Annotated in this window: 46 protein-coding genes and 1 tRNA gene (2 of these 47 running past the window's edge); 19 read left to right on the plus strand and 28 right to left on the minus strand. The window is 57.6% G+C overall.

Annotated elements, in window-relative coordinates; all coding sequences use genetic code 11:
* On the minus strand, positions 1-1115 hold the 5' portion of the coding sequence (locus tag RGU70_RS07890) for an 8-oxoguanine deaminase (RefSeq protein ID WP_322208845.1). Its footprint begins 247 nt before the window's first position; the window shows 1115 of its 1362 coding nt (coding positions 1-1115); it begins with the start codon at positions 1113-1115; its stop codon lies off the left edge, out of view.
* Positions 1112-2881 carry an allantoate amidohydrolase gene (locus RGU70_RS07895; protein ID WP_322208846.1) on the minus strand — a complete coding sequence of 590 codons (1770 nt, stop codon included), beginning with the start codon at positions 2879-2881 and terminating at the stop codon, positions 1112-1114. The genes RGU70_RS07890 and RGU70_RS07895 overlap by 4 nt, the downstream gene beginning before the upstream one ends.
* A 161-nt stretch (positions 2882-3042) precedes the next feature.
* Here RGU70_RS07895 and uraH point away from each other — a divergent pair, with 161 nt between their 5' ends.
* The 3 genes from uraH (at position 3043) to RGU70_RS07910 (ending at position 6293) form a co-directional block, all read left to right on the plus strand.
* Positions 3043-3396: a hydroxyisourate hydrolase gene (gene uraH, locus RGU70_RS07900; RefSeq protein WP_322208847.1), complete on the plus strand. Its 354-nt coding sequence runs from the start codon at positions 3043-3045 to the stop codon at positions 3394-3396.
* Between the two features lie 182 nt (positions 3397-3578).
* Complete coding sequence (locus RGU70_RS07905; protein WP_322208848.1) at positions 3579-4940, plus strand: Fic family protein; 1362 nt, start codon at positions 3579-3581, stop codon at positions 4938-4940.
* A gap of 174 nt (positions 4941-5114) precedes the next feature.
* Positions 5115-6293, plus strand: coding sequence for an alpha/beta hydrolase (locus tag RGU70_RS07910; protein ID WP_322208849.1), 1179 nt, complete (start codon positions 5115-5117; stop codon positions 6291-6293).
* 131 nt (positions 6294-6424) lie between these two features.
* Here the strand turns inward: RGU70_RS07910 and RGU70_RS07915 are convergent, their stop codons facing one another.
* The 10 genes from RGU70_RS07915 to RGU70_RS07960 form a co-directional block, all read right to left on the minus strand.
* Positions 6425-7450 carry an Imm72 family immunity protein gene (locus tag RGU70_RS07915; RefSeq protein ID WP_322208850.1) on the minus strand — a complete coding sequence of 342 codons (1026 nt, stop codon included), beginning with the start codon at positions 7448-7450 and terminating at the stop codon, positions 6425-6427.
* Positions 7451-7612: 162 nt separating this feature from the next.
* Positions 7613-8638 carry an Imm72 family immunity protein gene (locus RGU70_RS07920; RefSeq protein WP_322208851.1) on the minus strand — a complete coding sequence of 342 codons (1026 nt, stop codon included), beginning with the start codon at positions 8636-8638 and terminating at the stop codon, positions 7613-7615.
* A gap of 6 nt (positions 8639-8644) precedes the next feature.
* On the minus strand, positions 8645-10216 hold the full coding sequence (locus RGU70_RS07925; protein WP_322208852.1) for a hypothetical protein: 1572 nt from the start codon (positions 10214-10216) through the stop codon (positions 8645-8647).
* A 55-nt stretch (positions 10217-10271) separates the two neighbouring features.
* The gene (locus tag RGU70_RS07930; protein ID WP_322208853.1) at positions 10272-13061 is read right to left on the minus strand and encodes a type VI secretion system Vgr family protein; all 2790 of its coding nucleotides are present in this window, start codon (positions 13059-13061) and stop codon (positions 10272-10274) included.
* A 261-nt stretch (positions 13062-13322) separates the two neighbouring features.
* Positions 13323-14408 carry a molybdenum ABC transporter ATP-binding protein gene (modC, locus tag RGU70_RS07935; protein ID WP_322208854.1) on the minus strand — a complete coding sequence of 362 codons (1086 nt, stop codon included), beginning with the start codon at positions 14406-14408 and terminating at the stop codon, positions 13323-13325.
* Entirely contained in the window at positions 14405-15094 is a 690-nt protein-coding gene (gene modB, locus RGU70_RS07940; protein ID WP_322208855.1) for a molybdate ABC transporter permease subunit, read from the minus strand. Before modB ends, modC begins: the two co-directional genes overlap by 4 nt.
* A 13-nt stretch (positions 15095-15107) precedes the next feature.
* Positions 15108-15893, minus strand: coding sequence for a molybdate ABC transporter substrate-binding protein (gene modA, locus RGU70_RS07945; protein ID WP_322208856.1), 786 nt, complete (start codon positions 15891-15893; stop codon positions 15108-15110).
* 198 nt (positions 15894-16091) lie between these two features.
* Complete coding sequence (locus RGU70_RS07950; protein WP_322208857.1) at positions 16092-18113, minus strand: methyl-accepting chemotaxis protein; 2022 nt, start codon at positions 18111-18113, stop codon at positions 16092-16094.
* A 157-nt stretch (positions 18114-18270) separates the two neighbouring features.
* The gene (locus tag RGU70_RS07955; RefSeq protein ID WP_322208858.1) at positions 18271-20763 is read right to left on the minus strand and encodes an aldo/keto reductase; all 2493 of its coding nucleotides are present in this window, start codon (positions 20761-20763) and stop codon (positions 18271-18273) included.
* Position 20764: 1 nt separating this feature from the next.
* Positions 20765-21703 (minus strand): glycosyltransferase family A protein, encoded by a 939-nt coding sequence (locus RGU70_RS07960; protein ID WP_322208859.1) that lies wholly within the window; start codon positions 21701-21703, stop codon positions 20765-20767.
* A 235-nt stretch (positions 21704-21938) separates the two neighbouring features.
* Here RGU70_RS07960 and RGU70_RS07965 point away from each other — a divergent pair, with 235 nt between their 5' ends.
* The 5 genes from RGU70_RS07965 (at position 21939) to RGU70_RS07985 (ending at position 25914) form a co-directional block, all read left to right on the plus strand.
* Positions 21939-22745, plus strand: a complete 807-nt coding sequence (locus tag RGU70_RS07965) for a WecB/TagA/CpsF family glycosyltransferase (RefSeq protein WP_322208860.1) — start codon at positions 21939-21941, stop codon at positions 22743-22745.
* Positions 22746-22820: 75 nt separating this feature from the next.
* The gene (locus RGU70_RS07970) at positions 22821-24227 is read left to right on the plus strand and encodes an undecaprenyl-phosphate glucose phosphotransferase (protein WP_322208861.1); all 1407 of its coding nucleotides are present in this window, start codon (positions 22821-22823) and stop codon (positions 24225-24227) included.
* A gap of 63 nt (positions 24228-24290) precedes the next feature.
* Positions 24291-25469, plus strand: a complete 1179-nt coding sequence (locus RGU70_RS07975) for a GNAT family N-acetyltransferase (protein WP_322208862.1) — start codon at positions 24291-24293, stop codon at positions 25467-25469.
* Positions 25470-25524: 55 nt separating this feature from the next.
* A complete protein-coding gene (locus tag RGU70_RS07980) occupies positions 25525-25671 on the plus strand; it encodes a hypothetical protein (protein WP_322208863.1) in 147 nt (48 codons plus the stop codon).
* Positions 25672-25767: 96 nt separating this feature from the next.
* Complete coding sequence (locus RGU70_RS07985; protein WP_322208864.1) at positions 25768-25914, plus strand: hypothetical protein; 147 nt, start codon at positions 25768-25770, stop codon at positions 25912-25914.
* An 86-nt stretch (positions 25915-26000) separates the two neighbouring features.
* On the opposite strand, the gene RGU70_RS07990 is transcribed toward RGU70_RS07985, so the two are convergent.
* The 12 genes from RGU70_RS07990 to RGU70_RS08045 form a co-directional block, all read right to left on the minus strand.
* Entirely contained in the window at positions 26001-26750 is a 750-nt protein-coding gene (locus tag RGU70_RS07990; protein WP_322208865.1) for a polysaccharide deacetylase family protein, read from the minus strand.
* Entirely contained in the window at positions 26743-27951 is a 1209-nt protein-coding gene (locus RGU70_RS07995; protein ID WP_322208866.1) for an acyltransferase, read from the minus strand. The genes RGU70_RS07990 and RGU70_RS07995 overlap by 8 nt, the downstream gene beginning before the upstream one ends.
* The gene (locus RGU70_RS08000) at positions 27948-29204 is read right to left on the minus strand and encodes a hypothetical protein (protein WP_322208867.1); all 1257 of its coding nucleotides are present in this window, start codon (positions 29202-29204) and stop codon (positions 27948-27950) included. The genes RGU70_RS07995 and RGU70_RS08000 overlap by 4 nt, the downstream gene beginning before the upstream one ends.
* On the minus strand, positions 29201-31627 hold the full coding sequence (locus RGU70_RS08005; protein WP_322208868.1) for a cellulase family glycosylhydrolase: 2427 nt from the start codon (positions 31625-31627) through the stop codon (positions 29201-29203). Before RGU70_RS08005 ends, RGU70_RS08000 begins: the two co-directional genes overlap by 4 nt.
* Positions 31628-31683: 56 nt before the next feature.
* On the minus strand, positions 31684-33063 hold the full coding sequence (locus tag RGU70_RS08010) for an O-antigen ligase family protein (RefSeq protein WP_322208869.1): 1380 nt from the start codon (positions 33061-33063) through the stop codon (positions 31684-31686).
* Complete coding sequence (locus RGU70_RS08015) at positions 33047-34027, minus strand: glycosyltransferase family 2 protein (protein ID WP_322208870.1); 981 nt, start codon at positions 34025-34027, stop codon at positions 33047-33049. The genes RGU70_RS08010 and RGU70_RS08015 overlap by 17 nt, the downstream gene beginning before the upstream one ends.
* Positions 34024-35313 carry a hypothetical protein gene (locus tag RGU70_RS08020; protein ID WP_322208871.1) on the minus strand — a complete coding sequence of 430 codons (1290 nt, stop codon included), beginning with the start codon at positions 35311-35313 and terminating at the stop codon, positions 34024-34026. Before RGU70_RS08020 ends, RGU70_RS08015 begins: the two co-directional genes overlap by 4 nt.
* On the minus strand, positions 35286-36230 hold the full coding sequence (locus tag RGU70_RS08025; RefSeq protein WP_322208872.1) for a polysaccharide biosynthesis tyrosine autokinase: 945 nt from the start codon (positions 36228-36230) through the stop codon (positions 35286-35288). Before RGU70_RS08025 ends, RGU70_RS08020 begins: the two co-directional genes overlap by 28 nt.
* Positions 36227-37639, minus strand: coding sequence for a Wzz/FepE/Etk N-terminal domain-containing protein (locus tag RGU70_RS08030; protein WP_322208873.1), 1413 nt, complete (start codon positions 37637-37639; stop codon positions 36227-36229). The genes RGU70_RS08025 and RGU70_RS08030 overlap by 4 nt, the downstream gene beginning before the upstream one ends.
* A gap of 3 nt (positions 37640-37642) precedes the next feature.
* Entirely contained in the window at positions 37643-38578 is a 936-nt protein-coding gene (locus tag RGU70_RS08035) for an SLBB domain-containing protein (protein WP_322208874.1), read from the minus strand.
* A 264-nt stretch (positions 38579-38842) separates the two neighbouring features.
* Positions 38843-40033, minus strand: a complete 1191-nt coding sequence (locus RGU70_RS08040) for a glycerate kinase (RefSeq protein ID WP_416186556.1) — start codon at positions 40031-40033, stop codon at positions 38843-38845.
* Between the two features lie 182 nt (positions 40034-40215).
* Positions 40216-40503 (minus strand): hypothetical protein, encoded by a 288-nt coding sequence (locus RGU70_RS08045; RefSeq protein WP_322208876.1) that lies wholly within the window; start codon positions 40501-40503, stop codon positions 40216-40218.
* Between the two features lie 275 nt (positions 40504-40778).
* On the opposite strand from RGU70_RS08045, the gene RGU70_RS08050 reads away from it, so the two are divergent.
* On the plus strand, positions 40779-41615 hold the full coding sequence (locus tag RGU70_RS08050; RefSeq protein WP_322208877.1) for a hypothetical protein: 837 nt from the start codon (positions 40779-40781) through the stop codon (positions 41613-41615).
* A 68-nt stretch (positions 41616-41683) separates the two neighbouring features.
* Here RGU70_RS08050 and RGU70_RS08055 read toward each other — a convergent pair whose 3' ends face one another.
* Positions 41684-41887 carry a hypothetical protein gene (locus RGU70_RS08055; RefSeq protein WP_322208878.1) on the minus strand — a complete coding sequence of 68 codons (204 nt, stop codon included), beginning with the start codon at positions 41885-41887 and terminating at the stop codon, positions 41684-41686.
* 271 nt (positions 41888-42158) lie between these two features.
* Between RGU70_RS08055 and RGU70_RS08060 the strand changes: the two genes are divergently transcribed.
* Together RGU70_RS08060 and RGU70_RS08065 are read left to right on the plus strand one after the other, a co-directional pair.
* Positions 42159-44291 carry a PAS domain S-box protein gene (locus RGU70_RS08060; RefSeq protein WP_322208879.1) on the plus strand — a complete coding sequence of 711 codons (2133 nt, stop codon included), beginning with the start codon at positions 42159-42161 and terminating at the stop codon, positions 44289-44291.
* A complete protein-coding gene (locus tag RGU70_RS08065; RefSeq protein ID WP_322208880.1) occupies positions 44288-44926 on the plus strand; it encodes a response regulator transcription factor in 639 nt (212 codons plus the stop codon). The genes RGU70_RS08060 and RGU70_RS08065 overlap by 4 nt, the downstream gene beginning before the upstream one ends.
* 19 nt (positions 44927-44945) lie before the next feature.
* Here RGU70_RS08065 and RGU70_RS08070 read toward each other — a convergent pair whose 3' ends face one another.
* Positions 44946-45128, minus strand: coding sequence for a hypothetical protein (locus tag RGU70_RS08070; RefSeq protein ID WP_322208881.1), 183 nt, complete (start codon positions 45126-45128; stop codon positions 44946-44948).
* A 571-nt stretch (positions 45129-45699) separates the two neighbouring features.
* On the minus strand, positions 45700-46446 hold the full coding sequence (locus RGU70_RS08075) for an ABC transporter substrate-binding protein (RefSeq protein ID WP_322208882.1): 747 nt from the start codon (positions 46444-46446) through the stop codon (positions 45700-45702).
* A 354-nt stretch (positions 46447-46800) separates the two neighbouring features.
* Here RGU70_RS08075 and RGU70_RS08080 point away from each other — a divergent pair, with 354 nt between their 5' ends.
* The 6 genes from RGU70_RS08080 (at position 46801) to RGU70_RS08105 (ending at position 56107) form a co-directional block, all read left to right on the plus strand.
* Positions 46801-48096, plus strand: coding sequence for an MFS family transporter (locus RGU70_RS08080; RefSeq protein ID WP_322208883.1), 1296 nt, complete (start codon positions 46801-46803; stop codon positions 48094-48096).
* Positions 48097-48434: 338 nt separating this feature from the next.
* Positions 48435-49214 carry a substrate-binding periplasmic protein gene (locus RGU70_RS08085; protein ID WP_322208884.1) on the plus strand — a complete coding sequence of 260 codons (780 nt, stop codon included), beginning with the start codon at positions 48435-48437 and terminating at the stop codon, positions 49212-49214.
* On the plus strand, positions 49211-52297 hold the full coding sequence (locus tag RGU70_RS08090) for an EAL domain-containing protein (RefSeq protein ID WP_322208886.1): 3087 nt from the start codon (positions 49211-49213) through the stop codon (positions 52295-52297). The genes RGU70_RS08085 and RGU70_RS08090 overlap by 4 nt, the downstream gene beginning before the upstream one ends.
* Positions 52298-52649: 352 nt before the next feature.
* Positions 52650-53213 carry an alkyl hydroperoxide reductase subunit C gene (gene ahpC / locus RGU70_RS08095; protein ID WP_322208887.1) on the plus strand — a complete coding sequence of 188 codons (564 nt, stop codon included), beginning with the start codon at positions 52650-52652 and terminating at the stop codon, positions 53211-53213.
* A gap of 307 nt (positions 53214-53520) precedes the next feature.
* Entirely contained in the window at positions 53521-55104 is a 1584-nt protein-coding gene (gene ahpF, locus RGU70_RS08100) for an alkyl hydroperoxide reductase subunit F (protein WP_322208889.1), read from the plus strand.
* Positions 55105-55372: 268 nt separating this feature from the next.
* Positions 55373-56107, plus strand: coding sequence for a hypothetical protein (locus RGU70_RS08105; protein WP_322208890.1), 735 nt, complete (start codon positions 55373-55375; stop codon positions 56105-56107).
* Between the two features lie 252 nt (positions 56108-56359).
* On the opposite strand, the gene RGU70_RS08110 is transcribed toward RGU70_RS08105, so the two are convergent.
* Positions 56360-56436, minus strand: a tRNA-Pro gene (locus tag RGU70_RS08110).
* A gap of 272 nt (positions 56437-56708) precedes the next feature.
* On the opposite strand from RGU70_RS08110, the gene RGU70_RS08115 reads away from it, so the two are divergent.
* A complete protein-coding gene (locus RGU70_RS08115; RefSeq protein ID WP_322208891.1) occupies positions 56709-57575 on the plus strand; it encodes a CheR family methyltransferase in 867 nt (288 codons plus the stop codon).
* Positions 57575-57671 carry the start of a chemoreceptor glutamine deamidase CheD gene (gene cheD / locus RGU70_RS08120; protein WP_322208892.1) on the plus strand. It continues 509 nt past the right edge of the window, so the window shows 97 of its 606 coding nt (coding positions 1-97); its start codon is at positions 57575-57577; its stop codon lies beyond the right edge, outside the window. The genes RGU70_RS08115 and cheD overlap by 1 nt, the downstream gene beginning before the upstream one ends.

Raw genomic sequence — 57671 nt, forward strand, 5'->3', positions numbered from 1 at the left:
TCGTCGCGATTCAGTATTTTCGCACCGCCCAGCGTGGCGATTTCCAGCGCCTGCCGCGCAGTCATCGCGTCCGGCCCGAAACCGACTCGCTGCAGCAGCATCGCCTGCCGCACTTCGCCCAGCATATGACCGGCATCGTTCGAGGCGCTGCCATCGACCCCGAGACCCACCGCCACACCCATATCGAGCATCTTGCGGACAGGCGCGATGCCGGAGCCGAGTCTCATATTGGAGCAGGGACAGTGCGCCACCCCGGTGCCGGTCGCGGCAAACAGCCGGATGCCGTCGTCGTCGAGCTGCACGCAGTGGGCGTGCCAGACATCGTGGCCGACCCAGCCGCAGTCTTGCGCATATTGCGCCGGGGTCATGTTGAATTTCTCGCGGCTATAGGCAATGTCGTTGATGTTTTCCGCCAGATGCGTATGCAGCGACACGCCGTAGCTGCGCGCCAGAATGGCCGCTTCGCGCATCAGGTCACGCGATACCGAAAACGGCGAACAGGGCGCGACGACGATGCGCAGCATGGCGTGGCGACGGTCATCGTGCCAGGTTTCGATCAGCCGCTGGGTATCGCGCAGGATCGCTTTCTCTTCTTCGACCACGCGGTCGGGCGGCAAGCCGCCTTTGGACTGGCCGACGCTCATCGACCCGCGCGCGGCATGGAAACGCATGCCGATTTCCTGCGCTGCTTCGATGCTGTCGTCGAGGCGGCAGCCGTTCGGATAAATGTACAGATGGTCGCTGCTGGTGGTGCAGCCGGACAGCATCAGTTCCGCCATCGCTGTTTTCGTGGAGATGCGGATCATCTCCGGCGTCAGATTGGCCCAGATCGGATAAAGATTGTTGAGCCAGTTGAACAGTTCGCCGTTTTGCGCCGCAGGAATGACCCGCGTCAGGCTTTGATACATGTGATGGTGAGTGTTGATCAGACCGGGCAGCACGATGTGACCGGTGGCGTCGATCACTTCGTCGGCGCTGTCCGGCAGGGTATTGCTGGGGCCGACCTGTTCGATCACATGGTCGCGGATAAAGACAGCGCCATCGGCGATCTCCCGCCGTTGCGCATCCATGGTGACCAGCACGCGGGCGTTTTTGATGAGCAGGGTGGTGCTCATGACGCCGAGGAGGCAGTGCTGAAATGACGCAGGAAATCGAGCAGGATCTGCGCCGACACTTCGGCGTCGTCGGCAGTCATGGTTTCCAGCGGATTGTGACTGATGCCGCCATTGCCGCAGCGGGTAAATAGCATGGCGACGTCGCTGATGGCGGCAATCGCCATGGCGTCGTGACCGGCGCCGGAAGCGAGTGCGAACGGTGGCACACCGGCGCGTTCGGTCGCCGCCGAGAGTTGCTGCATCAGCCACGGCGCGCAAGGGGCGGCGGCGGCGCAGACGGTTTTTTCGACGGTGGATTCGATACGGCGGCGCTCGCAGATTTGTTCCAGTCTTTGCAAAACATCGGCAACGGCCGCATCGCGCACTTCATCGCGCGCGGCGCGGATATCGAGTGAAAAGACGCAGGCGCCCGGAATCACATTGGTCGAACCGTTCGGCACCTGCAACTGGCCGACGGTGCCAACCAGTGAATCTTCCTGGTTTTCAGCGCAGCGCTGTTCGACGTAGAGCAGTATTTCCGCCGCCGCGGCGGCAGCGTCCTTGCGCATGGACATCGGCGTAGTGCCGGAGTGACTGGCCACGCCGCGCAGTTCAACCAGATAGCGCGATGCCCCGGCAATCGAGGTGACGATACCTGCCGGTAAGCCGCGTTGCAGCAGCACCGGCCCCTGTTCGATATGCACTTCGACATAGCCGAGCAGGCTGGCCGGATCGCGGGCAATGGCGGGGATGGCGGCGACATCGTGACCGGCGGCGGTCAGCGCCTCGCGCATGCTGACACCGTCGCGGTCGCAGAGATCGAGTACCGCAGGGTCGAAATGGCCGCTGACGGCATTGCTGCCGAGGAAGGTGCTTTTGAAGCGCACCCCTTCTTCCTCCGAAAAAGCGATGACTTCCAGATGAAAGGGCAGGGTTTCGCCGCGTTCATGCAAATGCCGCACCACGGCGATCGGCAGCAGGATGCCTTCGCGGCCATCGTATTTGCCGCCATTGCGCACCGTGTCGTAATGCGAGCCGGTGAGCAGGGTTTTGGCGTGCGGATCGTGCGACAGGTAGCGGCCGACTACATTGCCGACCGCATCGATATGCGCTTGCATACCGGCGTCACGCATCCATTGCCGCAGCCTGTCTGCGGTGCGGCGGTGGGCTGCGCTCATGAAGGTGCAGGTCAGACCTTGCTCATCGTCGCTCCACTGGCCGATTTCTTCGGCCCATTCCATGATGGTGTTGCCTAGTGCGGGTGTGACATCGAACAGGCTATTGAGGCGGATTTCAGCAATGCGGCCGATCTGACGCAGCGCTTCGGCGAGTTCGTCTTCCGGCAGATTTTTCAGGCGACGCGCAAAGCGGCTGATGATTTCCTGCCGCGTCAGGCCGTTGCCGGTGGGGCCTTTGACGGCGACGATGAAGGGAAAGCCGAAGCGGGCGTGGTAATCCGCATTCAGTTGTTGCAAACGGGCGAATTCTTCCGGGCTGCACAGATGCAGGCCAGCTTTGGCTTGTTCGCCGGTGGATTCTTCGGTGAGTGTGCCGGCGAGGGCGGCTTTGCCGGCCAGTTCCGGGTGGGCGCGGACTAAACCCAGTTGTTCTTCCCGGGTGGCGGCGACGACAATGTCTTGCAAAGCCAGTTTCAGCGCGGTCAGGTTGCGGAACGGCCGCAGCGCAGCGGCGCGTTGCGGAATCCAGGGCGAATGCTCATAGATGCCTTGCAAGGTATCGACGAAAGCGGCGGTGTCGCAGCGGTTCAGTTGTTCCAGGGAGCTCATGTTGTCATCGGACGCTGATGCGGCCTGATCCTTTTTGTTGGGGGAGGCGTATTGAATAAGGTGGAGCCGTACTTAAAAACAAAGAGCAGGTCAACCTAGGCGGAATTCGAATTATTATAAGGCTCCGGTGAGCTACCGAAATAATGACTAAGGAAATGGCGATGGGAAAACTGAGTACGCATGTCTTGGATATCACCCAGGGCAAACCCGGCGTGGGCGTCGCCGTAAGCTTGTATCGGGTGACGGACAGCGGCAAAACGCTGATCAAAACGACGCTTACCAATCAGGACGGGCGCTGCGACGCGCCGCTGCTAGAGGGCGAGGCATTGGAGGTCGGGCGCTACGAACTGGTGTTTGGCGCGGGCGATTATTTTGCCGGACAGGGATTGCAGGTGCCGTCGCCGCGTTTTGTGGATCAGGTGGTGATTGCTTTTGGCATCGCTGATGCTAAGCAGAATTACCATGTGCCGCTGGTGGTATCGCCGTGGGCGTATTCGACTTATCGGGGGAGTTGATCGATAGGGAAAGTCCGGCCAATTATTCGCTGATCCGTGACAGAGAATTTGAATCATTGGAAATGGGCATTGCGTTGAGAACTGCGCCACTTTTCCCCTGTAAAAATGGCGCAGTTTCGATAATTGCGCCATTATCGCGTCATAATTGCGCCATAAATAACTCAAACTGCGCCAATTCTTCCATGTCCTCCACTACCGACTTACTCGACAGCATTCAGTTATCCGGCAGTGGAGTGACGCTGTCCGAGCTCTTGACCGGACACCCCGACATCCCGAGACGTACGGCACAGCGCCTGATCGCGAAGCTGATTGAGAGTGGGCAAGTTATCGCGCAGGGGGAGGGCAGAGCCCGTCGCTATTTCGGAGTGGGTACCCAAACCGGCTCTGCTATTTCGGTCGCCAGTGCCGATATCTTCCCCCGTTTTATCCCTCTGTCAGCGGACAGCCAGGACATCCTGGGCTATATCGACCAAGTCCCGGAGGCGCGTAAACCGGTGGCTTACCAGCGGGATTTTCTGGCGGCCTATCAGCCTAACGATACTTACTACCTGTCCGCCTCACTTCGCCGTCAATTGCACACGATGGGGAAAACTGCGGACGTGGACGAGCCTGCCGGCACTTACAGTCGCGCTATTCTTGACCGCTTGCTGATCGACTTGTCCTGGGCATCAAGTCATCTGGAAGGCAATACCTATTCGCGTCTCGATACGCGCGAGCTCATCGAGCATGGCAGAGCTGCGCGCGGCAAGGCGGTCATCGAAACACAGATGATTCTGAACCATAAGACGGCCATCGAATTGCTGGTCGAAAACATCGATAGTGCCGAGTTCAATCGCTATACCCTGATGAATCTGCACAGCGCCCTGGCGGAAAACTTGCTGCCGAATCCCGCAGATGAAGGGCGAATTCGTCAGCATGCGGTGGATATTGGTAAAAGCGTCTATCGCCCGTTATCAACGCCGCAGCAAATTGAAGACGCGCTGGATGCATTGCTCAACAAGGCCAATCAGATTCGCGATCCTTTTGAGCAGTCCTTTTTCATGATGGTGCACTTGCCTTACCTGCAACCCTTTGCCGACATCAATAAGCGCACATCGCGATTAGCGGCCAATCTGCCGCTGTTTCGCGCCAATTTATGCCCGCTGACTTTTCTGGATGTACCTGCGCAGGCTTATAGCCGCGCCACGCTCGGGGTGTGCGAAATGACCCGCGTCGAGCTTCTGCGCGACTTGTATGTGTGGGCCTATGAGCGCTCGACACAGGAATATCTGGTCATGAAGCAAGACCTGGTGGAACCCGACCCGCTTCGTTTGGCCTGGCGTGATTTCATCAAACAAACTATCCGTGAAGTCGTCACTCACCCCGAACGTGAACCGCTCTCCGGCATTCAGCGATCGGTGGAGGAGCATGTGCCAGAGAGCGAACAATCCAGTGTGCAGGCACTGATCATTGAAGAACTCAAGCGGCTGCATGAGGGGGTACTGGCGCGCTATGGGTTACGGCCTGCTCACTATGTGGTCTGGAAATTGGTGCATGGACATTGAGGCCTTAACGATTGAGCAGGTCGAATACGGTGTTATCGCTTTTCGCTGGAACAACGCAAACGCCGAATTGAAAAATTCTTCGTTGTAATAAGCTCTGGAATGCTGATCTAAAAATTTCTCATAAGGTAAAAAATAATGTCTGCTTTTTCTCGCGTATGTGCAATGGCGAGCCTCATGCTCGGTATGACCTTCTTTCACTCTTCAGTACTGGCGCAGCAAAGCCCTCCGCTTCCTGTCACTTCCGGTGTGAAATATGAGTTTCTGGAGCGCTGGGATATCAGCCGGCTCAACAAGATTCTTCAGGTCGATACGCAGAAATTTTCCGGCATTCCCGTTACTTACACTCCGGCGCGCAATGCGGTGCTGCTGTATCGGGTCACTTACCCCTCCGTGATTCCTGAGGCGGGCAACCGGCCGACGCTGGCCTCCGGTCTGCTGGCCATTCCCGATGTGCCGGGAAAATCGCTTCCCATGGTGTCGTATCAGCACGGGACGGTCTACGGGCGACATGAAGTGCCTTCCTTCCCCGACGAATCCTCCGAAACGCAATTGATGATTGCGCAGTTTGCGGGGCAGGGCTACTTGTTGATCGGTGCCGATTATTTCGGATTGGGCACCTCGACTGAGCACGAAGGCTATATGGTGAAGGGCAGCCATCAGCAGGCGACCTATGACATGCTCATCGCCGCGCGCAGCGTGCTCGACAAGATGGGAATTGCTAACAGCAAACTGTTTATCTCGGGCTGGTCTCAGGGCGGATTTGTGACCATGGCGTTTCTGGAAAAGCTCGAAAGCGCCGGCGTCAAAGTGCTGGGAGCGGCAACAGCCAGCGCGCCGCTGGACGTCTACGCATTGATGGAAGGCTTTCTGAACTTCCCCCGCAAGTTCGACGCGACCTGGCTCAACAGCATCATGCTCCTCTCGGCCTTTGCGTTTGAAAACTACTACAACGTACCGGGACTCGCGCATTCTGTGTTGACCGACGAGTACTACGACATCGCCAAGAAAGCCTACGACCGCGAGCCGTTCAATCCGGCAGACATTCCCGTCGATCTGCACAAACTGATCAAGCCGGCGTATTTTGATCCGCAGTATTTTGCGAACTCCGCCTTTGGCAAACTCATTGCCGCAACGCAGGCGTATCGCTGGGTGATTAAGTCGCCGGTGCGCAACTACTATGGCGAAACCGACGAGGCCATCACGGTCGGCGTAGGGCGCATGGCAATGACGTATGCGCAGGCTATGGGTACGGGCAATTCGACGGTAGAGGCCGTCTCTACCGGACCGACGACGCATCGCGGGACGTTTGCCACGGCTGTGCCGCAGTGGAAAATCTGGTTTGATCATCATTGACCATCATTGACCATCATTGATCATCATTGACTGAGAGGGGCGCTGGAGCCGGGCAGATTTTTTGTGTTGATCGATCGGTGATGGTCAAGGAAAGAGATGCAGGTTGCCACTTTTTTCGACCATAAAAAAAGTCAGGTATTGACCCACAACCAGGTGACATCGCGTCCTTTCGCCTGTGGCAGCACATCGCCTTCCACAAACCAGACTTTGTGAAGGTAGTCGCCTAACACGATCCAGTGACCGGTCCGGGAACACAGCTTGCCGGTTTTTAGCTCGGGATCGTTCCGGTAGGGAATCGGCGCGCTGACTCGTTCGACGACGGCCTTCTTAGGGGGGAAATACTGGGCTTCTTCTGCGGGAATGACGCCGTCAAGATAGCGGGTGTCTTGCCAGAGGAGTTTCCAGGTGACGGCAATTGGCGCGCCTTTTACGTAGGTGCCATCGGTGAGTTCCATGGTCGGCGCAGACGTGCCGGCATGGAGATAATTCATGCAGCCGTCTTTCATCTGCGGCTCATAGATGCCGGAAACCGGGACGGTTTCCTTGGTTCTGATGCGGACTTCTTTTTCCGGGACGGGGACCTCTGGCAAGCGGGTGGGGAGTGGCAGCTTGGCGAAGACATCGGGCCACCAGGTGGTCCAGCATTCCGGTGCGGGTCTGGTCGAATTTAGTGAATATAGCCCTCCTACTTCGGACGCAGCGTCGCCCCAGGCCTCAATTGATTTTTCTAATTCGGGAACATATTTTCCTTCGAAATATTTATCGCCCTGTGGTCCATGATTAAGCAAGTTATCAAACCAAGCATTTGCGCAAATTTGCGCTTTCCCCAAAACATCTCGTGGATTGGTAATCCATACGGAGCGATCCCCTTGCTTTAACCGTGTCAGACCTTCTTCGTATTCGACTTGTGCCCTGAGAATTCGTGGATAAAATGATTCCCAATTTGTACCCCACGGGCCCGTCACAGCCTCTGCAACGGGCTCCTCTATCATCTGTTTTTTATAGATCGCTGCAAACGCATCGAATGCATCCGCCTCAGTTTTCCAGGCGGTATAACTGGTTCGGCGTTGGAGATACCAAAACAGTTTTTTGCGATCTTCCTGCGTCATTTTTTCCGCTGACCACTGCGATTTAAAGATGTCGAACAATCCCATCATTACTCCTTATTTAGTATTCCGGTTTTCACTGGCGCGTTGCTCTTTAGGCCCTTGCTTGACGGTTGCGGTGGGTTGAAACAGGTGTGCAGCATTGTGTCGCGTGTCATATCGGTAAGATTGAGATGTCCGTCAGAAAATGATTTTCTCCGGCCATAAAAACAGTCAGGTATTGACCCACAACCAGGTGACATCGCGTCCTTTCGCCTGTGGCAGCACATCGCCTTCCACAAACCAGACTTTGTGAAGGTAGTCGCCTAACACGATCCAGTGACCGGTCCGGGAACACAGCTTGCCGGTTTTTAGCTCGGGATCGTTCCGGTAGGGAATCGGCGCGCTGACTCGTTCAACGACCTCTTTTTTAGGGGGGAAATACTGGGCTTCTTCTGCGGGAATGACGCCGTCAAGATAGCGGGTGTCTTGCCAGAGGAGTTTCCAGGTGACGGCAATTGGCGCGCCTTTTACGTAGGTACCATCGGTGAGTTCCATGGTCGGCGCAGACGTGCCGGCATGGAGATAATTCATGCAGCCGTCTTTCATCTGCGGCTCATAGATGCCGGAAACCGGGACGGTTTCCTTGGTTCTGATGCGGACTTCTTTTTCCGGGACGGGGACCTCTGGCAAGCGGGTGGGGAACGGCAGCTTGGCGAATTTAGCGGGCCACCAGGTGGACCAGCATTCCGGTGCGGGTCTGGTCGAATTAAACGAATGCAGTCCTCCTGTCTTAGACGCAGCGTCGCCCCAGGCCTCAATTGATTTTTCCAATTCGGGAAGATATTTGCCATCGAAAAATTTATCCCCTTGCGCCCCGTGATTAAGTAAATTATCAAACCAAATGCCAGCCCAAGTATTCGCTCTCCCCAAAACACCTTCTGGATTGACAAGCCAGACAGATCGATCACCGCATTTCAAATGCGCCAAACCTTCTTCGTACCAAACCTGTGGCTTGAGTACGTTGCTGTACAAAAACTCCCAATCCGTGCCCCACATCGTATTTATTTTTTCAGGAGTCGGTTCCTCCACCATCTGTTTTTTATAGATCGCTGCAAATGCATCGAATGCATCCGCTTCAGTTTTCCAGGCGGTATAACTGGTTCGGCGTTGGAGATACCAGAACAGTTTTTTGCGATCTTCCTGCGTCATTTTTTCCGCTGACCATTGCGATTTAAAGATGTCGAACAATCCCATCATTACTCCTTATTTAGTATTCCGGTTTTCGCTGGCACGCTGCTCTTTTGGTCCTTGCTTGACGGTTTCTCTTAGTATTTTTCTTTCTATTTCGTTGATCCCCAGTCTTTCCGTCATGGAGGCTCCGGGGATGACTTTGGTGTCGTAGCCGGTGGTTTCAGCCACGTTTTCCCACTGCGTTTTTCTGATTTCCACGTTAATCCACGAGCCATTCGCCAGTTTGACGCTGCCGCTTCCTCCGCCTTCTGCCTGAAGTCGCTTGGCCAGAGCGACCATCTCTTTTTCAAAAAACGCGGTAATCACTGCCTGCTTGCCACCGCCTTCCAGAAATTGCCCCGAAAGAGATTTGCCGTATTGTTCCGATACCGTACTGGTGCAGGCAGGTACTTTGGCACCGGGAGGAATGCGCACCAGCGTCAACCAGCCGTTGAGGTTCCACTCATCGATCACGGCGTAAAATTTCCGCCATTCCTCAGCCGTTGTCGGAGACGGGCCACGCCCCCAATACACCCCTATTGCCTCTGATTCGCTAACAGGTACGCTTCCGACTCGCCCTTTTTCGCCAAATGCTCTGAACAAGGTTTCCCCGCTCAGCATTTCATTTTTTATTGGCCCGGATGCAGAGGCAATTTGTGGATAGAAACTTATTTCCCCGACCTCGGTGGGCTTAGAAACCAAGTTGGGATAGCCGACTTGATATTCATAGACCTTCTTGATTTCGTCGGCATGCAGCGGATCGGCACTCGCAAAATTCTGAGGGTATTTGGTATCGCGCACTATTTTCAAGGCCGTGGTTTCTCGCAGGCGCGCCTCTTCCACGTAGGTCACGGTTTTCTGCCCGGTTTGCACGGCGATGGTGGGGGCTTTGTCGATGGGCAGGACGCCGCCGTTGTGAATCAGTTTTTGCAGCACCGCCAGTTTTTCGTGCAATTCCCTGAGCGCTTGCGGAAGCATTTTTCCACCCAGTTCTTTGAGTTGCTTGAATCCGTTCGACAACTGTTCCATGCGGGCTACCATGCTCGACGGCAGAACGGCGTGAAAGTGCAGGCTGTAGCGCGTAAGGATCAGGATGACGGTGTCGCAAAAAATCTGGAATTTTTTCAGGATCTCTTTTTCGTAGCGCAGGAGGTTCAGGTTTTTGATCCAGCTGCGTTCATCTTTTCGGCCGATATTGTTCAGGAACGCCACGATTTCATCGGCAATGCCGCTGAGCGCCTTGCTGTCTTGGGCCGCCTCGGGCGTCACTCTGAGCGCAATCCGCCCCACGCCTTTGATAACGCCGCCGAGTACCGGAATCAACGCAAATAAAAAAATCACCAGCAGCACCCATTCCATGACACGGGCGCGTTTTTCTGCGTGATTGACAAGGCCGATGCTGATGGCAAACAAATCACGCACCGCCGTGACATCGCCCAGCACCGGGATCATGCTGATGCCCGCATCCGTCATGATCTGCGCCAGCGTTTGTTTTTCGTTGAATGCGCCTTTCGCGGTACCCCATATCCATTCGCCGACTCCCACGGTGTAGAGCTCGAATTCTTTGAGGGTCAGTCCGCCGGGTGGATTGGTGGCCGCACTCATTGCGTATCTCCCGTACGGGTAAGTTGTGGTTGCGGTGGGGTGAAACAGGCGCGCATCAGTTATCTCCTGTGGTCGTGTGGTGCGTGTATTTTCCGATGAGGGCATCGATGGTTTGTGTGTCGCTCTGCTCCTGGTAATGCGGCGTCGGCTTGACATCTCTGCGTTCGAATTGCCCCGGCATGGAGCCGAAGCGGACATGTCCTGCGCCGGGAGGGACATCGGTGAGGACGGCGCGGCCGGCGGCGTCCAGCGTTCCGGAAACGGTGGCACCATTCGAGAAATCCACCTCGAACGGTGCGCCGACCAAGGGTTCGGCGTCGTGATAAAGATGCTCAAAGCTCAAGCGGTAGGGTGTTAATGCGGTGACCGGCAGTTCCGGCATGACAAAGAGCTGTTGCTGAGGCCCCGTCACATCCAACCCCGACGTATGAATCACCCGCTTGCCGCTGGTGATATCGGTAATGCCTTCGGCGCTGATCTTGATGGCGGAGCCGCCTGCGCCCAGCACGATTTCTTTTTTGGCGAAGATTTCGATGCGGTCGCTGGTGGAAATCAGTCGCAGGACCTGTTCGGCAATCAGCTCCATGCTGTTGTGCTGCGCCTGCACAGTGACTTTGCCTTTACCGGCAATCTGGCGCAGATCGCCTTCGACTGCGAGCTGTTCGATATCGCCGCGCGCGGTGTGCAGGATGTGGCCCATGGCGTAGTGCTGCTGGTTGTTGCCGGCAACGGTGTCGATGTTGTGACCGGCGTAATGGGTTTGATCTTTGGGGGTGGCGCTGGCGAGGCCGGCGGCGGCACTGATGGCAATGATGGGTTGTCCGGCGGCAGCGGTGCTGGTGGAGCTGGTTTCCGGGCCGCTGCCCTTGCCGAGCGCATCGACGGCCGCGCTCAGGTGCTGCTGCGGGGCAGTGTCACGGTGACTGCCGTGATGGGTGACGGCGGCACTGCCGAGTCCTTTGGCAATTTCGAGTGCTTGTTCCAGGCAATGCACCAGTTCGTCGCGACTGAGCGTGCCGCCGACCGCTTGGGCGCGACCGTCCGTCGTGAGCAGTAAACCCTTGCCGGCGCGCAGTGCGCCAGAGCCTTCGGTTTCCAGCGCATAGCCTTCTCCGCGCGCGTCCTTTCTTCCGTAGTTGTCCTCGATGCGGGTAATAAATCCCAGCGAAAGCTGACTATGCTGATGATCGCTTTTGAGCTGCGCCTGAATTTGCTCGAGCGTGTCGTCGAGAATAAGGTGGTTGCTGCGCCCACTCCCGAAGTTGCTTTTGCCGGGAATCAGTTCGCGACTGCGCAGGCCCATTAACGCTTTCTCGCTCGGTAAATTCCAGGGCGGCGGGTTGCAGCCGTTATGCACGCTGCCGAGAATGAGCGGATGGTCCGGGTTGCCATCGAGCCAGGTGACGACGACTTCCTGCCCGGGTCGCGGCAGCGTGTGCAGGCCGTGCATGTTGCCGGCCCACGGTGTGGCCATGCGCACCCAGGCCGAGCTGAGCGAGGTTTTCTTGCCCAGCAAGTCCCAGTGAAATTGCACGCGCAGACGGCCGTATTTGTCGGTGGCGATTTCGCCTTGCTCGTAGCCGACCACCAGTGCGGTCTGCGTGCCGTGGATGCGGGTGTCGTTGCTGCTGTAGCCGGGGCCGGGTCGCCAGACGATGCTTTTGCGGATGCAGTTGAGCGTGTTGCGGTAGTCGGCCGGTTCGTTTTCTTGCAGGTAGTTATTGGTGACGGTGTGACGCACGTCGATGATGAGGAAGCGTTGTTTTTCTTCGCGGACATCAAAGCCCAGCAGATCGCGCAGGCGCGGATGTTTGCGCATCTGGAACCAGCGGCCGGGTGAGACGTAGCGGTTGTTGCCGGCCATCGGGTGCTGTTTGGCCTGCGCGTCGGTTTCATCCATGCGGTAACGCGCCTGCGTTTCGCCGTAACCGTTTTGACTATGCTCGCGGCTGTAGGCACCGACGTAGTCGTGGCTTTCTATTTGGGGGACGTTGTTGCCTTGCGCATTGGGGCTCGTGGCCCAGGCTTGATGGCTGGGCAGATGCGCGGTTTTGAAATTGTAGGCGGTGGTGGTGCGGCTGTCGGGAGAGATGATGCGCCCGGGGCGCCAGGTGTGGATGGCCTCGTGCTGTTCGGCGTCGTTGTCTTCGGTATGGAAACGGATGTCGGGATTGCGTCCATCGATCGGTTGCGCTTCCTGCGCGGTGTTGTGACACAGCATGAGTTGATGGCCGCGCTCGGTGTGTTCGTAGCGATAACTGAGACCTAACGCTTCCCAACGGCGATGCAGGTAGTTGGCATCGGTTTCGTTGAACTGGCAGCCCATGTGCATGAGCTTGAGGTAACCGTGGCCGCTCGGGAACGCATAGCGGTAGTCGCAGCGGATGGAGGGATAGTGACGGAAGATTTCCATCGCCTGATCGTTGAGGGTCTGGTGACAAAACACGGCGTTGTTCTTGCGCTGGCGCAGGAAGGCCATCCACGGTTTGAGCACCATGCGGTAAAACACGACGTTGCCTTCGCAGCGCTCGAGGCCGAATTCGAAGACGTAGCCGTTGAAGTAACGCAGGCTGCCGTCTTTGCGTTTGAGTGAGAGCGTGACCAGCTTGCCTAGCACGTCGGTTAAAGGAATGCGCGGGTCGTCGGACAGGACTTCGACGGTGTAGGTGAAATCGCGGGAAAGGCCTTCGTCGGCATCGAGGCGATTGGGGACGAAGAGCGCGTCGCGCTGGTAGCGTTCGGGGCCGCTCTGGGGGCCGTTGTTATCGGGGAAATCGAGGGTGAGGATGCGTTTGTGCTGGCGGTTGTAGATCCAGCGTTCTAGGTCTTTGATGGGGGGCAGCATGCGGTGGATTCTGTGAAAGAAGAATCCTCGCTAGTGTAGGCATCGCCTGAAAAGGGTCAATCGGGGGTGGGGTGACTGGTCTGATAAAGGGTTTTTATATTTTTGGGGTTTATATTTTTAACGGGACGATCTGCGTTTGAGGACGTTCTGAAAAAAAAGCGTACATACCCCAAAGTTGGCAGGCTCATACAGCGCGATTAGCTAACTTTGACTTAGTCGGCGTAGTCGCTTTACCTTTTCATGCGCCAATAAACGCGTGGCTTATCGCAGTATGGCCACGCTCTTGACCTGGGCAAATATCGCCTTGCCGGGAGCCAATTCCATTTGCTCGGCTGATTTGCGGGTGATGCGTGCCAGCAGCCTGTCCTTGCCACAGAGAAGTGCCACCATCACTTCGCCGATGCCGTCGTCGACGATTTCGCTCACGATGGCGGGGAAGCGGTTGAGTGCGCTGGAATCGGTCGGCGCTTGCAGCGAGAGGCTGACGTCGCGCGCTTGTATTCGCAAATCGACATGGCTGCCGATTTCGGCTTGCGGCGAGGGAAAATTGCATACGCCGCCGCTGAATCCGGCGCTGGTTAAATGGTAGTGCGCATCGTATTCCTGCACCGTCGCGACGATCAGTGCGCAGGCGCTGTCACCATGCGCCAGCGGCAGGTCGAGGCGGGTCAGCAGATCGGCGGTGGGACCGCTGGCGATTTGCTTTCCTTTTTCGAGTAACACCAGATGATCGGCCAGTTGCGCGACTTCGTCTGCCGCGTGGCTGACGTAGATGACGGGGATGTCGAGTTGCCGGTGCAGACCTTGCAGATACGGCAGGATTTCCGCTTTACGTGCGGCATCGAGCGCGGCTAGCGGTTCGTCCATTAACAATAAGCGCGGCATGCCGGCCAGCGCACGGGCGATGGCGACGCGTTGCCGTTCGCCGCCCGAGAGCTTCGCTGGCATGCGCTTGAGCAGAGGCGCGATGCCCAGCAGTTCTATTGATTGTTCCAGCGCGGCGCGGCTGCGTGTGCCGTCAGTCTGCCCGCTGCGACGCATGCCGTATTCCAGATTTTTTTGGATGTCGAGATGGGCAAACAGGCTGGCTTCCTGAAACACGTAGCCGACCGTACGGCGATGGGTGGGGACGAAGATGCCTTGCGCATCGTCTTGCCAGATGTCCTCGCCGATACGCAGAGTGCTGCCGCGCGCAGTTTGCAAGCCGGCGATCAGGCGCAGGCAGGTGGTCTTGCCGCAACCGGAGGGGCCGAAGAGGGCGCTGATGCCGTGTCCCGGCAGTTGCAAGTCGAGATCGAGCGTGAAGTCTGGCATCGGGAGCCGGAAGCGGGCGTGCAAAGTGCTCATCGACGACCTCCGCTGGGGTGGAGTACGTAGAGCAGCAACAGAACCAGAAATGCGAAGCCCAGCATGCCGCCGGATAGCCAGTGCGCCTGTGTGTATTCCAGCGCTTCGACGTGGTCGTAAATCTGCACAGAAATCACCCGCGTGTGGCCCGGAATATTACCGCCTATCATCAACACGATACCGAATTCGCCGACTGTGTGGGCGAAGCCCATGACGGTTGCGCTCAGATAGCCGGGTCGCGCCAGCGGCAGTGCGACCGTGAAAAATCGATCCAGCGGCGAAGCGCCTAACGTGGCAGCGACTTCCAGCGGGCGGTCGCCCATGGCTTCAAATGCGTTCTGGATCGGCTGCACCACAAACGGCAGCGCATACAACACGGACGCCAATACCAGTCCGCCAAACGTGAACGGCAGCATGCCCAGATGCAGGGCTTGCGTCATTGCGCCTATCGGCCCTTGCGGCCCCATCAGTACCAGCAAATAAAAGCCGATCACTGTGGGCGGCAGCACGATGGGTAGCGCCACTACCGCCGCGACCGGGCCTTTCCACCAGGAACGGGTACGCGCCAGCCACCACGCTATCGGGGTACCGACGATCAATAAAATGAGCGTGGTCAGCGTGGCCAGTTTCAGCGTCAGGAAAATCGCTTGCAGATCGGCGGCATCGAAGGGGACGGTGGAATTCATGCGGTTCGGTCGATTACGGAACGGTATAGCCGAAGCTGCGGATTGCGCTTTTGGCGGGGGCGCTGCGCAGGTAATCGAGCAGTGCGATGGCGGCGGGATGGTCTTTGCCCTTCATCAGCAATACGGCGTCCTGGCGGATAGGAGCATGCAGCGCAGCGGGCACGATCCAGGCAGAGCCGGAAGTCAGTTTGCCGTTTTCCATCACTTGCGACAAAGCGACAAAACCCAGTTCGGCCGCGCCGCTGGCGATGAAGCTGTAAGTCTGACCTATGCTTTCTCCTTGCACCAGTTTGGCTTGCACGCCGTCGAGTAGTTTGAGCTTGGTGAGTGTTTCCAGCGCCGCCGCGCCGTAAGGGGCGAGTTTGGGGGCGGCAATCGCCAGATGTTGGAAGCGGCCTTGTTTTAGTACCTCGCCTTGGCTATCGACACCGGTGGGTGAGGCTGACCACAGCACCAGTGTGCCGGAGGCATAGGTAAAGCGACTGCCGGCGACGGCCTGTTGTTCTTTTTCCAGTCGAGCGGGCGTGGCTTCGTCTGCGGCGAGCAGGATATCGAAGGGCGCGCCGTTGCTGATTTGCGCATACAGCTTGCCGGTTGATTCGACAGTTATCTGAACTTGATGGCCGGTGGCTTTTTGAAAATCGGCAGCGAGCAGTTTCAGCGGTGCGGCGAAATTGGCGGCGACGGCCACCTGGACTTCATCGGCTTGCGCGGCAGCGGAAAAGGTAGCGGAAAAGGCAGCGGAAAATGCAAGGGCCGAGAAGGCCGTGAGCAGGAATCGGACAGGGGTAGTTGTCATGGGGCGTCGATGGGGGGAGGGCCGCCTTTCAGGCGCAGGCGATGTAGCGCCGGCTGTCTTTTGCTTGTATCGGCGGAAACACAGCGATTGTACAGATATCTGCGCAGATATCTGCGCAGAGACCGGCGCAGGGACAGACGCAGAGATCGGCGCAAGGCAGCTTGCTGCGCTGCGCCGAGGGGAACGGGAGGAAGCGGCTTACTGCAGGGCGACGCGCGTCGGCAGGCGTCTTTTGGCAGGCAGCTTTGAGCTATGGAAAGCGGGAACTGTGGCAGCGATAGGCGACGGTGCAGCACCGTCGTTTTCCAGTTTAAAGATGGCGACTGCTTGCCGCAGATGCGATCCCTGATCTTGCAAGCTGGCCGCCGCCGCGGCAGCTTCTTCCACCAAGGCGGAGTTTTGCTGCGTGAGATCGTCGATTTGCATCACGGCGCGATTGACTTCCGTAATCTCCTTGCTTTGCTCGCCGGTGGCGAGGGTGATTTCCTGGATGATGTCCGACACTTTATGAACGGCGTCCACGATGTCGCTCATGTTGCTGCTGGCGGTAGTGGCTTGTTTTGCACCCCCGTCGATCTTGCGCACCGAGTCGGCGATCAGAATCTGGATTTCTTTGGCCGCGCTGGCCGAGCGTTGTGCCAGATTGCGCACTTCCGTCGCCACCACCGCAAAGCCGCGTCCGGCATTGCCGGCGCGGGCCGCTTCGACTGCGGCGTTGAGCGCCAGAATATTGGTTTGGAATGCGATGCCGTCGATGGTACTGACGATGGAAGTCATTTGACGCGAGCTGTCTTTGATGGCGTCCATGGTGTGCTTCAGGGTGTCCACGATTTTATCGCCGTCCTTGGCAAAACCGGCGGCCGATTCCACCAGTTGCCGGGCCTGACGGGCGCTGGCGTCGCTGCGCTGGACAGTCTCGGTCAGATGGCCCATGGCGATGGTGGTGGTCTGGAGGCTGGCGGCTTGCTCTTCGGTACGTTGCGACAGATCGAGGTTGCCGGTGGCGATTTCGCCGGACGCCGTGGCCATGACGTCAATACTGGTGCGCACGTCGGCAATCAGGTCTGCCAGACCGACATTCATTGCGCCAAACGAGGCGGACAGTCGCGCCAGCTCGTCCTTGCCTTGCGACGGTGCGCTCGGACTGAGATCGCCGCCGGCGGCGCGTTGCACCAGTGCGCCCAGTGCCAGCACTTCTTTGGAAAACGACACGTAGAATCCGGCCAGCAAATAAGCGGCCAGCATCAGCGCTGCGACGATAACAAGCATGATCAGATTGCGTCTTTGCGCATACTGGTCAATGCGCTCGACCAGCGCATTGTCGAGGATTGCCGCGCTGGCTTCGGACAGCTTGCCCAGTTGCTTAATGCTGGCTGCGCCGGCGTTAAAAAATTCCTGGCCCGAAGTTTGATTCAGCGTTTTCAGCACTTCCTTATTGGTGCGTTCGAGGAAGTCATCGGCTTGTTTGATTGCGGGCAATTGCGGGGTGAGTTCGGTTTTCCAGGTAGGGGCTGCTGTGAAAATATTGGACAGCTTTGCGTTGAGCAGGGTCAGGTCATGACGGCTGAGCATCACGGTGGTGTTGAGCAGTAAATCTTCGTTCGCTTCCAGCAAGGCGGTATCGATATAGGACGCGCCGCGTCCGGCCAGCAAGGCCAGGTTTTCATTGATGCCGGGAAGCGTATCGAGCAGCAGATCGGCCAGATAACTGGTCTCGATTTGCGGGTCAAGTCGCAGCTTGGACCGTTCCGCCACGACGGCTTTGAGTTGCTGTAATTGTCCCAGCAGGGCGTTATGCGCGGTGTTGCTTGCGGCGGGTTTGCCTTCGTTTTGCTGACGCAATGCGGCCCAGCGGGTTTTGAGTCCCGCCATCTGCGCTTGCAAACCGAAACTGGCGTCGTTGGCCAGCATGGTGTCGAACTGCGCATCGATGGCGGTTTCGATCAGTTTGGTTTGCGGGCCGACCTGGGTATTGTTGTTCAGGGCCATATGGCGCAAGCCGCGATGTTGCAGCAGCAGCCGGATCAGACTGTCGGTCTGTACGGTGTAGTGCAGACCTGTCCGTTCTTGTTCAGTGGTGGAAATTGATTTTTGCAGCTCGTTGAATAAGAGTCCCGCGACCAATAGTAAGGGCAGCAGGAAGGTCAGACTGACGAGAAGGAATTTCGGCATCAGGCGCAAACGCGCCATCAGTGTTGCGGCGGGAGCCAGCAGGAACATCAGGGGACACCTTTTCAGAGTGAGTGGATGCGGCATGGTGCGCACCAACGGAGGAAACTGCCTCTGAAGTATGAAAGGGAATTGTTACCACCTTATGAATTGAAGACATTAAGGTGATAACAGATACCTATATGTTGTCTTTGGGCAATACAGCGGCCTAGCGCGCCAATTCGGCTGACCCGGCGATACGATCCGCGCGTCGGGTCGATATCAGAATGCAGCCGCTGGCATTGCGTTGCAAAGCGTGTTGCAGAATGCTGGCGGCTCCGGCTCCGCTAGTGGCTTCTGCCGTTTGTCCTGCCAGATAACCGTAGGTAAATTGCAAGGGTCTCTGATGGGATAGCAGCACATCGGCCTGATGCAGATTCAGGCTGTCCCTGACCTGCACGATGGGCGTCAGTCCCGGCGCAGCGGCCAGCATTGCCGCAATGCGTTCCGCTTCGCCGGCCACGCCCCAATAGCGTATTTTGCCGGCTTGTTGCAGATCTTCCAGCCAGCGTTGCCATTCTTCGCATTTCAGCAGGGCGAGTTCCGGTTCGTGCAGATACAGAATATCGAGAGTGTCGCGCTGCAGGCGGCGCAGACTGCGTTCCACGCTTAATCGCGCAGTGGCAACCGACCAGTCGGCCGCAGCGCGATTGAGCGCCGGCCACGCTTTGCCCAGAATTTTGCGTGCCACGATAGCGGCGCTGGCGGGCGTGGCACCCGGCGGGGCATACAGACCGACCTTGGTCGCTACCGTGATGCTGTGGCGCTGGGCAGGACTGAGCTTGCCGAGCGCTTCTTCGGCCAGACCGAAGCCGTACAGCGGGGAAGTATCGAAATGGCTGAAACCCGCTGCCAGCGCGGTCGTCAGCAACTCCTGTCGCTGCGTTTCGCGCATCAGATGATGCAGACTGGCGGTGCCGAAGGCGAGACGCGAGACTTGCAAGTCGGTGCCGGGAATCTGAACGGTCTGCATGGCATGGACTTTCAAAGAAGAAGAAAGGGGAGTGGCGTTCGCCTTGTTGCCAACTGAATTGCCAGCCAGTCCCGATAAATGCGCCGCCAGACGCGCCGCCAGTGCCGTTGCCAGCAGAGTCGGATTGGCTTCGCCTGCGGTGGCGAAGACGCTGCTTGAGGCCAGATAAAGATTGCTCAGACCATGCACCTTGCAATTCGCATCGACCACACCGTCACGCGGATCGGCGCTCATGCGGGTAGTGCCGATTTGATGGAAGCCGTCGCTGGCTTGCTGCATCACAGCGTCGACTCTTTGCTCCGGCGACTGACGATAGACCAGCCGGCCACGGCCGCTGGCGCGCAAACTGGCGTCGAGCAAGGCATGGGCGCGCAGCACCGAATCGACGTCGGCGGGCAGATAGCGGAAGTCGATAGCCAATCGCGATGGCTGGCCATCGACCGCCGGTGCCAGTTTTACCCGGCTGTCGGGATTGGGGATTTGTTCTGCGTGGTAATTCAGCGCATAGGTGCCACCCTCGTTGCGCAGAACGAAACCCGGTTTGCGGATCGCCGAGACATAGCGCAATTTCAAAATATCGATCACATCGGCGGCAGCGCGCCACGGACGTCGCACGATATTGCGCAGGTGACGGCCGTAAGCACGCGGTGCCGGCCCGATGTGCTTGATGCGGATTGCTTCGGCCAGCAGACGGCGTCCGATGGCCGGAATCGCCAGTGCCAGAAACACCAGCGACAGCGTGGCATTGCCATGCCGCGCATCGTGAAAGGCGGGATTGTCGGCAAAGAAGGAGGTGTTGAGCAAGCCGTGTTCGCGCTGGACTTCGGGTGGAAAACTGAAACGGCGGCGGCTGTACGCGCCGGTGGCATCCTGGAAAAAATCGAGGTCGGCAAAATCTTTGGGATGGGTGAGGACGACATCGGCGATGCTGCCGAAAATATGGCCCATATAGTAACGACCCAGTGCGCCTTCGCTACCGCCGCACAGCGCGGGTTGGCGCTGCTGCGCGTCCAGCAGCAGGCGCGTGGTTTCCAGTCCGCCGCAGGCCAGCACATAGCGCGGCGCGGTGATGAGCATGGTTTGTGCGCCATGCTGCACCCGCAGCCCGTTTATCTGCGTGCCGTTGATGCTGAGTGCGAGTTCCTGCACGACGGCATCAAACAGAAGATGCACGCCCGACGCAGCTATTGCGCGTGCGCCGAGACGTGCGGCTAGTTTCGGTTGGCGCGCCCAGCGTTCTGTGCGATCCATGCGAACGGCGTCCAGATCCGGCCAGCCGGGCGTGGCGGCGTCGAAATCGGAATTACCGCAATCGAGGGCCTCAGCGGCAACGACGTACCACGGCGCGATATCTTGCAGCGTGAGCGGCCAGCCGGAATGCGGGACGTAGTGGCGTGCTTCAAAATCGATGGCGTCGAACGGCACGCAGCGGCCGCCCCATAACCAGGAGGTGCCGCCCAATGCGCGGTGGGTGGCCAGTTCCAACGGCGCGTGGCGATTGGTGTCGAGGGCGGCGGCAGCGGCGGGTGGCAGGGCGGTTTCAGGCTGAGCCGGGCCGGCTTCCAGTACCAGCACTTGCAAACCGCGAGCCGCTGCTTGCAGGGCCAGAGTGAGTCCGACCGGGCCGCTGCCGACCACGCACAGATCGAAGCCGGAGCAGTCGGTCGGCAGGCTGTCGAGGATCGCCATCTTATTTCCGGCCGCTGAAAAAGCGTTTCAGACGCTGCATTTGCCAGTTGCGCAAATAGCGGCGGAATTCGGGGTGTTCATAGCGCGGCAAACCGCGCAGTGCCGACAGGAAGTAGCTGTAAATCATCAGCAGACCGCCGATGACGTAGGGTTTTTCGCGCATGCGGTTCAGGCCCGCGACCACGGCGTAGAGGGGGTGGTAGCCCATGTACCAGTTGCCGCGCCCCCAGCGCAGACGACCTTCGTATATGTGTTTGTCCGATGAGCCCATGATGCGGTGATGCCAGAGCCAGGCGTCGGGGTCGTAGTAGTTGAAGGTTTTCCAGCCCTTCATCCAGGCGGTATGGATATCGATGCCATCCCAGGCCAGATGTTCGACGAAGCCGCCGATATCTTCAAAGGCTTCGCGACGATACAGCTTGAACTGGCCGGCGACTTGCTCGGTGACCTGGATTTCCTCAATAAAGCGACCACCCTCATCGCGATACACCTGACCCGAGACGGTAGCCAGCTTCGGGTCTTCGTCCAGTTTGCGCAGCATGTGTTCTATATAGAGCGGGCCGAAGGACATATCGCCGTCGAGTTTGGCGATGTAGCGGTAATCCTGATGCTCAATGTGTTCGGTGCCGAAATTGAATGCGGCCACCACACCGCCGCCGAGCTTGCGGAATCCTCTGTCCTGGCGCAACACCAGTCGTATGAAGGGGTACTGCTGTGCGTATTCGCGCACGATATCGGGCGTGGCGTCGGTCGAGCCGTCGTCTACCACAATCCATTCCACCGGACGCATCGTTTGCGCCACCATCGCGTCCATCGTTAATCGCAGGTATTTAGCTTCATCACGCACCGGGGTAATGATGACGAGTGCAATAGTGCGGGGGTGGGTGGCCGGAGCGGCCGGGATAGGGTTGAGTCGGTTTTGCCTGGGGGTGCGGGACATGCGTTTTGCCTTGTGAGTCAAAGGAGACGGATTATTTTTTAATCGGTTTATTGCCGCATGAAAATATTTTGGTTAATCAAAAATTGTGTAATTCAAATTGTGTAATTCATTACTCTGGAGAATCCAAAAATAAACTAATGCCAATCAGAAAAATTACCTAGAAACAATTTGTTATAGTGCTGACAATATTTCAGTAATAGTACCAAAAACATTCATAAAGACGGCCTCTATTGCTATGCTTATTTCGGATACTTCCACTCTTGAGGCGCTTCCCACTGTCTGGCTCTTCGGGCAAGACATTTGCGCGGTGACTCTGAGGCAAGCCAGCGAACATTTGCTGGCGCAGGCAGCCGGACTCCGACTGGCTCCGCGTATTGTTCTTACCCCCAACGTCAGTAATCTGGTGCGGCTCGATCGTGATGCCGAATTCCGGGAACTCTATCAGCGCGCCGATTATATTTTTGCCGACGGTATGCCGCTGGTCTGGGCCAGCCGTTGCGCGGCACGCCGCCTGCCGGAGCGCGTTACCGGTGCCGATTTGTTCGTGTCGCTGGCGCATGGCGCGGCGGAACGTGGCCTGCCGGTGTTCATCCTTGGCGGCATGCCCGGGCAGGAGGCCATGCTGCTGGCCCGTTTTGCTTCAATCTACCCGGGGCTGAAGGTCACTATATTTTGTCCCTCTATGCAATTCGATCCGTTTGGCGAGGAAGGGCGCATAGCCCGGGACAAAGTCAATCAGGCCGGTCCGGCCATGGTATTCGTTTGCCTCACCATGCCGAAACAGGAACGCTGGGCGGAAGCTTTTCGCGACACGCTGGAAACCGCGTTGATTTTTTGCGTCGGGGCATCGATGGAATTTGCGCTGGGCTTCAAGAAGCGGGCGCCGCTCTGGATGCAGCGCGCCGGACTGGAATGGTCGTGGCGGCTGATGTCGGAGCCGCGGCGACTCTGGCGTCGCTACATCGTCGAGGGCGCTCGTTTCTGGACCTTGCTGCGGCGGGAAATCAGCGTGCAGCGCCAACGTCGCAGAGATGCGCAATAAACCACCGCGTACGCAAGCAGCAACAAAAATGCGCGCCAACCGGCGTCAAATGAATACCTGACAAAGAGACCCCCCTTGAGTTCATATCAGGATAAATCGACCCATCACACCACCTTGTTTGCGTTGGCGGTCGGTCTGGCCTGCGCGGTGACGATCGTAGCCACGCTGGCGCTGGTCGTGGGATGGTATCCACATGCCCAATTTTTTACTTTTCGTTTGGCCGCGCTGATTGCTGCGCTGGGGGGATTCGCAGCGTTCAGCGATCTGCGGCGTTTCGATGTCGATACGCGGGCGACCCTCTTGGCCGGATTTTTCAGTATTTTGCGGCTGTGGGGCGTAGTGTATTTTTCTGCCTTGTTTGTGCTCTATCTGACCAAAACGACGGAAGAAGTCTCGCGACTGGTCATGCTGATCTGGTTTCTGGCGACACCCTTCACTCTGCTGTTGACGGCGGCGCTATGTCGCGTCTTTGCCCGCCGTTTGTATAGCGGCAGCGACGCGGTGCGCAAAACGGTGTTCATCGGTTTCAGCGAAGATGCGCAGGAACTCGCTACGCGCTTGCAGGAATCCGGCCAGTTCGGTTTTCAGGTACTCGGTTATTTCGATAGTCGTGAGGGACCGTCACGCATCAATTCATTGCTGCCGCGTCTGGGACGACTCGAAGATGCCAATGACTGGGTGGCGATTAACGAAGTCGATGTGGTATTCGTCGGACTGGTGCATGCACGCAGCACGTTGATCGCACCGGTGGTGGAAGCCTTGCTCGATACGGTCGTGTCGATTTATTTCGTGCCTGAATCGCGCCTGTTTGGTTTGCGCGATATTCGCTTTACCGATATTGCCGGTCTGCCCGTGTTGGTGGCCTATGAAACGCCGTTCATCGGGTTAGCGCGGGTGCTCAAGCGCAGCTTCGATATCGGCGTGTCGCTGCTGCTGCTGATCTTGTTTAGTCCGGTGATGCTGGTCGTTGCCACCGGCGTCAAACTGACATCGTCGGGCCCGGTGCTGTTCCGCCAGAAACGGTATGGCGCGGGTGGTCAGGAAATTTCCATCTTCAAATTCCGCTCCATGCGCAACGAAGCCGCTGCGCCGGACGGTGTATTGCATCAGGCAACGGTCGGCGATGCACGAGTGACTGCTTTTGGCCGCTTTTTGCGCAAATCTTCGCTGGATGAATTGCCGCAGTTTTTCAATGTATTAGGTGGAAGCATGAGCATGGTCGGGCCGCGTCCGCACGCCGTGCAGCATAATGAGCTGTACCGCAAGCAGATCAAGGGTTACATGCTGCGTCACAAGGTCAAGCCGGGCATTACCGGATGGGCGCAGGTCAATGGCTTGCGCGGCGAAACCGATACCCTCGACAAGATGGAGCGCCGCATCCGCTATGACTTGCACTACATCAACAACTGGTCGATAGGACTGGATTTCCGCATCATCTTCATGACGGTCGGGGTGCTCTTTCGCGACCGGCACGCGTATTGAGGGCCTTGATTCGGCGCATGGGCTCCGCGCATTGACTCCAAATTTATATTCATAGGCTTGCCGATGCGCCACCATCCCCTTCCCGCCAGCCTCCGCATCGACCTCAGCGCCGCCGCGCAACTGACCGTCTATTCCACGCTGGACGCTGCCGCCGTACGCTGGCGTGCAGCGGAACAGACCTGCGCCGGATACGGTTTTCAAACCTTCGCCTGGCAGGCAGTCTGGCAACAAACGCTGGGACAGGCGCAAGGCTGGCAGCCCTGTGTGGCAGAACTGAGCGCTACCGACGGGCGCAGCCTGATATGGCTGCCGCTGGCTATTGTGCGTCGGCGCGGACTGCGCATGCTGGCGTTTGCCGGCGGCGAAGTCACCGACTATCTCGGTCCGCTGATCGAACCAGCCTTTGCTGCGGCGTTGACGCCGGACTCATTTGCAGCGCTATGGCAGTTCATTCTCGATTGCTTGCCTCCGCTCGATATCGTGCGCTTGCAGCGTCAGCCGCCTTACATGGTGCTGCGTGCGGAGCAAGTTCCCAACCCCTTTATCGGACTGACCGGAATGACCATCAGCGGTGTAGCGCATGCCGCCCACTTGCCGGCGACTTTCGAAGAATTCCAAAAGACCCGCAGCGCCCGCGTGTTTGCCGACACCCGCCGCTGTCTGCGACGACTGGGTGAAAGCGGCGCGGTGCGCATCGATATTCGGGTTGCGCCGGCGCAACGCGCCGCGGTGATTGACACCATGGCGCAGCAGAAGTCGCGCCGCTGGCAAGCCAGTGGCAGTCGCGATTTGTTTGCCGAACCCGCTTATCTGGCGTTTTATCAAAGCTTGGCAGAGCAGCAGATCAGCGATGGCGAGATTGTAGTGTCGGCGCTCTATGCGGGCGACGAGCTGATTGCCACCCACTGGGGCATGCGCCATGCGCAGCGTTTTTACTGGCTGATGCCGGGCTATGAAAACGGAATCTGGGCGCGTTATTCACCGGGTCGGATTTTGCTCGATGCCGTGGTGCAATGGTGCATCACCGAACGGCTGGCCGTATTCGATTTGACGGTCGGCGACGATGCCTACAAACGCGACTGGGCCGACAGCACGATGCTGTTATACGGCGCGGATGTGGGCCGCAGTTTGCGCGGCAAGCTGGCGGTGGCCGTGGCAGCGTTATGGAGTCGTTGCTATCGCTGGGCGCGAGAGCAGCCGGCGCTGCGCGCCTGGGTACGCCGCCTGCGCGGCAATCCTTAAGGAACCACTGATTAAGGCACTGTGCGACGCAATCTCAGGGCAGCAATGATTAATCATGGTCGCGGTACTCAAGGACGATTCTCCCGGCTTGCAGCCGGATCCTTCGATACGGGATTGCATCCCTACTCAGGACGAACGGGAAGTGGTGTGTTCTGCGGCAAGTGGTTTGCCTGGATTGGCGCATAGAGAACCGTTCGTCTGAGTAGGAGCGTCAGCTCCGTACCGAAGGATACGGCGACAAGCCGGGCTGCTGATTAAGCCACTGTGCGACGCAATCTCAGGGCAGCAATGATTAATCATGGTCGCGGTACTCAAGGACGATTCTCACGGCTTGCAGCCGGATCCTTCGATACGGGATTGCATCCCTACTCAGGACGAACGGGAAGTGGTGTGTTCTGCGGCAAGTGGTTTGCCTGGATTGGCACATAGAGAACCGTTCGTCTGAGTAGGAGCGTCAGCTCCGTATCGAAGGATACGGCGACAAGCCGGGCTGCTGTCAGCAGTCTGCGTGGTCATCAAGTACGGCACTGCTTAACTCTGACTTTCCCAATAATCAATCGCGGCATCCACCGGCAATACCTTGCAGCCCGCGGCCAGAGCGGCAGCGACGGCGGTGTTGAGCCGCTCCGGCGTGCAGCCGTAGCGGCTGGGGGAGGCCTGTACATCGTGGGTATTGATGATCAGCCAGCCTTTGGTTGCGACAGTCCGCTTCAGATGACTTTCATAGCTGCCCGCATCGACCGGGGTGGAATACAGACGGTAGGTTTTCAGGGCATTCAGATCGGCTGATTTTTCGTGGTGGCCGCCACCGCTGATGCGACTGGAGCGGAAGCGTTTTCTGCAGGTCAGTTTTGCTTCAAGAGAATAGGCACCGAAGGGATAAGCAAAATTGAGCCAGGCCGGGTCGATGCTCAGTTGGTCGAGGAAATCCGAATTGCGCTGGAGATCCAGTTTCAGCCGCGCATCGTTGAGGGTGTCGTAGTGAATATGAGAAAAACCATGACTCCCGATTTCATGTCCGCTTTCCTTGAGTAATTTGAGTTGCGCCAGGGAATGGCAGGGGATGCCCTGTTCCAGCCGGTCGGTCAGATCGCCTGCAATGTAAAACGTGCCGCGCACGCCGTGCTGTTCCAGCGTGTGCGCGCCGTTGGTGCAGGCAGAGGCCGGTACATCGTCAAAGGTGAAGCTGACGACGGCAGTGTCACCGCGCAAGGGAAGTTGATTGCGCACCAATTGGCGCGCCAGCCAGCGCGTCAACGGTCGGGTCATAGGATTATTCATGAGCTGTATTTCCAATGCGGGGTGGATGATCGTTGATCGAGGATGGATCGATGATATGCGCGCCAAACCGGCGTCGCAGGCTGAGAAAATTTTGTTCTATCCAGAAGTAGGACGCCAGTGCCAGCGCAAACGACAAGACGATGGCGGTCAGGGCGAATCCTGCGGAGTGCCACAGGCTCACCCGTTGCAGATCGGTGCTCTCCGGCCCCCATGCCATTTCCGCGATGACGATGGCGATAGGATGAAACAGGTAAAGCGAATACGACCATGCGCCGATGCGACGCAGCGGATGCGTTTCCAGAATCCGGGTCAGTCGGGCCAGCGCATCGGAAAAACAGAGCGTCGCCAGCAGCGGCATCAGGGCCAGTCCTTGCAGCGTATAGCGCCAGGTGTCGCGGAAGGCAGGATCGCGCACGAGGAAGCTGGCTGCCAGCAGCAGCACGGCAGCGCTCAGGACGATGCGTTGCGACAGGAAGCGCAGCAAGACGCCGCTAGCGTCGCGCGCCAATAACAGTGTCAGCAATGCGCCGTAAAGGATGGAGTCGATACGGGTGTCGGTACTCATGTAAATGCGATCCGCAGAGGCACCCGCCGCATGCAGGTTGATGCGCCAGAGCAGCGTCGCCAGCACGATGGCCGCCAGCAGCCAGGTCAGACTTTTTCGCCGTCCGGCCAGCGCCAGACAGAGCAGCGGAAACACCAGATAGTATTGTTCCTCCACCGCCAGTGACCACAGGATGGAGAAGGGGTCGAAACCTTCATGGCCCAGACTGTAACCGTAAGCAATGCCGTAATAATTGGCGTAATACAGCAGACTCGACAGGGCTTTGCCCCAGCTCATGGTGCCGCCATCGATCCAGTACACCAGGCTGGCGCAGGCAACCGCCGCTATGAGCGCCGGATACAGACGCAGCAGGCGGCGCACATAAAAACGACCCAGCGCAATGCCGCCGCCGGTATCGTGTTCGGCCAGCAGCAGCCGCGTGATCAGCATGCCGCTGATAAAAAAGAACAAGGTCACGCCGAACCCGCCCGGTACAAAGGCATGCAGCCCCAGATGCGCCAGCAGCACGATCAGAATCGCTACCGCACGCAAGCCGTCGAGTCCCGGAATGTAGCGCAAGGAGAGCCGCTGTGCATTACTCAGCGGGCTCAGCGGGCTCAACGGGCTCAACGGACTCAGCGGGCCAGTTCCGGTCATTGCAGGCCGTCGATCTGGGTTCTGGCCCGGTTGTTGCCGACCAGATTTTCAAAGGTGTAATGCAGACCGATCTGCACGCTGTTGCGGGAGTACTCGGTGCTGCCGCCATTGCTGACCGTTTTTTCCGTAAAGGCTTCAGTACGCAGTGCCAGTCGGGGGGTGATGTCGTAATCGATACGGGCGCCGAAGCGCTTGAGTTTGTCGGTGCCGTTGCCCACCACGGCATTGCCCAGATTGGCAAAGGTTTGATAGGTTTGCGTTTCCAGCGAGCCTTTGAGCGAGACCTTGATTTTTGGCGTTGCCTGCCATGTGGCCAGACCCTGTACTGCGCGTGAAACCGAATACAGGCGGCTATCGGCTTGTTCATTGGTCTGTGGCTGATCGATCAGGCGCAGGCCAAGTGAGCTGATCAGCGAATATTGCCAGTCCACGCCTATCAAGTAGGAGGGGATGTTGCTGTTGCGGTTGGGCAGCGTGGCGAATTGTCGCTGTACGTTGCCCAGATGTCCAAGAACGATGGTGTTTTCGGCAAAACGCCAGCGGGTGTCGAGAAACAGTTCGCGGTCGGTGTAGCCGGAATCGATGGCCGAGATATCGCTGGCGCTGCGGTCGGGGAAGTTGACCCGGCTTTGTTTGAAGCCTGTCGATAGCGTGGATTTAATGCCTGACTCGTAGCGCAGTGCGACTTGCGACACGTCGCTATTCATGTTGTAGAGCCGGGTGTTGGATGGGTCGGTGTAGCGTAGCGACTGGTTCGACAGCGTGACCGGAATGTCGAAGCGCGGCGTGATGCGCAAGGCCACTTCGCCCAGATTTTCTTTCAGATGCGGTAATTCCTGGTTGGTGAAATTGCCGCCGAAATAGGTGTACAGGCGCACATCGGTGCTGCGCGAAAAACGACCGCGCACCCAGTCGCTGTATTCCCAATCGTAATCGGCGATGTACTGCGTTTTCAAGTAGTCGAGATTGCGGAAGGTGTCGTACTGCATTTTCGAGACAGCGCCGGTCAGCGACAGGTGGCTGCGATCGGTCGGCAAGGGCAGAAAAAGAGCGGCCCGCAGATCGGTCGAATAGACATTGTCACTCGTTTTGAGGCCGTTGCCGCTGCTGCTCGGGAACTGATAGGGGTTGTAGATGCGGTAGGCAGTGGAGCCGGCCTGTACCGCATATTCCGCCTCGGCGTAGGCGGAAGCAGGAGTCAGCACCAACATCAAGGCACCGAGCCAGCAGGAAGATTTTTTATTCTGGATCATTGTGATATTTCCTTGTTTTCTTCTACTACTTCATACCAGGGACTGGTTTCCGCCACATCGGCTTGCAGGTGCAGTATTACTTCGCCATTTTTGAGGATGATGCGCGATGCCGGTAAGGGCGCGCGCCGCTGGCCGTTGCCGTCGAGCGGATAGACGCGCAGCGCGGTGAACGCGGTGCGCATGCCAAAGTTGAGTTCGGTGCGTTCCATCCAGACCGGCCCGGAGCCTGCTTCAGCGGCACCGGAGGGACTGCTGGCGGCATCACCGTCTGATTCCAGCGTCAGCCATTTGGCATCGCTTTTATAGCGTGCCAGTTCTTTGGGGCGCGGCGGGATGGAGCCGGGTTGCGTGCTGGTGACGGCGGCGGCGACGGCGATCAGGACATGTTTGGATGTTGCCAGTGGTTTGCCATCCAGCGAGCTGGCCAGGAGGCTGGTGTAAGCGCGTCCCTTGCCTTGTATTTTCAGCCAGGCGCGCTCATCGCCACTACGCTTGTTGCGATCGAAGAAACCGAAAAAGCCGACGCTGCGGGGACTGCGCAGCAGCACTACGCGTTGCTGTGACTGATATTCCAGTTCACCGTTGGCCGAGCGCAGCGGGGTGCCGGTGGTGGTCGTTTCGGTGGCAGCGGCAGCGGTGGCGGTCTGACGTGGGAACTGCTCTGGCTTGCCATTCAGATCCATCGACAGCCGCGCCTGCAGCGCGGTTTCCGGTGTGACGCCGTAGCGCAGCGCTAAATGCGTGTCTTGCGCACTGCGATCGAGCGAGGCGGCGATGGCGTAACGGGCGACCGGCGGCAGCGGTATTGCCAGCGCGTCGCGCAGTGGGGCGATCTCGCTCTGACGATACAGTTGCGCGCTTTGCCCGGTCAGGGCGAATTTGTTCCAGTTGCCGCTGAGAGTGAAGAAGTTCGGCGTAGTGGACCAGGTGTCGCCATCCATGTAGTCGAATAAAAACAAACCGTCCCAGTCCTGTTGCGCGGCGACGGCGGCCATCAGCGGCAGCATTTCGGGTGCTTGCCGGTTGGGGAAGGGCTGGTTGTATTCGCTGATGACGTAGGGTTTGCGGCTGTCCTTGTGCATCGACAAAGCCAGCAGGCGATTGAATTCGCCGCCGCTGAGTGAGCTGTCGTGCATGCGCCAGTCATGGCGGTCGCGGTCGACGCCGGGGAAATCGGGATGATCGACATAGAAATGCTCGTCGATGTAATCCATCTTTGCCTGCGAATCGAAATTGAGCACGCCGCCGTAGCCCATCTGCGTGCCGGTGACAGGCACCAGCGGATCGGTTTCCTGATGCACGACATCGCGCAGGCGATTGAAGTAAGCGCTATCCGTAGCGACGAGGAATTGCAGGAAGTCGCGTATCCGCAGTGCATTGCCGGAATTGCCCGGTTCGCCGGGGTCGCTGGCACCGAATAACTGGTCGGACAGCGCGCGCAGTTTGCCGTCGAGCCGGACGCCCCACTGACCGAGTTGATCGGTGGCCAGATAATCGGCGTCGGCAGGAGTGAGCAAGGGGACCGAGACGCTGGCGACGTCGCAGGTTTTCCATGCCTTGCAGGCGGCGGCGACGTTGCCGTAACGGGTGCTGACCCAGCGCTGCCATTGCCGCTGCAATTCGGCTTCGTAGGCTTTGGGGACGGCCTGCTTCCATTCGCGTCTTTGCCAGGCGGCCAGCAAGGAGGACTCATTGTTGATTTCCACCATTGCCAGCACCGGGTCGTTGCGCAGGTTCAGGGCGCGCAGCAATTGGCGGGCGTACTCTTCTTGCAGGGCAATCATGCGCGGGGTGTACACATACACTGGCGCGCCCAGCGCGGCGCGGTCGGCGTTGCCCTCGGCCGTTGGTACATGGTCGAGCGCGGCGCGGAAACGGTAGCCGACATGCAGGTTCAGGTTGACGTACAAGCCTTCCTGTTTCAGCGCAGCAATGAAATTTTTCAGTCTGGTTTGCGCCACCGGATTGAAGCTGGGATAGGCCCCCGGTGTGAGCAGACTTTTGGGATTGTCCATCGTGCCGGGAAGGGTGTCCATGTGGTGCAGACGCACGGCGTTGAAGCCCAGTTTGCGCAAACGGCGCGCGAGGCGCACGGCGTTTTCCGGCGTGGGGAAATTGGTGGCGAAAGAGAGGTTGATGCCGTACAGGCGCACCCGCGCATCGTCGCTGCTGTTGGCGCGCAGGTCGGGGCCGACGCGGTAAAAATGGCCGTCGCGCACGAAAATCCGGGCAGCGGCGTCCAGCTCCCGGTTCAGGGCAGAACGATCCGGCGCGCCGCGCAGTCCGTCCTGATCGATGGCGAACGGATAGAACTGCATGCCGCCTGCGGTGGTAAATGCGGTGGTGAACGCGGCAGGCGCGGTTCTGTTTTCTGCCCCTTGGCTGATGCTGGCGGCCAAGGCCAGACAGATTCCGGTCCCCATGTTTGCTGCACTCCGCCAAAGCATGCGTGATGTCATTATTTCTTTCAGGGATGTGTTCATGACTCGCGCTGCGCCAGGAAGCCGGCAGCCTCTTTGCGTTCCATCCGGTGCAGTGTCAGACGGGCTGAGATCGCGGTGGAGGAGTACAGAAAAAAAATATTCTGGAACAGCACGCCGCGGAACATTTCGCTTTCCGACAGGTTGCTGATGAGGATCAGAATCAGCATGGCCCAATGAATGGCGGCTTCTTCGCGGTCGATGATGGTCAGCCGGATCAGATGCAGGATATGGACCGTAAACACCAGTGCCAGCAAGACGAGACCGACGGCACCGAGTTCATTGAGAATATCCAGATAGCCATTGTGCGATTGCAGCGGCATCCAGTGCAGCGCATTGATGATGTATTGCGAGGGACTGCCGTCGCCCAGCCAGAACGCGCCGTAGCCGATGCCTAAAAGCGGATGACGGCTGATTTCCATCAGTACCAGCCGCCAGATATCGGTGCGTCCGGTCAGGTCGGCAGATTTGTTGAACAGGGCGGTAAATGGCGTGAGCAATTCGTCCCAGTTCGGCAGTCTGCTTTCGACAATGAAGAACAGCATCAGCGCCGCCAGCAGGATCATGATGATCATCAGTACCAGTCGTCGCACGGCGAATTCGCCCACCAGATAGCGCTTCCGGACGAGCAGATAAATCATGCTGCCCAGACCGGCAACCAGGATGGCGGTGCTGCTTTTGGCCATGATCAGCATGAACAGACTGAACACGGCACCGGCGAAGCACAGGCTGCGCGGCACGAGGGTGCCAAAACTTTCCTTGATGAACAGCACTACGCTCAGACCGGCGATGGCCCCTAGCGTGTTCTTTTGCGTCATCAGGCCGCGCCATGCGCCGCCCAGTTCATAGTCGACGCCGACGCTGGGAATGAGCAGCGAGACAAAGAAAGACACGATCAGTAGCGCCACCAGCGTGCCGAGCAAGACCCGAATCAATTGGTGGCGACCGCCTATCGGTGGCGAGATGGCGACACCGACCAGCGTCAGGCCGGCCAGTTGGGTGACGCGCTTGAGAGTCACGATAGGGTAGGGCGACCACAGCATGCTGGCGAGGCAGTACAGGATGATGAGTATCAGGAAGGGGTTCAGATGTTGCAGGTGACGCCGGCTCCAGTTGCGGTTGCGCCACGCCAGCCAGGTGCCGATCAGGAAAATCGAGCCGAACTGGATTTGAAATAGCAGCGACCCTTCTGCGAAGTTGCCATGCGGATCGTCCGCGCCCCAGTTGAAGCCCGGCGGCAGCAGTGAGAATGTCATGCTCAATACGATGAGCAAGCGCACTACGTAGGTATTGATGATTTGCGCGTGCGTGTCGTGCGGGGCGCGTTCAATCAGGCGGCGCTCGCTGCGGCGGCGGCGGTCTTCAGCGTCCGTATTCATGATAACGATGGCCGGCGAGGGCGCTTAATTTGCCGCATTGAGAAAGCCCGATGCGCAGCCATTTGACGGCCTTGACGGGGGATAAGGGGAGGCACAGCAAAGAACAGACCAGGGCGATAGCGCACTGGAGCAGCGCGCGCAGTCCTAGTAGCGCGCCGCGCAAGCAGCGGGCCGCGCCGCGCCGACGGACCAGTTCGCAGCGCATGTAGGTCTGGCCCTGCCGGTAGGAGCGGCGCAGCAGCCACCCCAGGGTGGCGCGCTGACTGGCCACTTCTTCGCTGACGGTGGCTTCGTCGCACCAGATCAGCACCGCGCCCAGGTCGATGAGGGCGTGGAACAGCAGCGTGTCTTCCGCGCCGCTGAGACCGAAGGCCGGGTCGAACGGGCCGGGGAGTTGCTGCAGCAGGCTGCGGCGAATCAGGACATTGCCGGTGCGGGCGTCGTTGATGCCGACTCGTGTGCCGGTGGCGAGGCGGCGGCGGTTGAAAAAATCGCCGCGCCGTATCCAGTCGGGGGTATCGCTGCGGTAGTTCGGCGTGACCGGGCCCAGCACGGCATCGGCCTGATACTGCGCTTGCGTAGCGACCATGCGCCGTATCCAGTCGGGATCGGGCAGTTCGTCGTCGTCGATGAACAAGATCCATGCGCCGCTGGCAGCATGCACGGCGGCATTGCGGGCGAGCGAGATATTGGGGGTCGGTTCGTGTCGCGCTTGCAAGGGCAGCGGCGAGCACTGTCGCCAATGTTCCAGCACGGTAGCTGCGGAGCCGGCGGGGTCGTTATCGACCACCACCACTTCGATGCGCAGGTCGTCGTAGGCTTGTGCCAGCAGTGCCACCAGCAAATGCGTCAGTTGCAGTGGACGGCGGAAGGTGCAGATGCAAATGCTGATATCGATATCGGCAGAGATCAGGGCAGGAATCGCCACAGGAATCGCGGCAGGCGTTTCAGCGTGCAGGTTCATGTCGGCGTTCCTTTCCGGCGGCGCTTGAGCATGGGCAGCAAGACCATCCAGATCAACACGAAATCGAACGCTTCAACGATCACCAGCGCCAGGATGGCTCCCCAGGCGCCATACAGCGGTATCACAATCGAGGTGGCCGCCAGCATCACCAGCAGGCAGGCTATGCCGCTGATGAGCAGCAGCGGATATTGGTCGTTGCTGGTCAGCCAGGACGAGCCTATCCAGCGCGCAGCATTGATGGCGAAATACAGGCCCCATGCGAGTACCAGCGGATCGAGCCCGCTGTATTTGCTGCCCAGCAGATGACTGACCAGCCACGGCAGCGACCACCATAGGACGGCGACGTAGGCCACTGTCAGCAGTTCGATGCACAGCACCGAGACCCACGCCAGCCGGTCGAGATTTTTCCAGTCGCCGGCGGCGAGCAGTCGGGTGACCATTGGTCGCGCTACCCGCGACCAGGCCAGCACGCTGAGGGAAATCGGCATGAGCAGCAGGCGCGAGGCGTTCAGTTCCGCGCTGGCGGCGACGCCCAGCCAGAGGGCGGCCAGATACAGGTAACTGTAATTGGTGAACCAGGCCACCATGGCCCCCGGCAAGGCCCAGCGGCCGCGCCGCCAGATATCGCGGAGGTCGGCGCGGTAGTCGCTTTTGGCATCGGGGGTCGAGAGCGATGGTATCGGTGTTTTGCCGCGCCACAGTGCCAGCACGTTGGCCAGTCCCAGCACCAGCAGCACGCCGGGGATGCTGAGCTGGCGCAGCAGTACCAGCAGGGAAATGCCGACGGCCAGCCCCAGTCCGTAGGCGATATCAATTTGCAGCGCGTGGTGCGGTTTGCCTTCGATGAAGGCGATACTGCGCCGGTATTCGCGCAAGGCATTGGCGAAGATGTAAATGGCGAAGGCGGCACCGAGTTGCAGCGGATGGGCGTCGGCACCGGCAGTCAGCAGCGCGGCGGCGACGCCGAACAGCAGCGCCAGCGCGGCGCTCACTTGCCATTGAAAAATAGTGAGATGGGCGATCAGTCGGGCGCGGCTATCGTCGCTGCGCGCCGGTGCCAGTGTAGTGAGCGGCCCGGTGATGAGCGCTTCCAGAATGGTGAAGGCAAAAATGCCGCCGACGATCAGTTGCGAATACACCCCATAGGCGGTCTTGCTGGCAAGGCGGATCAGCAGCAAACCCAGCAGCAGGTTCAGGCCGCTGAGCAGGGCCTGATCGCCCAGTGAGGCCAGCGAGTGAACGAGCAGCTTGCGCCGGCTCACCGGTTGCGGATGTGGGCGAGCCATTGGCGCAGTCGGGACCATCGTTGAGTACCGGCTGCGGCTGCAGTGTTGCGATTGCTGTAACTGTTGTAGATGGTGCCGATGACTTGCGCGCCGGCAGTTTTCATTTGCTCCTGGGTGCGGCGCAGGTTGCTCAGCGTGGAGACGTGCTGCTGGCCCACCAGCAGGCAGACGCCGACTTGTTGCGCAATCGCTTGCGCGTCGGATGAGGTATTGGCAGGGGGCGTATCGACGATGAAGACGTCGAAATCGTCGTGCAGCTTGGCAATCAGATCGCTGAGCGCGGGTTTGGCCAGAATTTCCAGCGGGTTAGGCGGCTTGGGTCCGGCGCACAGCACATGCAGCAATGGAAAGCTGGCCGGGATTTCACCGGCGTCGACCGAGGTGCGTCCGGCCAGGATGGTCGACAAGCCAGTCTTGCCGCTGATGCCGAACAGTGTTTGCTGGCGTGGCGCGCGCATGTTGGCGTCGATCAGCAGGGTGCGTTTGCCGGTTTGCGAAAAGGCGATGGCCAGACTGGCGGCCAGATAGCTTTTGCCTTCGCCTTCGTTGGGACTGACGATGGCGAGCGATATTTTCGATTCGTCGCCGAGGCGGATGCCCAGTTCGGCGCGGATCTGACGGATGGCTTCCGCTTCCAGGCTGAAGGGAGCGTGGGCGATTTCCAGCGAGGCATCGATATTGGCGCTGGGCAGGGCGGTGGCGTAGTTGAATTGCTTGGACAGGACGGCTTGCACGTCCTGTTCCGACAGCAGGCCGAGGCGCACGGCGGCTTCGCCGAAGCGGATATTTTCGGCGTTCTGCAATTCCATGACGCGGACGACCTGGATTTCAGTCAGCAGGCCCGCTGTGATGAAGCGGGTGCCCATTTTGTCGGTGCCGTCATTGATGACGTTGGCGTGGCCGGTATTTTTGTTCATAGCGGGTCCGCGCCTATCTGGCCTAACATTGGCAGATGGATGCCGCGCAGGAGATCGTCCAGACTACGCAGGCGACGCTGACTGATTTCGTACAGCAGGGCCAGGGAGAGTCCCAGCAACAGGCCGATGATGACGCTGGCGGCGAGGTTTTGCAGCATCAGCGGTTTGGCGTGTGAGGTGGGTTCTTCGGCAATGCGCAATACGGTCAGATTGGGGGTGCTGATATTGCTGGCCATCAGGACGCTATCGTATTTTTGCAGCGCGGCGTTGTAGACGCGGTCCACGCTTTCGAGCTGGCGCTGGTAAGAGGTGATGACGTCGCGGTCTTTTTTGTCGGCCAACAGCTTGGCGGTTTGCTCATCGATTTGTTGCTGAATTGTCTGTTGCTGGATTTTCATGCGCTGGGCGTCGCTTTGCCGCGCCTCGAGCGTGCTGCGCGCTTCGCGGGCAATGCGCTGCGTCAGACTGGCGCGCTCGGCAATGGCGGCCAGAGTTTTCGGATGCTGGGGGCCGAGTACCGATTCAATATCGCTGAGTCGTTTATTCGCGTCGCTCAGTTTGGTTTTGAGATCGTTGATGTTGGGCCGTTCGGCAATTTCCGGCAGTTCGTCCACACGCACGCCGCGCTTGAGCAAGATGTTGGTGGCGTTATTGCGCGCTTCTGCTTCTTCCTGCTGGTTTTGAATCGTGGTCAGGGCGGTGACGTTGTCGTTGAGTGCGCGCGAGAGGATGTCGTTGTGTTCGTTGACATCGAGGATGCCCACTTCTTGCTGGTACTGCGTCAGTTTCTGCTGGATGTTGTCGGCTTCCTTGCGCAGATTTTCGAGCTGGATGTTGTATTGCTCGGTGCGCGAACGGGCGGCTTTCGATTCGATTTCCTGTGTCAGTCCGATGTAGGCGGTGACGACGGCATTGGCAAAGTCGCGCGATTTGATGGCCGAGCGTGCGGCGTATTCGACTTCGATCACGCGGCTGGAGCGGTGGGTGATGATCAGGGTGTGGTCGATAATGTTTTTGAGCAGGTTGGCGTGCGCGCGCGGTTCACCCTGGCTTTGCACGGCATTTTGATAATCGGCTGAGGCGGTCAGGTCCAGGCTGTCGATCACGCGATCGGCCACTGCCTGGCTTTTGATCATGTCGAACTGGGTCTGCATGTAGCTTTCATCGAGCATCGGTGAAATGGCAGCGGCTGCGGAGATCGCATTGCTGCCTTTGTAGTCGATGTAGATATCCGATGAGGCGGTATAGGTTTTTGGCAAGACCAGTGTAATTACGAAGGTGAGAGCGACCGTAATCAGCGTGGTCTTCAAAATGGTGCCGCGCCGGGCGGAAATCATCGCGGCCAGCTGGCCGGAAGACAGACCAGAATCCGGCGCTTGTACGTTGGTACTTACTCTGTTGTCACTCATGGATCAGAACAAACTTTCATTGACGTAGACCACATCGCCGGGTTCGAGCGCTTCGCTCATGCCGGCTTTGAATTCTTGCAATCCCTGGGATTCGGTTTTGCGGTTGATCGTCATGCGTCGGGTTGAGGCGCGTTGCGTCATGCCTCCGCCCAGCGCAATGGCGCGCATGACGTTCATGCCGGGTTCCATCTGATAGGAGCCGGGGCGGTTGACTTCGCCGTGGATATAAAACAGTTTTTTGCTGGCGACATACACCACGTCACCGCTGCGCAGTTCAACATCGAGCGGAGTGCGTCGGGCGAGTTGCGCAGGGCCGGCTTCGCCGAGCTGAATCGGGATGCGTTGGCCGGCGTCGTTAGTGTCGTTGGGATCCGGGCGACGCAGCAGGGTGACGGTTTGTTCGGCACGCTCGGTCAGCCCACCGGCGATAGCCAGCAATTCCAGCACGGTCATGTGACCAGGGATGGGGTAGCGGCCGGGGCGGCTGATTTCTCCCAGTACTGACACCATCTGACTGCGCGATTGAATGACTTCGACCGACACCTGGGGATTGCGCACGTAACCGCCTTTCAGCAGAGCATCCGTCACTTTGAGGGCGAGTTCGCTGGTGGACAGGCCGTTCGCTCCGAGCGGGCCGATCAGCGGCAGCGTGATGTATCCCTTGTCATTGACGCCGATTTCGGCGGACAGGTCTTCCTGGCCGAATACGGTTACGCGCAGGATGTCGCCGGCGCCGACGCGGGTATTGGCAATGACCGATGAAGGCAGGGACAACGTGGACAGGGAGCCGGGTGTGGCGGGAATCAGTTCGCCGGTTTTGCTGGGATCGGTGGGGACCTGAGCGTGGACGCTGGCGGCAAAAATACCACACAGGAAGGTTGCGGAAAAACAACGCTTGCACGCGCGGAGAAATAAACGGGGGGTGGTAGTGACACGCATGTGATGCTCTGTTTCTCACTCAAAGAGAGTGTGGTTATTATTTTGTAATCGCTGCAATCACAAAAAGTAGATTTTTCAGGGCAATTTTTTCACGAATTTTAGATGAAAAATTGTCAAAAAAACAATGTTTTGTCCAAAATACAATTTTCTTTGTGGAATTGTATTTTTTTATCAAATCAATTTCTCTCTTTGGTCGATGTGCCACTTTTATGCTATTTCCCGAGCGAAACAACTGTACCCTATATATCGAATTCCACTAATATTTTAAATACAACTGGTGGTCTTGATTGCTTGCTTGATTGCTTGCGCGGCGCTGGCAATTTTCCATAGTTGGGCGAGCTGTTCTGCGCGATCACGGAGCAGCTGTTCGGCATTGGCAATGGCGTCCTGCAAACTGATCGGGCCAAAGACGATGGAAAAGCAACCGCTGAAATGCCGGTTCAGTTCAGGCAGGGCCTGTGGCTCGATTCCTCCCGACAGCAGCGTGGCGGCGACACCGGCCTGACGCGCGCGCCGGCTGGCGATAAACGGCGCTTTGCCGTGTAGCGTTTGCGCATCGCTGCGACCTTCGCCGGTAATAAGCCAGTCCGCACCGCTGAGGGCGGCATCCAGGCCGATATGGTTGGCGACGGTTTCCGCGCCCGATTCAAAATGCGCTCCTAACATCAGCAAACCAAAACCGATGCCGCCGGCCGCGCCGGCTCCCGGCAGGTCTGCCGCCTGACGTCCCATTGCCGTTTGCAGCAGGCTGGCGAAGTGGGCCAGTGATGCATCGAGTGGTTTGACTTGTTCCGGCAAAACGCCTTTTTGAGGGCCGAACACGGCGGTGGCGCCGGTCGGTCCGCACAAGGGATTGTTGACGTCGGACATGGCAACCAGTTCAAGTTCGGGGATGCGCTTGTCCAGGCCACTGGCGTCTATTCTCGCCAGTCGGGCTAATTCGGAGGGAATCGGCGCGAGCTCATGCTCTTGGCTATCGTAGAGCCGGATGCCGAGCGCGTGCAGCATGCCCATGCCGGCGTCATTGGTGCTGCTGCCGCCGAGTCCGATTAAAAACCGCCGCTGGCCTTTGTCCATTAGCGACAGCAGAGCGTCGCCGATGCCGAAGGTGCTGCGGTTTTCAACGCTAACAGCCGTTCCGACCGGGTCGGTGAGGCTGACGATTTCTGCCGATTCGATGACGGCGCTGCCGTCGCTCAGTACACCGGCCGCTGCCAGAATCGGCGCGCCGCCGGCACCGCGCACCGGAAGGCGCAGGACTTCACCGCCGGCGTGCATCAACGCATCGAGCGTACCTTCGCCACCATCGGCAATCGGACATAGGCGCACGACCGCATCGGGGAGGGCGCGCAGGATGCCCTCGCCGATGGCGGCGGCAACCTGTTGCGCGCTCAACGAACCTTTGAATGAGTCGGGGGCAATGACGATGACGGGGGCGACGACGCTAGTGGCAATAGCGGGGCTGAAAACGGCCATGACTCTTTTCCTTGGAAAAACAGAGAATGCGCAGGACGCTGTTAAGACATCGACGGCAAGCCGTCGCTTGCCGTGTTGTCCATGCAAAGCCGGATTATATGTTTTTCCTGCTGCGGCTGTTTCCCGGAGTCGATGCGGGAAAGAGTCGCGGCCCGGTTTGGTCAGTGTCGACCGCGGCCATGCCGACGGTGGTTACGGCGGTCACGATCGCGTCGCCATTGACGTTCGCGCCATTCGCGTCGATCGCGCCGTTCACGCCAGCCCGGACCCGCATAAACAGGCGCTTGGCGATAATAGGCCAGGGGCGGGGCATAAACTACCGGGGACGGACTATAATACTGCGCTGGTGCACCAGCATAAACGCCAACCGATACTTGTGCGGCGGAGGCGTTGGCGGTAAACCCGGCGGCTGCCGCGCTGAGAGCCAGGATGGCAAGAATTTTTTTCATGACATTTCTCTTTCAATAAGGGGATGTGAACTGTGGTGTGATGCATGGAGCAATCATGCATTCTGGGCTGAAAGCAGCTGGAACGGTGATAGCCAGACACTACAGACGTAACAAAAAAAACAGGATGGTTCTGCGATGAGGTGGGCAGAAGGCACTTGCTCGCAGTCCCTTAAAATTCCATTCACACACGAAGACTGATTTTCCTTCCCTTGCCGGCCCTATGGAGCGTTGATGCTGTTTGCACCCGCCGGATACCGAGAGTGTAGTTATCCCTCATGAAGATGTTTAAACCCGCCACTCTGAGCCTGGAAGAGCGTCGCGCGCGTTGGCGCGTCGGCGGCGGTATTGCCCTTTCGATTCTGGTGCATGCGTCCCTTTTCATGTTGATTCATCTGGCCACGCCGCAGACCCAGGGGACGAATGAGCAGACGCCGCAAGGTCCGCTGGAAGTTTCTTTAGTCTCGCCGCCCCGCAAACCGGCGAAGCAGCCCGAAACGCCCAAGCCGGACCCTGCCCCCAAGCCAGCACCGAAAAAACCGACGGCGACCAAACGGCCGTTGCTGGCAGAGAAAAAAGCCAATTCACGGTTCGAAATGCCGGGCAAGGCGGCGGTGTCTGCGCCGACCTCCAGAAGCGACATTACTCCTGATATGGATATGTCGACCATGGTCAACGCCTCGCGAGAACGACGACAATCGGCCGAATCGTCCGCCGCGCAGGAGAATGCCGCTGCCAGAGCGGCTGAGGCAGGGCCTTCGGCCAATGAGATTGCGAGCGCCAATATCAATTTCCAAAAGCGTAAAGCCAATGGCGGTACCAACGGCATATTCCAGGTCACGAGCAAAGGGCCGCGTCTGGCGCGCTATACCTTCCGCGGCTGGACCAACGACCGTAACAATAGTCAGGTGCAGTCGATTGAAGTCGATGCCGGGCCGGATGGCAATGTTGAACTGGCCATCATCAGGAGCATGATCGTCATCATACGCAAACATTATTCAGGCGATTTCAACTGGGAATCGCAACGGCTGGGCAAGGTGGTCGGCTTGTCGGCGCGCCAACAGGATACCGCCGGGCTGGAAGCTTTCATGATGCGCGAATTTTTCGGGTCCTGACGCGACCTTATCTTTTTGCGCCGGCTTACTCGCCAAGGTTTTTTGTCTGGCGGGTAAGCCGGGGAGACCTACTCCTGCGCTTCAATATGATCGACCTGATTACTGATCGGATGGTCTTCCGCTGCGGGTGCCATTTCCGGGGCTTTATCTATTCGCGTGATGTTCGACGCAGAGATAGGGTCGCTGGCAGGGAAGGACATTTCATTGGCATCGTCCAGCGTGATTTCGCTGGCGCTATCGTATTTCGCTGGACTGGGGACAGACTTGTTCATGCGGGATTCCTTGCTCGGGAGAGTGGCGGAAGGGACGTTGGCCGGGCGGTTTTCGAGGCCGTAACGGCAGTGATGATCAACAATAGCCGTATCGTCTTCTGTCGGACAGAGGGCCTTGTCTGATAGTGGCGTAAGACATGCGGAAGCGGATTTTGACAGGCAGGCCAACAATGAACTCCAGTTCGTACCCATGACTATCGGCACCATAAGAGCCATAAGAGCCATAAGAGCCATAAGAGCTATAAGAGCCATCAGAGCCATCAGAGCCGTCGTGACCATCAGACCCCTGCGCATTCGCAAGGTCTTCTGGCCGCTTTTCGTTCTGGCGCTGCTGGGACTGATTTTCTGGCTTGGCCAGTTGGCAGCGTATAACGAGGCGCAGACTCAGCTCGACTCGCTGCATCGCTCCATCGAAATTCACACGCTGGCTTTGCGCGGCGCGGCCGCCAAATATAACTACCTGCCATTCACGGCAGCGCGTCATCCCGAAGTCATTGCTGCGCTTGTTTCCCCTCTCGATCCTGAGACCAAAAGAAAAGCCAATCATTATCTGGAAGAGATTAACCGGAGCGCCGGGTCCGACGCCCTGTACGTGATGAATCGCGAAGGCAATACGCTGGTTTCCAGCAACTGGAATACGGCGCAGAGCTTCGTGGGCCAGGATTACGCTAATCGTCCGTACACCAGCGACGCCCTTGAGGGCCGCCGCAGCCAGTTTTACGGCGTGGGTAAAACGACCGGAGAGCCGGGTCTGTTCATGTCTGCGCCCGTGCGCCGGAACGGGGCGGTGATCGGGGTCGTCGCGGTCAAAGTAAGTTTGCGCGCCATCCAGGAAACCTGGTCCAACGCCGATGCGCCCATCATGCTGGCCGATGCCAAGGGGGTTTTCTTTCTCGGCTCCGAACCGAGCTGGATGTATCGCGCGGCCAAGGCTTTGAGCAGCGACGATCTCGAGTGGATACGAAGCCACGATGTGTATGGCCTCTACCGAACTTTTCCGGTCATACCGTGGGCGGTCAGGCAGATGCAGGACCAGCTGGGCTACGAATTGAAAACCAGCATCAATGGACATCCGCGCCGCTTTCTCGCCGTCGATGAGTTGCTGCCTGAACTGGGCTGGACGCTCACCGTCACCACCGATTACGCCGTCGTCACCTATGCCCGCAATCGCGCCTGGATGCTGGCGTGCATGGGCGCTGGCCTGCTGATGTTATTGGGACTGTATTTGCAACTGCGGGAACGCCGCTTCGTCGAACAGCGCGACGCCCGGCGCGAGCTGGAAGTGAGTGTGCGCCAGCGCACGCAGGAACTGGGGCAGGCGCATGCCTTTCGCAAAGCAATGGAAGATTCTTTGCTGGTCGGGATGCGGGCGCGCGATCTGGAGGGCCGCATCATCTACGTCAATCCTGCTTTGTGCGAGATGACCGGTTACTCAGTGGATGAACTGGTCGGCCGCTTGCCGCCCTATCCCTACTGGCATCCTGACGATATGGAAAAACACTGGCGCGACAATGATGCCGCCCTGAGCGGGCAGGCCGCTGCCACAGGATACGAGTCGCGCATACGCCATCGCGACGGGCACGACGTGTACTCCATGGTGTACATGGCACCGCTGATCGATGTCACCGGCAAGCACTTTGGCTGGATGAGTTCGGTGGTGGATATCTCCGCCCAAAAACGGGCGGAAACCCGGGAGCGCGAGCAGACTGAGCAGTTGCAGCATGCGCAGCGTCTGGCCAGTCTGGGTGAAATGGCCTCCACGCTGGCGCATGAACTGAATCAGCCACTCATGGCGCTGGGCAGTTTTGCCAGCGCGGCGAAGCGCTTTGAAGAGTTGGGTAATCAGGCCATGCTGGTCAGCAGCCTCAACGAAATCACCGCCCAAACCCAACGCGCCGCCGAGATCGTGCAATGGATACGCGGGTTTGTGCGGCCGAGGACGCAAGGGGCCGAGCAGTGCCAGTTGCAAGAAATCGTCAACAACGCGCTGGCGCTGCTGAATGCCGAAATTCGCCGTCATCGCATCAAAATCATTGTGCGGATAGACGCATCGCTGCCGCTGGTTTCCGGCGACCGCGTGCTGCTGGAACAACTGGTGCTCAATCTGGTGCTCAACAGCGTGCATGCCATGCAGAACACCGTACCGCATCTGCGCGAAATCGAGATCGCCGCGCGACAGGTTGAGGCCGTCGTCGTCGTCACCATTTCCGACCGCGGGCCGGGGATTGCTGCCGACCTTGCCGATAAAGTGTTCGACACCTTCTTCACCACCAAGGCCGATGGTCTTGGGCTCGGTCTCAATATTTGCCGCACGATTGTGGAACGCCACGGCGGGCAATTGAATTTTCATAACCGCGCAGACGGCGGCGTGGTCTTTACCTTCCAGTTGAAAGGAGCGGCATGAACGTCAGCATTCCGAATACCAATAATTTGATTTTGTATGTCGTGGACGACGACGAGGCCGTGCGCAAAGGACTGGTCTATTTGCTCGCCTCGCGCAGCTACCAGGTGCAGTTGTTCGAGTCAGGCGAGGCATTCCTCGCTTCTGCCGATCTGGAGCGTTGCGGCTGCGTCATTCTGGATTTACGGATGGTTGGGATTAGCGGACTTCAGGTGTTCGATGCGCTCCGTCAGCGCAATAGCCCGCTGGTGGTGCTGTTTCTGTCCGGGCATGGCGATATAGGCATGGCGGTGGAAGCCACTAAAAAAGGCGCTTTCGGCTGGCTGGTCAAGCCCTGTGACGATGTGACCTTGCTCGACCATGTCGCGCAAGCGCTTCAGGCGGCGGCGGAAGTGGCAGCCAGATTGCCGCTCACGCGCGCGGCGCAAGCGCGCTGGCAGACGCTCACGCCCAAAGAAAAGGAAGTCGCCAGTCTGGTCAGGGAAGGCCCGCACAATAAAGACATCGCGCTGGCGCTGCAATCGGCGGTGCGCACGGTAGAAGCGCACCGCGCAAAGGTGTACGCCAAGCTCGACGTTTCCAACCCAACCGAGTTAGACCGCTTCATGCGCGACCACCACCTTGGAACCGCTGAGTAAGCTACTGCGCGGTGCAATCTCAGGGCGGCAAGGATTCAAAATCGTCGCCGTACTCAAGTACGGCTGCGCTTCTTACCCTGACCTGGCGTCGCTCGCTACGCTTACTCAGCGGTTCTGCTGTTGTGTGTGGGTCGGAGGGCTCTTGCACGGCGTAACTCTGTTCTACCGGCTTGCAGCCGGGTCCTTCGATACGGGATTTCATCCCTACTCAGGACGAACGGTTCCCTTTGCATCAAGCTGATACACCACTTGCGGCTGATTGCGCCAAGCACACATCGTCCACTGGCGCGACCGGTTCGTCCTGAGCAGGAACGTGAGCTCCGTATCGAAGGATCCGGCGGCAAGCCGGGCGGCAGTGAGCAGTGTGCATCCGATTCAAATACCGTTGCGATTTTTACCCGGAGCTTGTGCGCTTGCCACGAGTGCGTGGGGGAGGGCTCTTGCACGGCGTAACGCTGTTCTACCGGCTTGCAGCCGGGTCCTGCGATACGGGATTTCATCCCTACTCAGGACGAACGGTTCCCTTTGCCTCAAGCTGATACACCACTTGCGGCTGATTGCGCCAAGCACACATCGTCCACTGGCGCGACCCGTTCGTCCTGAGCAGGAGCGTGAGCTCCGTATCGAAGGATCCGGCTGCAAGCCGGGCGGCAGTGAGCAGTGTGCATCCGATTCAAATGCAGTTGCGATTTTTACCCGGAGCTTGTGCGCTTGCCACGAGGTTTCTGTGCAGATAAGGAAAATCCATGCGCTTGATCGTCAACCAATCGGTATCAGACCGGCGCTACCGAGGCGCCCTCGATGCCATGCCGTTTCAATGCCTCATCGACGAAGCCGGATGCTTTCATTTCCTGAATGAAGGTGCGTAAGTAAGCGGCGGCTTCTTCTCCGCGCGTTTTGGGTAATCCCATGGCTTGCTGGATTTCCATGAAGCGTTCGTTGAGCAGGCGCAGGCCGCCCAGGCGTTGCGCATCGGCTTCCAGTTGCTGCTTCACTCCGGCGGCGACTTCGGCTTGTTGTTCGATGAAGGTACTGACGACGGTGGGCGAGGAGGGGGCGCGGACGATGTGCGCTTGCTTCAGTTCCCGCGTCAGAAAGAGGTCATATGCGCTGCCCAGACCCACGACGACACGGTTTTCAGATTGGTCGACCGCTGCATTGCTCATGATGGGTGAGGCGTTTGGTACCAGATAGTAGCCTTCGATCAGGACATAAGGTGCGGTGAAGGCGATCTCTGCGCCGCGAATCGGGTCGATGGCAAAAAAGCCGATATCGGCCTGGTCTTTGCTGACGGCTTCGACGGATTTTCCGGCGGTATCGAACACCTTCAATTCCACATCGACCTTGAGCCGGCGGGCTAATTCGCGTGCCAGATCGACGGAAACGCCTTCGGGCTGGCCGTTGGCGTTAAGGTGGGCGAGGATGGGATTGCCGGTGTTGATGGAGGCGCGCAATTTTCCCGTCGGGCAAAGTGCGGCGATGATGGCGGCGGAGGCAATCAGGGTGGTCATGGTAAGCATGGGGGGTGTTGTTCCTCAGTTGAGTCAAGCCGTTTTCTCTTCCCGGAGGAAACGGTGAAGGGAGTGATGGTCATTGCTTGGCGGCATTTTCTTGTCGCCGGATCGCATGCTTGCGTTGTGGTTCTTCCGCAAGAGGGGCTGTGTAGTCTACGACTATTTTGTAATCAGGCAGATTTCCTTGAAATCTATGGCGTTTCGTTAGCTAATGAACGTCAATACGCCGTAAGTAAATATACGTATACGCATTCGTCGTCCTTACGGACGACAATCGATTCTGAAATTGGGACACTGCGCGACAGTTATTCGGACGTAGTACGTCCATTGAAATGCCATCTATAGAAAGAGACTCCCTTTATGTCCGAGACACTGAAGCCTTACACGCCAGAAGAAAAGCGCAAACGCATCTTCGCTATTGTTGCCGCCTCGTCAGGCAATCTGGTCGAATGGTTCGATTTTTATATCTATGCTTTCTGCGCAATTTACTTTGCGCCAGCGTTTTTCCCGAAATCCGATCCGACTGTGCAATTGCTCAATACCGCTGGGGTGTTTGCCGCTGGTTTCCTGATGCGTCCTATCGGCGGCTGGTTGTTTGGCCGTATCGCTGACCGTCATGGTCGCAAAACTTCGATGGTGATTTCGGTCGTCATGATGTGCGCCGGTTCTCTGGTGATCGCCTGTTTGCCGACTTATGCCAGCATTGGTGCCGCTGCGCCGCTGTTCTTGCTGCTGGCACGCTTGCTTCAGGGTTTGTCGGTCGGTGGCGAATACGGTACGACGGCTACTTACATGAGTGAAGTCGCTATGCGCGGACAGCGCGGATTTTTTTCTTCGTTCCAATATGTGACGCTGATCGGCGGCCAGTTGCTGGCGGTGCTCACCGTGGTGATCTTGCAGCAGCTGCTGACTGATGTTGAACTAAAGGCATGGGGATGGCGTATTCCTTTCGTGCTGGGCGCGGTAACCGCAGTCGTGGCACTGCTGTTGCGCCGTACCTTGCAGGAAACGACGACTGCCGAGTCGCGCAGTAACAAGGCGGCCGGCAGCATTGCAGAATTGTTCAAACATCACAAAGCGGCATTTTGTACCGTACTCGGTTACACCGCCGGCGGTTCGCTGATTTTCTACACGTTCACCACCTACATGCAAAAGTATCTGGTCAATTCGGCCGGGATGACGATCAAGACCGCCAGCAACGTCATGACCATTTGCCTGTTTCTGTACATGTGCATGCAGCCGGTGTTCGGCGCTTTGTCGGATCGCATCGGCCGCAGGAAAAACATGCTCTTGTTCGGCGCGCTGGGTACGGTGGCGACCTTGCCGATTCTGAGTACGTTGCAAGGAGTGACTAGCCCGTTCATTGCCGGCTCGCTGATTGTGCTGGCGCTGCTCATCGTGAGTTTTTACACCTCGATCAGCGGCATCGTGAAGGCGGAAATGTTCCCGACCGAGGTGCGCGCGCTGGGAGTCGGACTTTCTTACGCCGTGGCCAATGCCATTTTCGGCGGTTCGGCGGAGTATGTGGCGCTGGGCTTGAAGTCGGTCGGGATGGAATCTACTTTTTATTGGTACGTGACGGCGATGATGGCGATTGTGTTCCTGGTCAGTTTGCGTCTGCCTAAGCACGCCAGCTATTTGCAGAACGATCACTAAACCTCCCCCCGGAGTGGAATGAAAAAATAGCATGGTGACATGCTATTTTTTTTGCCCTGAAGGGGGGCTGATGTTGCTGATAAAGCTGCTGCGAGGTGTCATTTCAAGACAGGGATGCTTAAGGATGCTTAAGGATGCTTAAGGAATGCCCAAGGGATGCTTACGGATGAGTCAGCTTTTACCTGGATTTACCTCGCCGGGCAAAATTCAGTGAAGATTCTTTCATTCTCCATCTGTATCTTGTATTATCTCGAAAAATTTCTATAGTGCAACTAAAATAAGGCTATATTGAATTAGGCATTTTTTATCGATAGGGCAGCATAGTGATCCGAGTTTACATGGCGAGTGCCTTATTGATGGTGTGTGGCATTGCTAACGCATTTGCGGCCAGCCCTGACTGTTCCCGTTCCTTTACGCTCGCCCTGCACGATCACGGTTTGCTCTATTCGGCCGCGACAGATGCGGGTATCGACAAAGATTTTGCCGACGAACTGATTCGTCGCAGCGGTTGTAAATTTAGCGTCAGCCTTATGTCGCGTGATCGGATCTGGCAATTGATTGAGTCCGGTGCGCTCGATTTCAGCCTGTCCGGTATTGCCAACGAAAAGCGTCATCACTTTGCGGCATTCGCCTGGTATTTCAGCAATAAATATTATTTATTAGTGCGCAAGGATACCGATGCGCGGCAGCTGGCTGAGTTCGAGCGCAGCAATCGGTTCCGGCTCGGCGTGATTCGCAGTTTTCGCTATAGTGAATCTGCCAATCGCCTGGTTGACCGGCTGCAGTCGGAAAATCGCGTCAGTCAGTCCACCGGACTTGCCCCGCTGTATGAGGCGCTGGCGCTGAACCAGATTCAGGGAATGATCATGGAGCCGTTTGATTACCCTGCACTGGAACAAAAAAATATCCGGGGCATGACGAGGGTAATCGAGCTGAATGATCCGGCGGTGCCGCACGGGTTGATTATGTCGAAGGCCGCGCTGTCGGAGGAGGAACAAAAAAAATGGCGCGAGCTGGTCAATGGCATGCGTGCTGACGGCACCGTTCGGCACATTTTTGGCAAATATTTTTCTTCGGCGCAGGCAAATGCCATGGTCGGCATGCTGGTGGTGAAATGAGCTGGGTGAGGCGGTTTCTGCCACCCGCTGGCATTTTGGTGGCGGGACTCATTGTTACGGGGGGCGCCTGGGAACACGAGCGGGAAGCTTCTCGTGACGATGTACGCATCCAGTTTGAGTTTTCCATGCGCGAAACGGTGGCCCGTGTCGAACAGCGCATGGCCTCCTATGCGGACATGCTGCGCGGCGTGCAGGGGCTGGTGAATGCGACCGGTAAGTTGGAGGGAACGGCTCTCCACGAATATGTTGATGCGCTGAATATGGAATCCAATTATCTCGGTATCCAGGCAGTCAGCGTCAACAGATGGATTCCTGCTGCGGAAAAAAACGCCCATGTAGACCGTATGCGGCAGCTTGGTATCAAGGACTATGCGGTCAAGCCCGATGGTGTGCGCGACAACTATGCCCCTGTGACGCAACGCGAGCCGAGTGGCGGCGTCAACGATGCGCTGGTCGGTTTCGATCCCTGGTCGGATCCTGTCCGACGGCTCGCCATGGAACATGCGCGCGATTCTGGCATGTCCACTATTTCCGGGCGAGTCAGACTGGCGGCCGATAAGAGCGAAGAATTCAAGCCCAGTTTCATCATGTACCAACCCATTTTTGCCCCCGGCAAGCCGCATGACAGCATTGATCAGCGTCGCGCCAGTCTGCTCGGTTGGGCGTATCTCTCTTTCCGCATCAAAGATGTGATGGACAGTTTGTACGGCAATCAATTGCCAGGCCTCGTGTTTGCTATTTACGATGGTGTCGAATCGTCTGCCGCCATTCCTTTTTACAATTCCGCCAAGGGAAAAACTCCCGCCACGACGCTATCGGCCAATGAATACCTGGTGATCGGTGGACATAACTGGACGCTTTCCCTGAGCGCGCTGGATGATTTCAGCAGTCGTTACGGCCGGAATTCTGAATACATTATTGCGTTTACCGGCATCAGCCTGACTGTGTTGCTTTCGCTGTTGGCCTGGTTAATTTTGTCGAGTCGGAATCGAACCCTCGAATTTGCGGCAGGCATGACCAAGGAATTACGCGCCAGCGAAGAGCAGTTCCGGGCCATTGCCGATGCCACTGTTAACTGGGAAATCTGGTGGGGGCTCGATGGCAAGCCACGCTGGATCAATCCTTCGGTAAAAGCCTATACCGGATATTCGGTGGAAGAATGCATGGCCATGCCTGATTTGCTCGGCAGCCTGTTGTATTCGGAAGACCTGTCACGTATCTCGCTGGAATTTAGCAAGGGATTGCAAGGATTTCGTCTGGACGATCTGGAGTTGCGGATTGTTCATAGGGACCAGCGTCTGATCTGGCTTTCCGTGTCCTGGGCTCCTACGCTCGATGCGAACGGCATTGTGACCGGCTTTCGTTCCAGCGGCCGCGATATTACCGAGCGCAAACAGGTGGAGGAAGAACTGCGCATTGCCGCATTTGCCTTCGATTCGGAGGAGGGCATCATGATTACCGATGCGCAGCTCAAGATACTGCGCGTGAACCGGGGATTCATCGAGGATACCGGCTACTCTGCCGAGGAAGTCATCGGTCAGACACCGAAACTGCTTAAATCCGACCGGCATGATGCCGCTTTTTACGACGCTATGTGGCTGTCCATCCGCACCACTGGCGTATGGAAAGGAGAAATCTGGGATCGCCGTAAAAATGGCGAGCAGTATCCGAAATGGCTCACCATCTCGTCGGTGAAAGGGGACGGCGGCGACGTCACCCATTATGTCGCTACGCATCATGATATTAGCGAGCGGAAGATGGCCGAAGAGCGGATTCGCGAGCTGGCCTTCTTTGATGCGCTCACCCGTTTGCCCAACCGGACTTTGCTGGCAGACCGCATCCGGCAAGCCATGGCGCTGAGCGTTCGCAATGAAAGCGGTGGCGCTTTGCTGTGTATCGACCTCGATCATTTCAAGACACTCAACGATACGCTGGGCCATGGCAAGGGCGATCTGCTGTTGCAGCAAGTGGCGCATCGCCTCCTGAACGCTGTCCAGGAAGACGATACGGTGGCGCGAATAGGGGGGGATGAGTTTGTGGTGGTACTGGAAAATCTGAAAGGAATTCCGAGCGAGGCGGCCAATCAGACTAAGGCTGTGGGCGAGAGAATTCTGTCCATTCTCGGTGTGCCATATTCTCTGGACGGTGTCGAATACCGTAGTACGGCAAGCATTGGCGCGACCTTGTTCAAAGGACAGGCAACGTCGATTGACGACCTCCTGACGCAGTCCGATCTGGCGATGTACAAATCAAAGGAAACCGGTCGCAACGCCCTGCGTTTCTTCGATCCGACCATGCAAACGATTGTGCTGGCGCGGGCAGAGCTGGAGGCCGGTCTGCGCAAGGCCATCGAAGCGAATCAGTTTGTTTTGTACTATCAGGCGCAGGTGGCCGACGGCGGCCGTGTTGTGGGTGCTGAGGCATTGGTGCGTTGGCAGCACCCTGAGCGAGGACTGGTATCTCCGGCCGATTTTATTCCGCTGGCGGAAGAAACCGGTTTGATCTTGCCGCTGGGGAATTGGGTGCTGAAAACGGCGTGTCGCCAGTTGGCGCTGTGGGCGAATCAACGCGACATGGCGGAGATGACACTGGCCGTCAATGTCAGCGCGCAACAGTTTCGAGAACCGGATTTCGTTGCCAAGGTATTGGCCATCCTCGCGCAGAACGGTGCGAATCCAAGCCGCCTGAAAGTCGAACTGACCGAGAGCTTGCTGGTGGACAATGTCGAGGACATCATCCAGAAGATGTATGAGCTCAAAGCGCAGGGCGTGGTGTTTTCGCTGGACGATTTTGGCACCGGTTACTCTTCGCTTTCCTATCTGAAACGTCTACCGCTGGATCAGTTGAAGATCGATCAGTCGTTTGTGCGTGATGTGCTGGTAGACCCCAATGATGCTGCCATTGCCAAGACCATCGTGACGCTGGGGCAGAGTCTTGGCCTGGGCGTGATCGCCGAAGGGGTGGAAAACAAGGCGCAGCGTGATTTCCTTGCAGGGGCTGGTTGCCACTTGTATCAGGGCTATTATTTCTGCCGTCCTTTACCCATTGCCGGGTTTGAAGAGTTTGCCCGGCAATATCAATAATCGCTGCGGATTCTTGTTGTCCAAGGCTATCGTGTACCGCAGGAAATTTCCTTGCGGCAAGCTCCGGCTGAAAATCAAATGTCCCCTCCCCGTGGAAGCGGCGCTCCGGCGTTGCCTTTCGTCATTCGGTGTTACTGTAGAACAGCATGTTCTTATCGCGTCCAAATCGTCGCCAGTGAATGAGTAGATTTAGTTTTCCTGCAAAAGCAGGGAAACCAAGTGGAAATGCAGTCCTGCGCGACTCATACACTAAAGCTATCGCTTTTATTAAATCAATTAAATTTACGGATGATTGGATTGTGGCTATGATTCGTTCATGCACTTCGATTAACCAACCACAGAGAGAGTCCCCATGTCTTTGATCAACACTAAAGTTCTGCCATTTACCGCCAACGCCTTTCATAACGGCAAGTTCGTTACCGTTACCGATGCTGACCTGAAGGGCAAATGGTCTGTCGTCGTGTTTTACCCAGCCGATTTCACTTTCGTTTGCCCAACTGAACTGGGCGATCTGGCTGACAACTACGCTACTTTCCAGAAGCTCGGCGTTGAAGTCTATAGCGTTTCCACCGACACGCATTTCACCCACAAAGCCTGGCACGACACTTCCGACACCATCGGCAAAATCACTTACCCGATGATTGCTGATCCAACTGGTTTGCTGACACGCAATTTTGACGTCATGATCGAAGAAGAAGGTCTGGCACTGCGCGGCACTTTCGTCATCAATCCAGAAGGCGAAATCAAGCTGTGCGAAATCCATGACAACGGTATTGGCCGTGACGCCAGCGAACTGCTGCGTAAAGTCCAGGCTGCACAGTATGTTGCTTCGCATCCGGGTGAAGTCTGCCCAGCCAAGTGGACTCCAGGTGCAGAAACACTGGCTCCATCGTTGGATCTGGTCGGCAAGATCTAAGCAGCAAGCAATGCAGTAACCGTAGTTGTAGTTTTAGTAACAGTAGTTAGATCCGCGCGTCATGCACAAGGCATGACGCGCAGCACTATCCCTTAAACGCAGCGCCACTCCCCGATCAGCTTGAGTTGCCGAAAAAGTCACAGGCTGACCCGGCGGTGGTACCACGCCCCCCTATCCCTGAGGGATGTCTGAATAAGCGCAGCGAGCGGTGCAAGCTCAAGGCAGAAAGTGCGGCTCTGAGAGAGCATCGCGCAGCAGACGAATCAGAGATTCCTTGAATGTTAATTTTTTGTGAAGCGAGCCAATCATGCTGGATGTCAACCTCAAGAATCAATTAAAAACCTATCTCGAAAAAGTCACTCTGCCAATCGAGATCACCGCGTCCCTGGATGATGGTGAAAAGTCGCAGGAAATGCTGAGTCTGCTGCAAGAGATTCAGGGTCTGTCCACGCTCATTACGCTGACTGAAAGCCGCGACGACGATCAACGCAAGCCTTCCTTTGCGATCAACCGCATCGGTAGCGACATGGGTATCCGTTTTGCCGGTATCCCTATGGGACATGAATTCACTTCGCTGATACTGGCGCTGTTGCAGGCCGGTGGCCATCCGCCTAAAGCCGATGCCGAAGTGCTGGAGCAGATCCGTCAGTTGGATGGCGACTACCTGTTTGAAACCTATATCTCGCTGAGCTGCCAGAACTGCCCTGAAGTCGTTCAGGCGCTCAATCTGATGGCAGTGATTAACCCCCGCATCCGGCACGTGATGATTGACGGCGCTTTGTTCCAGGACGAAGTCAATGCGCGTCAGATCATGGCGGTACCAACGCTGTTTCTGAACGGTCAGGTATTAGGCCAGGGTCGTATGGGACTGGAAGAAATTCTGGCCAAGCTCGATAGCGGTACGGCTACGCGTGACGCGGCCAAACTGTCGAAAAAAGACGTGTTTGATGTGTTGATTGTCGGCGGTGGCCCGGCCGGTGCTTCGGCCGCCATTTATGCCGCACGCAAAGGCATCCGCACTGGCGTGCTGGCAGAACGCTTCGGCGGCCAGGTGCTCGACACTATGGGGATTGAGAATTTCATCTCGGTCAAGGAAACCGAAGGACCTAAGCTGGTTGCCGCGCTGGAACAGCACGTCAAGGAATACGACGTCGATGTGATGAACCTGCAACGCGCCAGCAAACTGGTGCCGGGCGATCTGATCGAAATCCAGTTGGCAAATGGTGGCAGCCTGAAGGCCAAAACCGTGATTCTGGCGACCGGTGCGCGCTGGCGCGAAATGAATGTGCCGGGCGAAACGGAATACCGCAATCGCGGTGTTGCCTATTGCCCGCACTGCGATGGTCCGCTGTACAAAGGCAAGCGCGTTGCGGTCATCGGCGGCGGTAATTCCGGCGTCGAAGCAGCGATCGATCTGGCCGGTATCGTTGCCCATGTCACGCTGGTGGAATTCGATAGCCAATTGCGTGCCGATGCCGTGTTGCAGCGCAAGTTGCACAGTCTGCCGAACGTGACCGTGATCACGCAAGCGCTCAGCACCGAAGTGACCGGCGACGGCAAGCGTGTTAATGGTTTGGTCTACACCGATCGTCCTAGCGGCAAGTCGCACACGGTCGAGCTGGAAGGGATTTTCGTGCAAATCGGTTTGTTGCCGAATACCGACTGGCTCAAAGGTACGGTGGCGCTCAGCCCGCGTGGTGAAATCGAAATCGATGCGCGCGGCCAGACTTCGGTACCGGGTGTGTTCGCTGCCGGCGATGTGACGACGGTACCGTACAAGCAGATCATCATCGCTATGGGTGAGGGTTCGAAGTCTGCCTTGAGTGCTTTTGACCATTTGATCCGCACGTCGGCACCGGCGGAGCAGGTACAGGAAGCGGTTGCTGCCTGATGGTAGGTTTAAAACGGATGCCTGAGGTGAAAGCCTCTGGCAAAAGTGAGTAGGAATAAAAAGGCCGGGCGGCATGTCCGGCTTTTTTTATGTGTCTTCGCAATGCGGTGGATCGCAATGAATTCGCTTGTTGAGGCGATTGCCGCGATTAGTGATGGCGGATAGTGATGGCGGATAGTGCCCTTGATACCGCGCTAAATGGCTTGCCACCGGCTATCTCTTTCGATACCCTCCTGCGCAGCGATTAAGCGGATATCTGAAAGAAGAAATGGCTATCACCGAACTCCCTTACCGGGCTACAACGGCGCAGGCTTGTGACTGGTTGGCGCAGCAAACCGGGACCTCGTGGACCCTGGCGAGTCTGATCGGAGAGGGCCTTACTCCCTTCGTCTGGCTGGACTACGATGCGGATTACCCGGAGCTGTTCGGCGATGCGAACGGCGGTTATGCCGCGCCGATTTTTTTTGAGGGCGACATCGCGCGTATCGTCGCCGGTAGTGCGGATGTGCTCATCACCACCACCAAAGACGCGTACAAGATCGTGACGCAACTCAAATCGCCGGGATTTCGACGGGAATTGGATGCGCTGCGTTTCATGAAGAAGGATCTGGAGCGGCTTGCCGGCAAGCTTAAGCACGCCTCTGAAGCGGCGCTAAAATCGGCGTTAAACCCGGAACCGGTCATCACCGAGGGCGCAACGGAATCGCAGATGGGCATTAATAAAAAGCAGGTATTGCTGGCGTTTTCTGCTTTGCTAAAAATGGATATGGAGCAGGCGCTGGTCAGCGGCGATGGCCTGTTTGGCGACGAGGGCTCCAGGATCAAAGCGACGACCAAAAAAGCAAAGAACAAAATCGAGTGGAATCCGGTGACTTTGGCGCTGGGATTGAACGAGGTCTACCGCGTGCCGATGTCGCATCTTAAAAGAGCGTTTGCCACGCATGATTTTTTACTGGAATGGCAGGCAGATTGGAATGAGAGTCTGCTGCTTCTGGGGAAATGAGTGGTGAAGCGAGTAGCGAAGTGGGTGGCGGGCGGTGAGCCGGCTGGCCTGCATATCAAGCGAGCGGTTGTCGTTTGAGAATCGCAGTTGGCACGCGATTAGTTGGATTAATCGTTTTCCTGCTGCAGCGTCCCGATTCAAGAGGTGGCGCTAAAAAAGAAAAAGCCGGATTTCTCCGGCTTTCAGCAAAGCGCTATCTTCAAATCTCAAATCGCGCTTTAAATTTCTCTTTAAATTCCTCTTCAAATCTATTGGTCGGGACGGAGTGATTCGAACACTCGACCCCTTGCACCCCATGCAAGTACGCTACCAGGCTGCGCTACGCCCCGACGAACGCAAGATTATAGCAGAGCGATCCGGTTCCCGCACTGTAAATCAGACCGCGGTGTAAAAGCCGATAGACGTGGGTGATGGCAGGGCAGTCATTCGCTCCCAGCCTATCGGATATAACTGTATCCGCCTCCTCTGGAATTGGCATTTCGGCAGGGCAAATCTCTTTCTTCCCGGCGCTTGACCTAGCGTTGTTTGTTAGTGGATGATGCGATCATGCGAGTCGTATAGATACTAAAAATTGCAATACTTATCGGTAAGGGATGGCAACTTGACGTCAACACAGCACGGCAAATCGGACACAGGTAAGGAATTCGATTTTACAGCCCGCGATTTTGAGCGTGTGCGTAGTCTGATTTATGACCGGGCGGGGATTGCACTAGCCGATAGCAAGCAGGAAATGGTCTATAGCCGGCTGGCGCGTCGTTTGCGCGCGCTGGGCGTTTCTTCTTTTGTAACCTATCTGGATAGTCTGGAGCGACAGCGCGAATCTTCCGAGTGGGAGGCATTCACCAATGCATTGACGACCAATCTGACATCGTTTTTTCGTGAGGCGCATCACTTTCCGGTACTGGCTGATTTCGCCAAAACGCATAAGGATGGCATGACCGTCTGGTGTTCTGCCGCATCGACCGGCGAAGAGCCTTACTCCATTGCGATGACCTTGTGCGAAGCCTATGGCAGCATGACGCCGCCGGTGCAAATCGTGGCGACGGATATCGATACGAACGTGCTGGCAACTGCAGAAAATGGCGTGTATCCGCTGGAGCGAATTGAAAAAATGTCGGCCGAACGGCTCAAGAAATTTTTTCTGAAAGGCAAGGATGGTCAGTTGGGCATGGTGCGTATGCGTCCCGAGTTGCGCAAACTGATCACCTTCAAGCAACTGAATTTGCTGGGTAATGATTGGCCCCTCAGTGGCCCGTTCGATGTGGTTTTTTGCCGCAATGTGATGATTTATTTCGACAAGCCGACCCAGGGGAAAATACTGTCCCGTTTTGTGCCGTTGATGAAGCCAGATGCCTTGTTGTTTGCCGGACATTCGGAAAATTTCCTCTATGTCTCTGACGCCTTTAAATTAAAAGGCAAGACCGTCTACGAATTGAATAATGCAGCGTCACGGCGAACGGGGAAATAATGACTAGCGCAAATCAAGAGCAATTTGCGACCAATTTTTATTACGACCGTACCTTCGATTGCGAAGCGGCCAAAATATTACCTGGCGAATATTTTT

The organism is Herbaspirillum sp. RTI4, from assembly GCF_034313965.1.
Lineage (GTDB): Bacteria > Pseudomonadota > Gammaproteobacteria > Burkholderiales > Burkholderiaceae_D > Herbaspirillum.

Excerpts from the sequence above, each read along its gene's own strand:
- RGU70_RS07895 (WP_322208846.1), bottom strand. The coding sequence starts at position 2,881 with ATGAGCTCCCTGGAACAACTGAACCGCTGCGACACCGCCGCTTTCGTC.
- modC (WP_322208854.1), bottom strand. The coding sequence starts at position 14,408 with ATGAGCACTTTGCACGCCCGCTTCCGGCTCCCGATGCCAGACTTCACG.
- RGU70_RS08090 (WP_322208886.1), top strand. The coding sequence starts at position 49,211 with ATGAGCTGGGTGAGGCGGTTTCTGCCACCCGCTGGCATTTTGGTGGCG.
- RGU70_RS08065 (WP_322208880.1), top strand. The coding sequence starts at position 44,288 with ATGAACGTCAGCATTCCGAATACCAATAATTTGATTTTGTATGTCGTG.
- RGU70_RS08105 (WP_322208890.1), top strand. The coding sequence starts at position 55,373 with ATGGCTATCACCGAACTCCCTTACCGGGCTACAACGGCGCAGGCTTGT.
- RGU70_RS07995 (WP_322208866.1), bottom strand. The coding sequence starts at position 27,951 with ATGACCGGAACTGGCCCGCTGAGTCCGTTGAGCCCGTTGAGCCCGCTG.
- RGU70_RS08035 (WP_322208874.1), bottom strand. The coding sequence starts at position 38,578 with ATGCGTGTCACTACCACCCCCCGTTTATTTCTCCGCGCGTGCAAGCGT.
- RGU70_RS08080 (WP_322208883.1), top strand. The coding sequence starts at position 46,801 with ATGTCCGAGACACTGAAGCCTTACACGCCAGAAGAAAAGCGCAAACGC.
- RGU70_RS08030 (WP_322208873.1), bottom strand. The coding sequence starts at position 37,639 with ATGAGTGACAACAGAGTAAGTACCAACGTACAAGCGCCGGATTCTGGT.
- RGU70_RS07920 (WP_322208851.1), bottom strand. The coding sequence starts at position 8,638 with ATGATGGGATTGTTCGACATCTTTAAATCGCAATGGTCAGCGGAAAAA.
- RGU70_RS08000 (WP_322208867.1), bottom strand. The coding sequence starts at position 29,204 with ATGATCCAGAATAAAAAATCTTCCTGCTGGCTCGGTGCCTTGATGTTG.
- RGU70_RS08015 (WP_322208870.1), bottom strand. The coding sequence starts at position 34,027 with ATGAACCTGCACGCTGAAACGCCTGCCGCGATTCCTGTGGCGATTCCT.
- RGU70_RS08070 (WP_322208881.1), bottom strand. The coding sequence starts at position 45,128 with ATGAAATCCCGTATCGAAGGACCCGGCTGCAAGCCGGTAGAACAGAGT.
- RGU70_RS08005 (WP_322208868.1), bottom strand. The coding sequence starts at position 31,627 with ATGGGGACCGGAATCTGTCTGGCCTTGGCCGCCAGCATCAGCCAAGGG.
- RGU70_RS07980 (WP_322208863.1), top strand. The coding sequence starts at position 25,525 with ATGGTCGCGGTACTCAAGGACGATTCTCCCGGCTTGCAGCCGGATCCT.
- RGU70_RS07955 (WP_322208858.1), bottom strand. The coding sequence starts at position 20,763 with ATGGCGATCCTCGACAGCCTGCCGACCGACTGCTCCGGCTTCGATCTG.
- uraH (WP_322208847.1), top strand. The coding sequence starts at position 3,043 with ATGGGAAAACTGAGTACGCATGTCTTGGATATCACCCAGGGCAAACCC.
- RGU70_RS08045 (WP_322208876.1), bottom strand. The coding sequence starts at position 40,503 with ATGAAAAAAATTCTTGCCATCCTGGCTCTCAGCGCGGCAGCCGCCGGG.
- RGU70_RS07985 (WP_322208864.1), top strand. The coding sequence starts at position 25,768 with ATGGTCGCGGTACTCAAGGACGATTCTCACGGCTTGCAGCCGGATCCT.
- RGU70_RS08020 (WP_322208871.1), bottom strand. The coding sequence starts at position 35,313 with ATGGCTCGCCCACATCCGCAACCGGTGAGCCGGCGCAAGCTGCTCGTT.
- RGU70_RS07950 (WP_322208857.1), bottom strand. The coding sequence starts at position 18,113 with ATGTTCCTGCTGGCTCCCGCCGCAACACTGATGGCGCGTTTGCGCCTG.
- RGU70_RS07975 (WP_322208862.1), top strand. The coding sequence starts at position 24,291 with ATGCGCCACCATCCCCTTCCCGCCAGCCTCCGCATCGACCTCAGCGCC.
- RGU70_RS07990 (WP_322208865.1), bottom strand. The coding sequence starts at position 26,750 with ATGAATAATCCTATGACCCGACCGTTGACGCGCTGGCTGGCGCGCCAA.
- RGU70_RS07910 (WP_322208849.1), top strand. The coding sequence starts at position 5,115 with ATGCTCGGTATGACCTTCTTTCACTCTTCAGTACTGGCGCAGCAAAGC.
- RGU70_RS07915 (WP_322208850.1), bottom strand. The coding sequence starts at position 7,450 with ATGATGGGATTGTTCGACATCTTTAAATCGCAGTGGTCAGCGGAAAAA.
- modA (WP_322208856.1), bottom strand. The coding sequence starts at position 15,893 with ATGACAACTACCCCTGTCCGATTCCTGCTCACGGCCTTCTCGGCCCTT.
- RGU70_RS08050 (WP_322208877.1), top strand. The coding sequence starts at position 40,779 with ATGAAGATGTTTAAACCCGCCACTCTGAGCCTGGAAGAGCGTCGCGCG.
- RGU70_RS08010 (WP_322208869.1), bottom strand. The coding sequence starts at position 33,063 with ATGAATACGGACGCTGAAGACCGCCGCCGCCGCAGCGAGCGCCGCCTG.
- RGU70_RS08025 (WP_322208872.1), bottom strand. The coding sequence starts at position 36,230 with ATGAACAAAAATACCGGCCACGCCAACGTCATCAATGACGGCACCGAC.
- ahpC (WP_322208887.1), top strand. The coding sequence starts at position 52,650 with ATGTCTTTGATCAACACTAAAGTTCTGCCATTTACCGCCAACGCCTTT.
- RGU70_RS08055 (WP_322208878.1), bottom strand. The coding sequence starts at position 41,887 with ATGAACAAGTCTGTCCCCAGTCCAGCGAAATACGATAGCGCCAGCGAA.
- RGU70_RS07925 (WP_322208852.1), bottom strand. The coding sequence starts at position 10,216 with ATGAGTGCGGCCACCAATCCACCCGGCGGACTGACCCTCAAAGAATTC.
- ahpF (WP_322208889.1), top strand. The coding sequence starts at position 53,521 with ATGCTGGATGTCAACCTCAAGAATCAATTAAAAACCTATCTCGAAAAA.
- RGU70_RS07930 (WP_322208853.1), bottom strand. The coding sequence starts at position 13,061 with ATGCTGCCCCCCATCAAAGACCTAGAACGCTGGATCTACAACCGCCAG.
- RGU70_RS08085 (WP_322208884.1), top strand. The coding sequence starts at position 48,435 with ATGGCGAGTGCCTTATTGATGGTGTGTGGCATTGCTAACGCATTTGCG.
- modB (WP_322208855.1), bottom strand. The coding sequence starts at position 15,094 with ATGAATTCCACCGTCCCCTTCGATGCCGCCGATCTGCAAGCGATTTTC.
- RGU70_RS07905 (WP_322208848.1), top strand. The coding sequence starts at position 3,579 with ATGTCCTCCACTACCGACTTACTCGACAGCATTCAGTTATCCGGCAGT.
- RGU70_RS07965 (WP_322208860.1), top strand. The coding sequence starts at position 21,939 with ATGCTTATTTCGGATACTTCCACTCTTGAGGCGCTTCCCACTGTCTGG.
- RGU70_RS08075 (WP_322208882.1), bottom strand. The coding sequence starts at position 46,446 with ATGCTTACCATGACCACCCTGATTGCCTCCGCCGCCATCATCGCCGCA.
- RGU70_RS07960 (WP_322208859.1), bottom strand. The coding sequence starts at position 21,703 with ATGTCCCGCACCCCCAGGCAAAACCGACTCAACCCTATCCCGGCCGCT.